The 56,565-nt window shown below is 59.4% G+C and carries 55 protein-coding genes (2 of these 55 only partly in view); 8 read left to right on the forward strand and 47 right to left on the reverse strand.

Annotation, left to right across the window (positions count from 1 at the left end):
• From ugpC (JL39_RS17290) to JL39_RS17315, 6 genes are all read right to left on the reverse strand, one after another.
• Positions 1–336 carry the 5' end (the start) of a sn-glycerol-3-phosphate ABC transporter ATP-binding protein UgpC gene (gene ugpC, locus JL39_RS17290; RefSeq protein ID WP_037153053.1) on the reverse strand. Its footprint begins 738 nt before the window's first position, so only the first 336 of its 1,074 coding nucleotides appear in the window; the start codon lies at positions 334–336; the stop codon falls past the left edge of the window.
• Positions 333–1,160: a carbohydrate ABC transporter permease gene (locus JL39_RS17295; protein ID WP_037153055.1), complete on the reverse strand. Its 828-nt coding sequence runs from the start codon at positions 1,158–1,160 to the stop codon at positions 333–335. The genes ugpC (JL39_RS17290) and JL39_RS17295 overlap by 4 nt, the downstream gene beginning before the upstream one ends.
• Positions 1,157–2,059, reverse strand: a complete 903-nt coding sequence (locus JL39_RS17300) for a sugar ABC transporter permease (RefSeq protein WP_037153059.1) — start codon at positions 2,057–2,059, stop codon at positions 1,157–1,159. Before JL39_RS17300 ends, JL39_RS17295 begins: the two co-directional genes overlap by 4 nt.
• A gap of 113 nt (positions 2,060–2,172) precedes the next feature.
• Complete coding sequence (locus JL39_RS17305) at positions 2,173–3,405, reverse strand: sugar ABC transporter substrate-binding protein (RefSeq protein WP_037153061.1); 1,233 nt, start codon at positions 3,403–3,405, stop codon at positions 2,173–2,175.
• 66 nt (positions 3,406–3,471) lie between these two features.
• The gene (locus JL39_RS17310; protein ID WP_037153064.1) at positions 3,472–4,374 is read right to left on the reverse strand and encodes a sugar phosphate isomerase/epimerase; all 903 of its coding nucleotides are present in this window, start codon (positions 4,372–4,374) and stop codon (positions 3,472–3,474) included.
• Positions 4,375–4,386: 12 nt separating this feature from the next.
• Positions 4,387–5,421 (reverse strand): Gfo/Idh/MocA family oxidoreductase, encoded by a 1,035-nt coding sequence (locus JL39_RS17315; RefSeq protein ID WP_037153067.1) that lies wholly within the window; start codon positions 5,419–5,421, stop codon positions 4,387–4,389.
• A 129-nt stretch (positions 5,422–5,550) separates the two neighbouring features.
• Between JL39_RS17315 and JL39_RS17320 the strand changes: the two genes are divergently transcribed.
• Entirely contained in the window at positions 5,551–6,567 is a 1,017-nt protein-coding gene (locus JL39_RS17320) for a LacI family DNA-binding transcriptional regulator (protein WP_037153071.1), read from the forward strand.
• Between the two features lie 19 nt (positions 6,568–6,586).
• On the opposite strand, the gene JL39_RS17325 is transcribed toward JL39_RS17320, so the two are convergent.
• The 9 genes from JL39_RS17325 to JL39_RS17365 all read right to left on the reverse strand — a co-directional run bounded on the left by JL39_RS17325 (position 6,587) and on the right by JL39_RS17365 (position 17,597).
• A complete protein-coding gene (locus JL39_RS17325; protein ID WP_037153074.1) occupies positions 6,587–7,834 on the reverse strand; it encodes a glucarate dehydratase family protein in 1,248 nt (415 codons plus the stop codon).
• A 56-nt stretch (positions 7,835–7,890) separates the two neighbouring features.
• Complete coding sequence (locus tag JL39_RS17330; protein ID WP_037153077.1) at positions 7,891–9,060, reverse strand: SGNH/GDSL hydrolase family protein; 1,170 nt, start codon at positions 9,058–9,060, stop codon at positions 7,891–7,893.
• 8 nt (positions 9,061–9,068) lie between these two features.
• On the reverse strand, positions 9,069–9,818 hold the full coding sequence (locus JL39_RS17335) for an SDR family NAD(P)-dependent oxidoreductase (RefSeq protein ID WP_037153756.1): 750 nt from the start codon (positions 9,816–9,818) through the stop codon (positions 9,069–9,071).
• 30 nt (positions 9,819–9,848) lie between these two features.
• A complete protein-coding gene (locus JL39_RS17340; protein WP_037153080.1) occupies positions 9,849–12,179 on the reverse strand; it encodes an alginate lyase in 2,331 nt (776 codons plus the stop codon).
• Positions 12,180–12,254: 75 nt separating this feature from the next.
• Positions 12,255–13,823, reverse strand: coding sequence for an extracellular solute-binding protein (locus JL39_RS17345; RefSeq protein ID WP_037153082.1), 1,569 nt, complete (start codon positions 13,821–13,823; stop codon positions 12,255–12,257).
• A 21-nt stretch (positions 13,824–13,844) separates the two neighbouring features.
• Positions 13,845–14,726 (reverse strand): carbohydrate ABC transporter permease, encoded by an 882-nt coding sequence (locus JL39_RS17350; protein ID WP_037153085.1) that lies wholly within the window; start codon positions 14,724–14,726, stop codon positions 13,845–13,847.
• 9 nt (positions 14,727–14,735) lie between these two features.
• A complete protein-coding gene (locus tag JL39_RS17355; protein WP_037153088.1) occupies positions 14,736–15,665 on the reverse strand; it encodes a sugar ABC transporter permease in 930 nt (309 codons plus the stop codon).
• A gap of 9 nt (positions 15,666–15,674) precedes the next feature.
• Positions 15,675–16,778: a sn-glycerol-3-phosphate ABC transporter ATP-binding protein UgpC gene (gene ugpC, locus JL39_RS17360; protein ID WP_037153091.1), complete on the reverse strand. Its 1,104-nt coding sequence runs from the start codon at positions 16,776–16,778 to the stop codon at positions 15,675–15,677.
• 30 nt (positions 16,779–16,808) lie between these two features.
• Positions 16,809–17,597 (reverse strand): GntR family transcriptional regulator, encoded by a 789-nt coding sequence (locus tag JL39_RS17365; protein WP_081952878.1) that lies wholly within the window; start codon positions 17,595–17,597, stop codon positions 16,809–16,811.
• Positions 17,598–17,876: 279 nt separating this feature from the next.
• Here JL39_RS17365 and fdxA point away from each other — a divergent pair, with 279 nt between their 5' ends.
• A complete protein-coding gene (fdxA, locus tag JL39_RS17370) occupies positions 17,877–18,212 on the forward strand; it encodes a ferredoxin (RefSeq protein WP_037153094.1) in 336 nt (111 codons plus the stop codon).
• A gap of 167 nt (positions 18,213–18,379) precedes the next feature.
• On the opposite strand, the gene JL39_RS17375 is transcribed toward fdxA, so the two are convergent.
• The 7 genes from JL39_RS17375 to JL39_RS17405 are packed head-to-tail and all read right to left on the reverse strand — an operon-like array spanning position 18,380 to position 25,340.
• On the reverse strand, positions 18,380–19,303 hold the full coding sequence (locus tag JL39_RS17375) for a LysR family transcriptional regulator (protein ID WP_037153097.1): 924 nt from the start codon (positions 19,301–19,303) through the stop codon (positions 18,380–18,382).
• Between the two features lie 35 nt (positions 19,304–19,338).
• On the reverse strand, positions 19,339–20,115 hold the full coding sequence (locus JL39_RS17380; protein ID WP_037153100.1) for an enoyl-CoA hydratase-related protein: 777 nt from the start codon (positions 20,113–20,115) through the stop codon (positions 19,339–19,341).
• On the reverse strand, positions 20,112–21,269 hold the full coding sequence (locus JL39_RS17385; protein WP_037153103.1) for a CoA transferase: 1,158 nt from the start codon (positions 21,267–21,269) through the stop codon (positions 20,112–20,114). Before JL39_RS17385 ends, JL39_RS17380 begins: the two co-directional genes overlap by 4 nt.
• Positions 21,266–22,624, reverse strand: coding sequence for an FAD-dependent oxidoreductase (locus tag JL39_RS17390; RefSeq protein WP_037153105.1), 1,359 nt, complete (start codon positions 22,622–22,624; stop codon positions 21,266–21,268). The genes JL39_RS17385 and JL39_RS17390 overlap by 4 nt, the downstream gene beginning before the upstream one ends.
• 42 nt (positions 22,625–22,666) lie before the next feature.
• A complete protein-coding gene (locus JL39_RS17395; RefSeq protein WP_037153108.1) occupies positions 22,667–23,488 on the reverse strand; it encodes an ABC transporter permease in 822 nt (273 codons plus the stop codon).
• Positions 23,485–24,300 (reverse strand): ABC transporter ATP-binding protein, encoded by an 816-nt coding sequence (locus tag JL39_RS17400; RefSeq protein WP_037153111.1) that lies wholly within the window; start codon positions 24,298–24,300, stop codon positions 23,485–23,487. The genes JL39_RS17395 and JL39_RS17400 overlap by 4 nt, the downstream gene beginning before the upstream one ends.
• Positions 24,301–24,305: 5 nt before the next feature.
• Positions 24,306–25,340 (reverse strand): ABC transporter substrate-binding protein, encoded by a 1,035-nt coding sequence (locus tag JL39_RS17405; protein ID WP_037153114.1) that lies wholly within the window; start codon positions 25,338–25,340, stop codon positions 24,306–24,308.
• A 380-nt stretch (positions 25,341–25,720) separates the two neighbouring features.
• Between JL39_RS17405 and JL39_RS17410 the strand changes: the two genes are divergently transcribed.
• Positions 25,721–26,371 carry a glutathione S-transferase family protein gene (locus JL39_RS17410; RefSeq protein WP_037153116.1) on the forward strand — a complete coding sequence of 217 codons (651 nt, stop codon included), beginning with the start codon at positions 25,721–25,723 and terminating at the stop codon, positions 26,369–26,371.
• Positions 26,372–26,525: 154 nt separating this feature from the next.
• Positions 26,526–27,599 carry an ornithine cyclodeaminase gene (locus JL39_RS17415; RefSeq protein ID WP_037153119.1) on the forward strand — a complete coding sequence of 358 codons (1,074 nt, stop codon included), beginning with the start codon at positions 26,526–26,528 and terminating at the stop codon, positions 27,597–27,599.
• A gap of 69 nt (positions 27,600–27,668) precedes the next feature.
• Here JL39_RS17415 and JL39_RS17420 read toward each other — a convergent pair whose 3' ends face one another.
• The 3 genes from JL39_RS17420 to yghU form a co-directional block, all read right to left on the reverse strand.
• Positions 27,669–28,217 carry a sigma-70 family RNA polymerase sigma factor gene (locus JL39_RS17420; protein WP_037153121.1) on the reverse strand — a complete coding sequence of 183 codons (549 nt, stop codon included), beginning with the start codon at positions 28,215–28,217 and terminating at the stop codon, positions 27,669–27,671.
• Positions 28,198–28,845: a TetR/AcrR family transcriptional regulator gene (locus tag JL39_RS17425; protein ID WP_052182940.1), complete on the reverse strand. Its 648-nt coding sequence runs from the start codon at positions 28,843–28,845 to the stop codon at positions 28,198–28,200. Before JL39_RS17425 ends, JL39_RS17420 begins: the two co-directional genes overlap by 20 nt.
• Positions 28,846–29,017: 172 nt before the next feature.
• Complete coding sequence (yghU, locus tag JL39_RS17430) at positions 29,018–29,911, reverse strand: glutathione-dependent disulfide-bond oxidoreductase (protein WP_037153125.1); 894 nt, start codon at positions 29,909–29,911, stop codon at positions 29,018–29,020.
• Between the two features lie 693 nt (positions 29,912–30,604).
• Here yghU and JL39_RS17435 point away from each other — a divergent pair.
• Positions 30,605–31,834 (forward strand): CoA transferase, encoded by a 1,230-nt coding sequence (locus JL39_RS17435; protein ID WP_037153127.1) that lies wholly within the window; start codon positions 30,605–30,607, stop codon positions 31,832–31,834.
• An 85-nt stretch (positions 31,835–31,919) separates the two neighbouring features.
• Here the strand turns inward: JL39_RS17435 and pqqE are convergent, their stop codons facing one another.
• From pqqE to JL39_RS17470, 7 genes are all read right to left on the reverse strand, one after another.
• Positions 31,920–33,023 (reverse strand): pyrroloquinoline quinone biosynthesis protein PqqE, encoded by a 1,104-nt coding sequence (gene pqqE, locus JL39_RS17440; RefSeq protein WP_037153130.1) that lies wholly within the window; start codon positions 33,021–33,023, stop codon positions 31,920–31,922.
• Positions 33,020–33,316: a pyrroloquinoline quinone biosynthesis peptide chaperone PqqD gene (gene pqqD / locus JL39_RS17445; RefSeq protein ID WP_037153132.1), complete on the reverse strand. Its 297-nt coding sequence runs from the start codon at positions 33,314–33,316 to the stop codon at positions 33,020–33,022. The genes pqqE and pqqD overlap by 4 nt, the downstream gene beginning before the upstream one ends.
• Complete coding sequence (gene pqqC, locus JL39_RS17450; RefSeq protein WP_037153136.1) at positions 33,316–34,071, reverse strand: pyrroloquinoline-quinone synthase PqqC; 756 nt, start codon at positions 34,069–34,071, stop codon at positions 33,316–33,318. Before pqqC ends, pqqD begins: the two co-directional genes overlap by 1 nt.
• A complete protein-coding gene (gene pqqB / locus JL39_RS17455; protein WP_037153139.1) occupies positions 34,068–35,006 on the reverse strand; it encodes a pyrroloquinoline quinone biosynthesis protein PqqB in 939 nt (312 codons plus the stop codon). The genes pqqC and pqqB overlap by 4 nt, the downstream gene beginning before the upstream one ends.
• Positions 35,007–35,304: 298 nt before the next feature.
• Complete coding sequence (locus tag JL39_RS17460; protein ID WP_037153141.1) at positions 35,305–36,162, reverse strand: substrate-binding domain-containing protein; 858 nt, start codon at positions 36,160–36,162, stop codon at positions 35,305–35,307.
• A 4-nt stretch (positions 36,163–36,166) separates the two neighbouring features.
• Positions 36,167–36,655: a c-type cytochrome, methanol metabolism-related gene (locus JL39_RS17465; protein WP_052182941.1), complete on the reverse strand. Its 489-nt coding sequence runs from the start codon at positions 36,653–36,655 to the stop codon at positions 36,167–36,169.
• 214 nt (positions 36,656–36,869) lie between these two features.
• The gene (locus JL39_RS17470) at positions 36,870–38,771 is read right to left on the reverse strand and encodes a methanol/ethanol family PQQ-dependent dehydrogenase (protein ID WP_052182942.1); all 1,902 of its coding nucleotides are present in this window, start codon (positions 38,769–38,771) and stop codon (positions 36,870–36,872) included.
• Positions 38,772–39,193: 422 nt separating this feature from the next.
• Between JL39_RS17470 and JL39_RS17475 the strand changes: the two genes are divergently transcribed.
• A complete protein-coding gene (locus JL39_RS17475; protein WP_037153147.1) occupies positions 39,194–39,544 on the forward strand; it encodes a hypothetical protein in 351 nt (116 codons plus the stop codon).
• A gap of 1 nt (position 39,545) precedes the next feature.
• Here JL39_RS17475 and JL39_RS17480 read toward each other — a convergent pair whose 3' ends face one another.
• From JL39_RS17480 to JL39_RS17490, 3 genes are all read right to left on the reverse strand, one after another.
• A complete protein-coding gene (locus JL39_RS17480) occupies positions 39,546–40,301 on the reverse strand; it encodes an ATP-binding cassette domain-containing protein (protein ID WP_037153151.1) in 756 nt (251 codons plus the stop codon).
• Positions 40,261–40,953, reverse strand: a complete 693-nt coding sequence (locus JL39_RS17485) for an ABC transporter permease (protein WP_227705217.1) — start codon at positions 40,951–40,953, stop codon at positions 40,261–40,263. Before JL39_RS17485 ends, JL39_RS17480 begins: the two co-directional genes overlap by 41 nt.
• Positions 40,954–41,076: 123 nt before the next feature.
• On the reverse strand, positions 41,077–42,024 hold the full coding sequence (locus JL39_RS17490; RefSeq protein WP_244446906.1) for an ABC transporter substrate-binding protein: 948 nt from the start codon (positions 42,022–42,024) through the stop codon (positions 41,077–41,079).
• Positions 42,025–42,663: 639 nt separating this feature from the next.
• Between JL39_RS17490 and JL39_RS17495 the strand changes: the two genes are divergently transcribed.
• Complete coding sequence (locus JL39_RS17495; RefSeq protein ID WP_037153157.1) at positions 42,664–43,056, forward strand: cytochrome c family protein; 393 nt, start codon at positions 42,664–42,666, stop codon at positions 43,054–43,056.
• A 63-nt stretch (positions 43,057–43,119) separates the two neighbouring features.
• Here JL39_RS17495 and rpe read toward each other — a convergent pair whose 3' ends face one another.
• Genes rpe through JL39_RS17535 form a run of 8 tightly spaced genes read right to left on the reverse strand, consistent with a single transcriptional unit; the run spans position 43,120 to position 51,749 of the window.
• A complete protein-coding gene (rpe, locus tag JL39_RS17500; protein ID WP_037153160.1) occupies positions 43,120–43,809 on the reverse strand; it encodes a ribulose-phosphate 3-epimerase in 690 nt (229 codons plus the stop codon).
• Complete coding sequence (gene cbbX, locus JL39_RS17505; protein ID WP_037153770.1) at positions 43,806–44,726, reverse strand: CbbX protein; 921 nt, start codon at positions 44,724–44,726, stop codon at positions 43,806–43,808. Before cbbX ends, rpe begins: the two co-directional genes overlap by 4 nt.
• 10 nt (positions 44,727–44,736) lie before the next feature.
• Positions 44,737–45,156: a ribulose bisphosphate carboxylase small subunit gene (locus JL39_RS17510; protein ID WP_037153163.1), complete on the reverse strand. Its 420-nt coding sequence runs from the start codon at positions 45,154–45,156 to the stop codon at positions 44,737–44,739.
• 10 nt (positions 45,157–45,166) lie between these two features.
• Complete coding sequence (locus JL39_RS17515) at positions 45,167–46,627, reverse strand: form I ribulose bisphosphate carboxylase large subunit (protein ID WP_037153165.1); 1,461 nt, start codon at positions 46,625–46,627, stop codon at positions 45,167–45,169.
• Between the two features lie 34 nt (positions 46,628–46,661).
• On the reverse strand, positions 46,662–47,741 hold the full coding sequence (gene fba / locus JL39_RS17520) for a class II fructose-bisphosphate aldolase (protein WP_037153168.1): 1,080 nt from the start codon (positions 47,739–47,741) through the stop codon (positions 46,662–46,664).
• Positions 47,742–47,756: 15 nt separating this feature from the next.
• Positions 47,757–49,799 carry a transketolase gene (gene tkt, locus JL39_RS17525; RefSeq protein ID WP_052182971.1) on the reverse strand — a complete coding sequence of 681 codons (2,043 nt, stop codon included), beginning with the start codon at positions 49,797–49,799 and terminating at the stop codon, positions 47,757–47,759.
• Positions 49,800–49,810: 11 nt separating this feature from the next.
• Positions 49,811–50,683 (reverse strand): phosphoribulokinase, encoded by an 873-nt coding sequence (locus tag JL39_RS17530; protein WP_037153172.1) that lies wholly within the window; start codon positions 50,681–50,683, stop codon positions 49,811–49,813.
• A 16-nt stretch (positions 50,684–50,699) separates the two neighbouring features.
• On the reverse strand, positions 50,700–51,749 hold the full coding sequence (locus JL39_RS17535; protein WP_037153173.1) for a class 1 fructose-bisphosphatase: 1,050 nt from the start codon (positions 51,747–51,749) through the stop codon (positions 50,700–50,702).
• Positions 51,750–51,868: 119 nt separating this feature from the next.
• On the opposite strand from JL39_RS17535, the gene JL39_RS17540 reads away from it, so the two are divergent.
• The gene (locus JL39_RS17540; RefSeq protein WP_037153176.1) at positions 51,869–52,813 is read left to right on the forward strand and encodes a LysR family transcriptional regulator; all 945 of its coding nucleotides are present in this window, start codon (positions 51,869–51,871) and stop codon (positions 52,811–52,813) included.
• Positions 52,814–52,849: 36 nt separating this feature from the next.
• On the opposite strand, the gene JL39_RS17545 is transcribed toward JL39_RS17540, so the two are convergent.
• The 4 genes in view from JL39_RS17545 to JL39_RS17560 are tightly spaced (each overlapping or abutting the next) and all read right to left on the reverse strand, a layout consistent with a single transcriptional unit that may run on beyond the window.
• Positions 52,850–53,662: a formylmethanofuran dehydrogenase subunit C gene (locus JL39_RS17545; protein WP_037153178.1), complete on the reverse strand. Its 813-nt coding sequence runs from the start codon at positions 53,660–53,662 to the stop codon at positions 52,850–52,852.
• On the reverse strand, positions 53,659–54,567 hold the full coding sequence (fhcD, locus tag JL39_RS17550) for a formylmethanofuran--tetrahydromethanopterin N-formyltransferase (RefSeq protein ID WP_037153181.1): 909 nt from the start codon (positions 54,565–54,567) through the stop codon (positions 53,659–53,661). The genes JL39_RS17545 and fhcD overlap by 4 nt, the downstream gene beginning before the upstream one ends.
• Positions 54,555–56,186, reverse strand: coding sequence for a formylmethanofuran dehydrogenase subunit A (locus JL39_RS17555; RefSeq protein ID WP_037153184.1), 1,632 nt, complete (start codon positions 56,184–56,186; stop codon positions 54,555–54,557). The genes fhcD and JL39_RS17555 overlap by 13 nt, the downstream gene beginning before the upstream one ends.
• A protein-coding gene (locus JL39_RS17560) for a hypothetical protein (protein WP_052182943.1) crosses the window boundary here: on the reverse strand, positions 56,180–56,565 show its 3' end. Its footprint extends 706 nt past the window's final position; 386 of the gene's 1,092 nt are visible here — the last part of the coding sequence; its start codon lies off the right edge, out of view — the gene reads right to left on this strand; the stop codon is at positions 56,180–56,182. Before JL39_RS17560 ends, JL39_RS17555 begins: the two co-directional genes overlap by 7 nt.

The raw sequence follows: 56,565 nt of genomic DNA on the forward strand, positions 1-56,565 counted from the left end.
GGCTTCGGCCTTGCCGACACCGCGCATTCGCAGGCTGTAGGTGAGGTTCTCCTCGACCGTCATGTGCGGGTAGAGCGCGTAAGACTGGAAGACCATGGCAAGGTCTCGCTTACGAGGCGGAACGCCGTTCATCCGGGCGCCCGCAATGACTAGCTCTCCCTCGGAAATCGATTCCAGCCCGGCGAGCGAACGCAGCAGCGTGGACTTGCCGCAGCCGGAAGGACCGACGAGCGCCACGAAAGAACCCTTGCGGATCTTCAGGTCGATGTTCCTCAGCGCATGATAGGCGCCGTAATACTTGTTCACCCCGGAAAGTTCGATCTGGTTCGCGGTCATTTGAGAGCTCCCGAGGTCAGGCCGGACACGATCCGGCGTTGCAAGAGAACGAAGATGGCGAGGATGGGCGTCACGTACATCGCGGCATAGGCCATGATATTGTTCCATTCGTTGGTGTTCGGTCCCATGAAGGAATTGAGCCCGACGCTTGCCGGCTGGTATTCGATCGCCTGGATCATCGACTTCGAATAGACGAACTCGCCGAAGGCCTGCATGAAGATCAGAATGGCGCTGACAAGAATGCCGTTTCGGGCGAGCGGCAGCACGATGTTGAAAAAGGCGCCGAGGCGGGAATTGCCGTCCACTAGTGCGGCCTCTTCCAGTTCCATCGGCACGCTCATGAAGGTCGCCCTGACCAGTACGACGAAGAAGGGCATGCTTTTTGCCGCGATCGCCAGGATGACGGCGGTGCGCGGATAGTCGAGCAAACCGAGTTGCGAAAAGCCGACGAAGATCGGCGTGATCATCAGCGAGGCCGGCAGCACCTGAAGCATGAGGATGAGGAACAGGCCGATATCCACCCAGACATTCCGGTAACGCGCCAACACATAGGCGCAGCCCGTGCCGAGGATGACGATCAGCGAGACCGCACCGGAAGCGATGACGAGCGAGTTCCAGAGATAGCGACCGACATTGCGGCTCTCCCAGACGGAGCCGTAGATGCCCCATTGCGGATCGCTGGGCCAGAAGGCAGGCGGAGAGGCGAACATCGCCGACCCCGTCTTGATGGCCGTGACATACATCCAATAGAGCGGGAAAAGATAGACCGCCGCGAGCAGGACCGCGATCGCCAGCATGAGCTTGTCGCGCAGGGCAAGGTTCATCCGCGCACCTCATGCCGTGTCGAGCGGACATAGACGACCGACGCAATCATCACGAAGACGATCATGATGACGGAGACCGTCGCCCCTTGCGCGAAATCATATTGACGGAAGGACAGGTCCCAGGCCCAGTATTGCGCCACATTCGAGGAATTGTTCGGCCCGCCGGCGGTGATCGCGGCGAAAAGGTCGAACTGCTGCAAGGTGAAGATCAGGCCGAGCGAGATGATCGCTCCGATCGTGGAACGCATCATCGGCAGGGTGATCGTGTAGAACCGCTGGATGACATTGGCGCCATCCAGCTCGGCTGCTTCGTAAAGGTCCTGAGGAATGGCCGAAAGGCCAACCGAGAGCAGGATCATATTGAAGGAGATGCCGAGCCAGATATTGGCGATAACCACGGCCCAGAGTGAGAAATCGGGATCGGAGCGCCAGAAGATATTGCCGGAAATGAGCCCCGACTCTCGGAGAATGTAATTCAGCACGCCGAAATCGCCCGAGAGAATCCAGTTCCAGATGGCGCCGACGACCAGACCCGGCATGACCCAGGAGACGAGAAACAACCCGCGCAGCCAGGAAGAACCGGGAAAGCCGGTCCAGAAGAAAAGCGCCAATCCAAAACCGATGGTGAATTGCCCGGCAATCGAAGCGACCACGAAAACCGCCGTATTCCCGAGGATCGGCCAGGTTTCCGGCAGCGAGAACAGCGTGACATAGTTCATGAATCCTACGAACGGCCGCGCGAAAGTCCCGAGGCTGAACATGTCCACTTCCTGAAAGCTCATCACGATATTGTAGATGAGCGGCAGACCGGCCATCGCGAACAGGAAGGCAAGCGGCACGGAGACGAGGCTGATGTCGAAGCCGCGCCCGTCGCTGATGGAAAGCAGGAATTTTCTCATGACACCTCCGGATAGGCATCCACCTTCCGGTCCGGAGCCGCGCGGCAAAACCATCGCGACCCCGGCCGGGAGGAAAGGTTAAGAGCCGTCTGTCAGGGGCCCGCTCCCATGGTTCAACCAAGCACAGCCTTGATCTTCTGGTCCGCCTGATCGAGCGCCTCCTGAGCGCTCATCTGGCCGGTCAAGGCCGCTTGGATGGCATCCTGGATCGCTTTCGAGATTTTCGGCCAGGCCGGATGCGGCCCGCGGGGTTGGGCATATTTCAGCTGCTCCTGAAAGACCTTCAATCCAGCGTCCTTGAGCGGCTGCCCGGTGGGCGGAATAGCAAGGTCGGAGCGGGCCGGCAGTTGGCCGAAATCCTTGAACATCCGGTTGTCCTGCGAGACGAAATATTCCAGCACCTTGAAGGCTTCCTTCGGATGTTTGGTGTTGGCGAAGATCGCCCAGTTGAAATCGCCCATGGCGGATGAGCGCTTGGCCCCCGGCTCGGGCAGCGGCAGCAATGCCACGCCCCAGTCGAATTTCGCCTCCTTCACCATGCGATCCAGCTCCCATGGGCCGGAAATCGCCATCGCCGCATTGCCGGAATTGAAGGTTCCGGTGGAATCCCATTGGCTGCGGGTGAGCGTGTCGCGTGAGGCAAGCTTCTCGTCGATAATCGTCTTCCAGATTTCCAGCGCTTTGACCGCACCCGGCGCGTTGATCTTGTCATAACCGCCGCCGCCCATCTGCGCCCAGGGCAGGAACTGGAAAGTCCCCTCCTCGTTGGCCTTGGCCGAGAAGGTGATGCCATAGACGTTCTTCGCCGGATCGGTCAGCTTGCGGGCGGTCTCGACCAATTCGTCCCATGTCTGCGGCGGCTTGTCCGGATCGAGTCCCTTCGCCCGGAACATGTCCTTGTTGTAGTAGAGCGCAATTGTATTCGTCGCCTTCGGAATACCGAAGTAACGGTCCTTCCACATCACCGATTTCAAGGGACCGGGATAGTAGTTCTCCGGTTTGACGACGCTCGACTGCGCAATCATGTCGGTCAGGTCGAGGAATGCGCCACGCGACGAAAACAGTGCATGTTCCGGATTATCGACGGCGATGATGTCGGGCGCCTGCCCGGTCGAATAGGCACGCATTGCCTCGCTTACCACATCGTCGAACTGGATCTGGCGATATTCGACCGTGATGCCACTCTTCAGATTGTTGAAATCCTTGATGAGGTTCGGAGCCGGCTGAATGTCGCGGTCAAGCGACCAGACGGTGATCTTCACGTCCTCGGCGTGGGCCGAGGTATAGAATGCCGACATGCTGGCGACCGCGAGCGCGCCGGCCAAAGCCAATTTGCGAATACCCATGCTCTCCTCCTTCAGGTTGTGCTCCCGATGCGACCTCCTCCAGGCCGCACGCGGCGAGCGGCTGCATCAAACCGGATCCGTAACGAAATCGCCGCCCCGGCAGGACTTCAGATAATTCAGCGCATGCACCTGACCGGTCATTTCGAGCTCGTCGCGATAAACGGGGTCATGCCATCCCTCGATGTCGATCGAACCCGACCAGCCCGCGAGCCTGAGTTCCGAGATGACATCCGTCCAGTTCGTGTCGCCGAAGCCGGGCGTGCGCATGAAAACGAAGGGATGTTTGCCGAAAATCCCATGCTCGCGAATGACGTCCCGGCGGATCGTCGCGTCCTTGCCATGCACGTGAAAAATCTTCGGCGCCCATTTGCGGATCTGCGGCAACGGGTCGATCAGGTAGACCATCTGGTGGCACGGCTCCCATTCGAGGCCGATATTGTCGTCCGGCGTCTCGTTGAAAATCAGTTCCCAGGCATCCGGATTGTGGGCGATGTTCCAGTCGCCGGACTGCCAGTTGCCGTCCATGGCGCAATTCTCGAAGGCGATCCTGACGCCTTTGTCCGCAGCGCGCTTCGCAAGCTCGCTCCAGATCTCACGATAGCGCAGCAGGCTCTCGGGGATCGGTCGGCCTCGCAATCGGCCAGTGAAGCCTGCAATACAAGTCGCACCGAAGTGATGGGCATTGTCGATACAGTCCTTCCAGCCCTGGAGCGTCTGGAGGTCGACATCGGTCTCTTCCAGCGGATTGCCGAACATGCCGATCGCCGGAATGGTGATGTCGCGATCACCGATGGCCTCGCGGCAGCGCTTGCCAAGTTCCGCAAGGTTTTGACCATTCGTCGTCTGCCAGAAGAACGGCTGGAAACTCTCGAAACCCATATCGGCAATCTGGGCGATGCGCTCTGCGGCGTGCCCCTGGGTGCCACGGATCATGGTGCCGATACGGATGGATTTGGCCGGATTGCTCACTGTTCCTGGTCCTCACACTTGAATGGCGACAGGCTGGCCGGTTCGCGCGCTTTCGATGGCGCCGAACACCATGGCCAGACTCTTGATATTGTCGAAACCCGCCGTTTCGGGCGGATGGCCGGACCGGATCGCGTTGAGGAAATCGGCGATCACGCTTGCATGGCCGTGCGTTTCCTCCTCGCGCGGTGGCGGCGGCACATCGATCGCCCGGTGGCCACGCAGAAGCCCTTCTCCCGTGCCGGCGACTGTCGCCTCGAAGGCCTCCTCGCCGTCCCAGGTCAGCATGCCTTTCGAGCCGACCAGCCGCCAGGCACTTTCCCAACTCGTGCGGCGGCCCTCGGCGCACCAGGAGCCGCGATAGGTAAAGGCGACATCGTCGGAAAACTTGAAGATCGCGTTCGCCGAAGCCCCGTGGGCATACCAGGAGCCGGCCGGATTGGTTTCAAGGCAATAAACCGAGAGCGGCCGTTTGCCGCTGACGAAGCGGGCGGCGTCAAAGGTGTGGATCGCCATATCGAGCAGCAGCACGTTCTCCATCTGCTCTCGAAACCCACCGAAATGCGGGGCGATGAAGAAGTCGCAATGAACGCCGGTCAACTCGCCGATGGCACCGCTCTCGACGAAGCGGCGCATGCGGCGGATGCCGGATATGAAACGGCGGTTCTGCACCACCGCATGTATCCGACCGGCTGTCTCGGCCAGCGCAATCAGTTCCCTCGCCTCTTCCAGCGAAGTCGCCATCGGCTTCTCGCTCAAGACGTGGCAACCATGTTTCAGCCCAGCGGCAACGACCGCCTTGCGGGCAACCGGCACGACCACATCGAACAGAAGATCGGCCCTGGTCTCTTCCAGCACCCGATCAAGATCGGTCCCGACAACCGCGTCCGTCAGGTCGAAAGCCTCCGCAAGCGAACGGGCGGCCGATCGATCGAGATCGACCAACCCGACGATCGTGATGGCCTCTGCCAGGCCGGGCGTTGTCTTCAACGCCCGCATCCAGCCATGTGCCATGGCTCCGCATCCGCATAGGACTGCCTTCAATGTCACGATACCCTCCTTGCCGACGGTGCCGATGCTCCTCCATCGGGCTCCGTAAACGTTTACGATCCTATTTACAGGCTATGGTCTTTGTCAATAGGATTTCCGAAAACGATTACGGTCTGATAGGACGGGATCATGAAGGGCATTCGCCGGCTGGCAGAACATCTCGACATTTCGATCGGCACGGTCTCCCGCGCGCTTAACGGCAAGCCGGACGTGAACGAGGAAACGCGCCGGCGCGTGCTGGAGGCGGCCGAACAGCTCGGCTATGTCGCCAACCAGTCAGGCCGCGCACTGCGCAAGGGCGCGACCGGAGTGATTGGTTTCATGATGCAGACCGGGCCGGAAATCACCGGCCAGGGCGATATCTTCTTTATGAGTGTCTTCGACGGTGTGCAGACGGTGCTGGCCCGCCACAAGCTCGATCTCGTCGCTCTCTTGTGTTCATCCGAAGAGGATCCGGACGATTATTTGAAACGGATGGTCGCCCGGGGTTTTGCCGACGGTATCATCCTCTCGGCGACACGGCGCCACGACGCGCGTTTCGAGTTCCTGGCGCGTCACAAGATTCCCTTCATCACGCTGGGGCGCAGCCTCACCGACGTGGATCAACCATGGATTGACCTGAATTTCGAAGGCATGGCGGAAATGTCGGTCGAGCGTCTCGTGAAGGCCGGCCACCGCAAGATCGGCTTCGTCTGGCCGCACGGTGATCTCAATCTCGGATACGTGTTCGTGGAACGCTGCCGGGAAGCGCTGGCACGGCACGGCCTTACGCTTTCCGAAGAACATATCTTTCGCACCAATCCGAACGAGGCCGGCGGTTATGCGGTCGCACGCAGTATCAAAGCAAGCAGCGATCCGCCGACGGCCATTATCCTGGTCAACGAGACCCTTGTCGCAGGGCTCTATCGCGGCCTCGACGAGGTCGGTCTGAAACCGGGGCGCGACATCGCCGTTATCGGCCGGCAAAGCCCCCAGGCGCGGTTTCTGTCTCCACGCCTGACGGGCTTCGACCTATCGCTCAGGGAGCTCGGCATCGCGCTCGCCGAAAGCCTCCTGTCCACTATGCCCGCCTATGCCGGACTCTATCCTCAGGCCGTGCGCAGAAAGCTCTGGCCGATGGCTCTGGTCGAAGGCGAAAGCGGCTAACGGGGCGCGCGGCGGCTCTCTACCAGCGCGGAACGCGACGCTCATAACCGGGGTCGAACTGCTTCATATAAAGCGTATCGTCACGCTCCCTGACGCCTGCCACTTCGTAAAGGGCAGCCAATTCCGCCAGCCGGATGCGATCCAGGGTCACGCCCAGCCCTGGCCCGCGAGGCACAGCCAGTGCACCGTCACGAAAAACGAAGGGCGCCCCTTCAACCACATCCGCGCCGACCCAGGGATAATGCGTATCGCAGTCATAGCCGAGATTGGGTGTGGCCGACGCGACATGAACCATAGCAGCCAACGTTATGCCAAGATGCGAGTTGGAATGCATCGAGATGCCCATATCCAGCACTTCGCAGACCTTGCCAAGATGTGTCGATGCACGCATCCCGCCCCAATAATGATGGTCGGAAAGGACGACCTTGACTGCCCGCTTTGTAAAGGCTTCGGCAATCTGATCGAATTCCAGGACAACCATGTTGGTGGCGAGCGGAATTGACGTCGCGGCGGCGACCTGTGCCATGGCATCCATGCCGGCAACGGGGTCTTCGAGATATTCCAGAACGCCTTCCAGCCTGCGCGCGACATAGATAGCGGTCTCGACGGTCCAGCCGCCATTCGGGTCAATCCTCAGCGGATGGTGAGGAAATGCCTCTCTCAGCTTGAACATGGTTTCGATTTCGAGATCCGGGTGAAGAACACCGCCCTTGACTTTAAGGGACTTGAAGCCATGGTCGGCGACCATTTTCTTCGCTTCGCGGACCATCTGATCGGGTGTGAGCACCTCTCCCCACTCGTCTTTGTCCTGGCCGATATGAGCGCCGAACTTGAAGAACAGATACGCGCTGAATGGCACGGTTTCGCGCACCGCACCGCCGAGCAAGTCGCCCACAGATCTGCCAAGCATCTTGCCTTGTATGTCCATGCAGGGAACTTCAAAAGCCGATGTCACCACATCCGTCAGCTTGTGGTCGGCGACCGCCGTCCTGGCATTGATACCGCCCCCCTCCGGCAGGGCAGCGGCCACACGGGATTTCAACTCGTGAAGGTGAAACGGATCAAGTCCTCTCAACGCGGGTGCGGCGCGCCGCAATCCTTCCAGCGCCTTGATGCTCCCGTAACTTTCGCCGAGGCCGGTTGTGCCATCATCGCAGATCACTTCGATGATTGTCCGCAGGGCATAAGGCTGGTGAACACCCTTGCAGTTCAGCAGCGGCTTGTCCGGGATGGCCACGGGCGTGAGATGGATTTCGGCAATGCGCATTCAATAGCTCCTTCTCACCATCAGGACCGGACCTTCGGTCTTTGCAGGTATCGGCGTCATGCTCGTACCGGACTGGGAACGGGACGGACCTCGATTTTCGCCACATCGAGCCGCAGCGGTTCGGCTTGCGTGTTCAAGATCACGTCGAGATGAAGTTCGGGAACCTTGTTCCCCGGCTTCAACTTCAATGGAGGCGTCCTGAGCGTCCCTCGCCAGGATTGTGACGGGAACGGAAAAGGCGACCCGTCTTCGGACCGGAAGGGCGCAAGCGCAATGCTTTCAAGCCCCTCCTCGGCAGCATCGCGCAGCCTGAGGGAGACACCCACGATGCCCCCGTGTGAGGGTACTTCCATGTCACATATGGCCTCGATCCAAACGCCCGCACCGGGATGGGACAGTTCACCACCCAACCGATGGCTCGTCTCTCCCGCCTCAGACGAAGTCGAGGCAGAGAGTTCGGAAGCAAGATTACCCAGCGGATTGTCTGCCGCGTCGTAACAGTCGTCCTGCGACAACACGCGATCAGGTGCATTGGGAAGGATATGATCAAGATAACCGGCCAGAAGGCTTCCGACCGCAAAACCTCCACGGACGGAAAAATGCGTTCCATCATTGGAGTAACCATCTCGCGGCTCGCCGAATCTGCTCTCCGGGTCCACCCAGGCGTCGTTCCAGTCGAAGACGTGACAATTGGCGTGCCTGGCCGCAAAATCGCGGCTGTGCTGATTGATCCAATGGGCCTTGGCACGCTCCGGGCCGCCTGCCGGCCATTTCTGCGTGCCCCTCGCCAGGATTGGCAGCAGGATCACCGTCTTGCCCGCGTTCAGCAAGGCCTTGACGATCCGGTCCCGGGTGTCGGCGATCGTCTGCCTTGTCTCCACCATCATATCGTTGGTACCCGCGTCGACGATGATGAGATCGAAATCGGACGCCAGCAACCGTGGCAGGCGCCGCTCGATCTCGATCGCTTTCTGTCCGGAAACACCGAAATTGAGGCCGGCAAAGAACCGGCTGCCACCAGCACGATTGGAAGGTTCCCAACCCGGGACGATTGCAGGATCGTGATGGACAGGGCAAGCCAGCCGGCCATGTGACAGCACCTCCGCCCAGCTCATCCAGCCGCGCGCCGAAGTGCCGATGAAGGAGTGATCGCCAATGTGATTCTGCTGCACAAGTGACGTACCGACTATGGCGATACGCCCTGCCCGCGGAAGAAAAACGGACATATTATGCCTCAGGAATAGAGCACGCCGCCATTGATGTCGTAGCAGGCGCCGGTAATGTACGCCGCATCGTCCGAGGCGAGGAAGGCGACAAGCGCGGCAACGTCCTCGCTGGTCCCTTCTCGTTTCATCAGGGCGGCAGAGGCGACCCGTTCGCGCACGTCCGGTTTGGTGAAGGTATCGTGGAAGGTGGTGGCGATCATGCCGGGGCAGACGGCATTGACCCGAACGGCCGGTCCAACCTCCTTGGCGAGCGCTCGCGTGAAGGTCATTACAGCTCCCTTGGATGTGGCGTAGGCGATAGCGCCCGGTCCGCCACCATCTCTTCCCGCCTGTGAGGAGAAGGTCACGATCGCTCCGCCCTTTGCCAACCTGGGAAGGGCAGCCTTGGTGGTCAGGAAAAGCGACGTCAGATTGACATCCATGACCTGGCGCCAGAACGCCTCATCCATGTCTGCCATGGTTTTTCGCGCCACCATGCCCCCCGCGACATGCACGAGCGCATGGATATCACCAAACCTGTCCGCAGCTGTCGTGATGGCTTTCTCGACATCCTCTTTCCGCGTCAGATCAGCGCGGACCGCGATCGCCGCCTGGCCGCGCTGCTCGATTTCGGAAACGGCGCTTCTGGTACCTTCCTCGGCACCGTTATACGTGAGCACGACATTCGCACCTTCTTGCGCGAACCGCAAAGCACAGGCGCGGCCGATATCGCGCCCGGCGCCCGCAACCACGACCGTCTTGTTGGCGAAACGTTTCATCATGAACCTCTTTGGCTGGAATTCCTGGGACTAGAATTTTTTAGGAAGGGTCAGCTTGAAGCGCTGATCATCGACGTCGGTGAAATAGATGTCGGTGGAGAAGCCCTGATCGTCGATGAAGCTGAAGATCCGCTTCGGTTCCTTCAAACTGTAGGGGACCAGAAGCGTCACAAGGCTATGGCTCGTCGATGCCGGGGCTGTGGCGCGGACATGATGATGCCGCTCCAGTCCTTCCAGTTCCGCGGGATCGATGTCAGGGAACCCCTCGACTGCGACGATCTGAGGCGCGCCGGCGGATGAAAAGACGAACTGGCCGTAGAAGCCGGCCTTCTGGCCGTTATACCGGAAACTCGAACGCCCCGCCTGCGGCGCGCCCATGGTGTGGCACAGCCATTGAAGCTCCTGCGGCTCCAGGCATTCGACCTGATCGACGATGACGAAGTAGGAATCGTTGACGAAGTGGATTTCCCGCTCAGCCTTCTGAACCAGGGGATTGACGACCTGATAAGCCGCCGTCGCATCGCCGAGGATGCGAAGGTGTCCAGGTTTTTCTTCAGTCTCGATGATGCGGCCAGCGGCCCGGCGGGCGAGTGCCTTGTCCTTGTCCGCATATTGACCCTTGCCGCCGATCAGTACCGCATTCTTCGACCGCGTCTGCCGGCGCCAGTCACGATGCATGCTGGAGCCAAACGCGACATAGTACCCTGACTGGATCGCAAGATCCTCGCCATAGGCGTAGAGCAGAAATGCGTTCTGATCACCGTGGCTGTGGCTAAGCGATCCATAGGGGCTGGACTTGAAGACGAACTGCAGGTGCCGGTCGGGATCTTCCATATGCCTCTGCACCGCCACCCATCCGATGTCGCTGAAGCAGGCGACCGCCGGCAGATCTTCAGGCGAAATTGCCTGAACCTCCGGAAAGTCATGGCGGTAGACCAGATCGTCGAAGTTCAGGTCCCACCACCCATAGTTATAAAAGGCCATCTCGGTGCCGGCCGCATCAGCCTTGATGCGCTCGAAATACCATTGATAGTGGCCATTGCCGGTTACACCGGCGAACTGGCGGACGTTGTAGCCCACCTTCAATCCCGGCAGGTCACCGAGAGTGGAATCATCGCCGAAACCGGCGCGTCGGGTGCCGGGGGCTTTGGTGTAAAGCGGAAAGCTGCCGGTGTTCTGGAAGAAGGGACGCTGATAGAGATCAAACCCCAGATGGGATCGGATGAGATTGGCGGCCTCGATGAGATAGGCCATGCCCGTCATCCAGTAGTGCGGGCCTTCCGCCCATCCGCCTTCCGTACCCGCCCAAGGCGAATAGAGCGTCGCCAGGAACTCGACGGTGTAGTCCAGCCACTCCGTCGCCTCGTCGCTCTCGCCCTGAAGCGCAATGCAGGCCGGCGTGAGGACCGCTGACAGTGACCGCACCGCGTGGCTGTCATAGGGAAAGACATGGATGCGTGCATGGGCGATGACATGATCGGCAACCTCCCGCGTCCGACGCAGGAGAACTGCCCGGACTGTGGACCGCTCCTCTTCGCTCAAGTGGTCGTAAAGCCAATCATAGCCCCAGGCGAGAGCCACCACGATGCGGAAGGCGGCTTCATCATTGTAGGCGCGCGAGGTCGGACCTTGCGGATCCCAGGCGGCAACAGCAAGCAGCCAGGCACGTGAAGCGTCGAGCAGGTCGCTTCTTCCAAGAACCCGCCCCGCTATCGCGAGATGCCGGATAGCATAGATGACCTCCTGGCAATCGATGTACATCTGCCGCCAAAGGGAGGCGACGCGCACATTGTCGGGATAGGGTTGAGGTTCGGCGATGATGGGACGTTCGATCCACGGTTCGACCGACTTGGAGAGGAAATCCGACCAACCGCAATGATTTGGATCATCGGCAACCGCAGACGCAAAGGACTTGAGCTTGTCTGGATTGAGCCAGAGCCGGGGATGACCGGTGCCGGCTGCGCCATGCCGGGTCTTCCGATCGGGAAGCGGCGCCCGCGGTAGAGCGTCATTGATTTCGAAGCTGCGTACAATGCTCCAGTTCGAACTGCATGCCCGGGACACCGGGTCCCAGAGCGCATAGGACCAGTAATAACGGCCCGCCGGAAGAACCTCGTTCGGCGTGAAGAAATTCCACGCCAGGTTCTCGTAAGTCTGCGTCTTGCTGTCGGTAAAGACAGGATCTGTCGAGATCCGAAGCACATATCTGGCGCCATCATCGATGTCGGGTAACCAGGAAAAACGCGGCGGGTTCTCCCGCGCTGGTCTTTGCTCGCTTGGCACATAATCTATGGTCAACGAACCAGGGCGGGGTTCATCGAGATGAGTTTGCTTGACAATCGCCGGCGCAGAGTGACGCATTCGGCTCGAACTCCTGTGGGAAAATCTGGTGGTGGATGGCGACGACGCACGCCGCCATCCAGAACGACGCAGGATTTAGCGGGCGGCACCATATTGGCGGTCATAGGCCGATTGCATCATGGCTATGACCTTGTCGTAGCCAAGCTCGGCAAGGCGCTTCTTATAGACATCCCAGGTGGCATTGATGTCCTGAGCGCCAAGCACCCAGGTCTGCTGCATTTCGGTCATGTAGGTGAGCAGGCTCGGCCAATAACGGTCATAGACTGCCTTCTCTTCGGTATTCAGAGAGACGCCGAGAAATTCCTGTTTCAGGCAGTTGCACTGCTCATACATGGAGATGCCTTGGAGTGCGATCTTGTTGGTCCATTGCCGCTCGTAGTCGTAGGTCTGCCAGTACCCCCGCGGGATCTGGGCGCCCACCGCCCAGAGCTGCGCGTTGACGGGATCCTTGTTGCCCAGGATCTCCTTCTTGAACTGCGGTTTTCCGTCGACCATTTCGTAAGTCAGGCCTTCGACGCCGTAGTTGGAAAGAATCCGGCCCTGCTCCGAAAACCAGAAGTCGAAATATTTGATGGTTTCCACGGGATGCTCATTGGTCGCGGAGATGGCCCAGCCGGCGGGTTGCACCTGCAACCGACGGGCATCTTCGAACCTCTGGCCGCTCACTGTCTTTGGCGGGAGCATCGGCCGAAGCGCAAATCCCTCGATCTTGCCGGACAACGCATCATTGTAGGTCGATGTGCTGGCGAACCAGTCATGCGTCATGCCACCCAGATTGTTGCCAAGGAGATATTCTCTGGAGCGCGCACCACGCGTGAAGATCTCCTTGTCGATAAGGCCTTCCTTGTACCACTGCGCGACATGGGCGATGCCTGTCTTGTAGTTTTCCTCGGCCCAAGGATGACGGAGCTGACCGTCATAGACCGCGAAATCGCCGTACCGTTCCGATCCTGACACGCGCGCGTCCCACAGGTTGATCAAGCGGACTGCATCCACCTCTTCCCGGGCGAAATACGGCACCTCATCCTTGACGCCATTTCCGTTCGGATCCTTGTCCCTGAAGGCTTTCAGGACCTCGTGGACTTCTTCCGGCGTTTCGGGTTGCTTCAGCCCGAGCTTGTCGAGCCAATCCTGGCGGATGAACCAGCCTCTGGAGAATTTCCCGTCCGGAACATAAGGGATGAAATAGAGATTGCCGTCCGGACCGGAGATCGCACGACGGATCTCCGGGTGACCGTCGAAGAAGGCCTTCAAGTGGGGCGCATGCTCCTCGATCAGATCGTCCAACGGAATGAATGCGCCCTCCAGGCCGTATCGGATAAAATCTTCCTTCAGACCGCCGCTGGCATCTCCGCCAACGATATCGGGAAGCTTGCCGGAAGCGATGAGGAGGTTGAAGGCGTCGCGGCTGCTGGTGGTCGCCAGCGATGCAACGTTACGGACGTGGACGTTGGTGAGTTCGGCCGCCTTCTGCTCGACCGGCCACTTTTCCGAATAGACGTATTTGTCACGGAAATGGAAATGGATCGTCAGCTCCAACGGGTCGTCGGTGATCTTGGTTGTCTCCTGAGACCAGCCCGGCGATGCCGTCATCATGGCCGCGGCCAGCGCCAAGACAGATATTCCTTTATGAAATGCACTCATCGGTAGTTCCTCCCTTTGTCGTCACTCTTTGACCCCGCCCAGCAAAATTCCCTTCGTGAAATATCTCTGCGCGTAGGGATAGATGATGAGAACGGGAATGATGGAGGCGACCATGATGGCTGAGGTCACCGTCTCGAACGAATACTGCGCCGTCAGCAGGCTGGAGGCGAACTCGTCGTTCGAGTTGAGGTCGACGATCACGCGCTTCAGATAAACCTGCAGCGGAATCTTCTCCTCACCGCGCAGAAGCACCATGGCCCAGAAGTAGCCGTTCCAGCGTGAGACGATGCAGAAGAGCGCCACGGTTACGATCGCAGGCTTGGAAAGCGGGATAAAGACCTTCCACAGCAGCTGAAATTCGCTGGCGCCGTCCATCTTGGCCGCTTCCTCGAACGACTTCGGCACGGCCTCGAAGAAGTTGCGCAGCAGGATCACGTTGAAGGCATTGGCCGCAAAGCCGATGATGATGCCGAACCGGCTGTCGAGAAGACCCAGATCCCGCATATTGAGGAAGAATGGGATCATCCCGGCGTTGAACCAGAGCGTAAAGGCGATCGCAAGATTGAAAAAGGTGCGGCCGCGCAGTCGCTTGCGTGATAACGCGTAGGCGCCGGGTATCATGATCGCCAGGCTCATCAGCGTGCCGCCGAAGGTGTAGATGAATGTATTGCCGTAAGCGATCCAGAACATGCGGTCGGACAGGACGCGGTCGTATGCCGCAAGAGTCATGTCCACCGGCCAGAGCGTGACGCGGCCCGCGGTGACGGCGGCGCCGGACGAGAGTGACGCCGAGATGATGTAGATGAAAGGATAAAGCGTCGACAGGACAAACAGACCGAGAAGAATGGCGTTGGCCCAGCCGAATATCCTGTCGCCACGGGAATAGAGATTGAAACTGCTCATCTCAGGCCCTCACCAAAGCGACGTTGAAGAGACTTTTCGGCTGATGCGGTTTGCCGAATAGACGAGGACGAAGGCAATCACTGCATTGAACAGCCCGGCTGCTGTCGCCAGATCGTGTTGAGTCCCCTGCAGACCGGTCCGGTAAATGAAGGTTGAGACGACGTCGGAAGTCTCATAGGTCGGCGGTCGGTAAAGCAGAATGATATATTCGAAGCCGACCTCGACCAGATTGCCGATGCGGATGATCAGCATGATGATGATCGTGGGAAGAATGCAAGGAAGGGTGATGCGCCACATCATCTGCCAACGCGAAGCGCCATCTACTCGCGCTGATTCATAAAGGGTCGGGCTGACACCGGCGATCGCGGCGAGATAGACGATCGATTCAAAGCCTGCTTCCTTCCATACGGATGAACTGACGAACACGGGCCGGAACCATTCAGGCTTCATCAGGAAGTAGATGGGTTCGAAACCGAGGCGGGTCAGAAGCAGATTGACGACCCCTGTGGACGGCGACAGGAAGTTGATGACAATGCCGGCGACGATCACGACTGAGATGAAGTGCGGCAGATAGACGATCGTCTGCGCCCAGCGCCTGGCGACGGCGTTTTGCACCTCATTGAACATCAGGGCGAGAATGATCGGTACAGGGAAGGCGAATATAAGCCCGAGCCCGCTGATGGTGATTGTGTTCCAGAATGCCCTGATGAACATGTCGTTCTGGAACAGAACCTCGAAATGGGCAAATCCGACCCAGGGACTACGCTCGATGCCGCGGAAGATCGAAAAATCCTTGAAGGCGATCAGAAGGCCGTACATGGGTTTGTAGAGAAACAGCGCGAACCAGATGATCATCGGGGCCAGCAGCAGATAGAGCTGCCAATCCCGCTGCAGATCCTCTGCGTGGGTGCGTAGGGCGTCACGAAATTTCTGCTTCATGATCTGCCCTCACACTTCGGTTTTTAGCGTGCGACCGGTCGCAGCGTCGAAGATGTGAATGCGGGTACTATCGACACCCAGCCGGGAAACGGAGTTCAGCTGGTGATTGGAATAGAGGGTTTCCTCCTTTGCGATGAACGACTGGCCGCCTGCCTTTCCATGGAGGAGGGCTTCGGCCCCAAGCGGCTCAACCAATTCGATCGCACATTCGAGCACATCGGGAGCGTTGTCTGCTCTGACCGACATGATTTCGGGGCGGATCCCAAGCTTGATCGGCTGTCCATCCGTTGCGGCAGACGCGAAGGCATCGGGAACGGCAAGACTTTGCCCGGACTGGCCGGCAAGCACGGCCCTCACCGCGCCACCCCGCTTGGCGATGTAGGCATCGAGCAGGTTCATCGGCGGAGATCCGATAAAGCCCGCGACGAAGGTGTTCGCCGGCTCGAGAAAGACCTCCATCGGCGACCCCACCTGCTCGATGTTGCCGAAATTCATGATGACGATGCGATCGGCGAGCGTCATCGCTTCCACCTGGTCGTGCGTCACGTAGATGCTGGTTGCCTTCATCCGCCGATGGAGTTGCTTGATCTCGGCACGCATGTAGGTGCGCAGCTTGGCATCGAGGTTGGAAAGCGGCTCATCGAACAGAAAGACCTTCGGCTTGCGGACAATCGCTCGCCCCATGGCGACGCGCTGACGCTGGCCTCCTGACAAATCGGCTGGTTTGCGAGAAAGGTAGTCGGTCAGGCCCAGGATCTGCGCCGCTTCCGAAACCGCCTGGCTGATCACCTCACGGCGCTCTCCTCTCACACGCAGCCCGAAAGCAATATTCTCCGCAACGCTGAGGTGGGGGTAAAGCGCATAGTTCTGGAACACCATCGCAACGTCGCGATCCTTCGGCGCGATCTTGTTGACCTCCCGGCCACCGATCGAGATCGTGCCTTCGGAGATGTCTTCCAGTCCCGCCACCATGCGCAGCGTCGTGGACTTGCCGCACCCGGAAGGCCCGACGAGCACGACGAACTCTTCAGGCTGGATCGCCAGGCTGATACCGTGGACGACCTCGAAGGCGCCGTACCGTTTGATGACGTCACTGATCTGGACTGCAGACATAAAAGGCCCCTCCTCAAAAGCCTTGGATGGTCAAGCGATCGTTTTGGAGCCTCTTGCGACCCGCTTCTTGGTGACGCGCGTATTGACCTGTTCGATGTAAGCCCAGATCTTCGGGTTCTTGGACAGTTCGGCGATCTTGGATTCGAGCGATCCGAGATGACAGACAACAGCCTCCCGCGCCTGCTCGATGTCGCCAGACTCGATGCCAGCGACAATCTTCTCGTGCTCCTCGATCACTTTTTCAGTGCGACGAACCGCGAATACGCGCTTGAGATGGCGCATCCGGTCCATCTCGCCCTTGGCCTGATTGACCACGCTCCATGCGCCGGGAAGGCGGGCCGCTGCGAAGATCGTTCGGTGGAATTCCTCGTCCAGCAAAAAGAAATCGGTGAATTGCTCGTCCTTTGCGGCAGCGCGCTGCTGAACCAGGCAGGTTTTCAAACGCGCGATGTCTTCAAAAGAATGCCGCTTGGTTGCCTCGATGACGGCGCCTTCCTCCAGCTTGAAGCGGATGAAGCAGGCCTCCATGTAGCGCTGCACGTCGATCGGGGCGATGTATGTGCCTCCCTGCGGCACGACGATGACGAACCCTTCCTCCGCAAGCCGAATAATGGCTTCCCGCACAGGTGTCTTGCTGACATTCAGGAGTGTCGCGACCTCTTTTTCAGAAAGCGCGCGCCCCGGCAGAAGCTTCACCTCAACGATAAGCTTGCGTAGCAGAGCATGAATCCGGTTGGTCATGTTGCCGCCTGGCGGCAACTCAAGGGGTGTAACGAGATCGGAGAGAGGTAGCGACGGGAACTCGACCGTATCCGACATATCAAATCCATATCTGAGATATTAGTTTATAATTTGATATCTTGGAGGCTCTCGGCTGTCAATAGATGCCCTGGATGAGAAATTGCCTGGGACGAGACTGGCACCTTCCAATGCATGCGCATCGTCGCGGCTTCCCATACGAGATGAGATGATCGGCCGGGGCCGGTTCACAGCCTCGCCTGTTGCCAAAATTCGAACGGAGCAAACGAAAGATAGCACTTTTCGGCAACGCAAACGTTTGAGATATTTCGGAAAATTCCCGGCAGGATCGAGACTGCGATGGCCTACATCATTACCGAACCCTGCATCGACGTGAAGGACGGCGCCTGTACCGCAGCCTGTCCCGTCGACTGCATCTATGAGGGGGGGCGGATGTTTTACATCCACCCCGACGAATGCATCAACTGCGGTCTCTGTCTGTCGATCTGTCCGGTGGATGCCATCGCTTACGACGAAGAAGCGACGGAGGCGCAGAAGAGGTTCATTCCGGTCAATCGCGATTATTTCGGACCCGGGATCGCGGCACTCGGCTCTCCCGGTGGCTGGGACAAGAGCCGTACGACGGCCAAGGATCACCCACTGGTTATGAGTGCGTCGAAGACGGCAATCCGGTAGGCCACTTTGCAATCAGGCTGCTACGAGCAGCGCTTCGCGATCCCGAGAGCGTCAGACCCGGGTTGGAGCCGAATGTATCGGCCAGCTTTCGCAACAGGCACGTGTCGCCGCAACAAGCTTGCGGCAGCGGTCTCTCTCGACGATGACGCGGTAGGTCCCTTCCGCCGTCACCGTCTGATAACCTCCGTGATTTGTTCCGCAAACTTTTCGAGATCGGTGCTCATGGCCTCTATCACCGCCTCCGTGGCGTGGGTGAGTTGCCTCTGTCGAGGTGCCACAATGCCGACCTCCATATTCTGCAGCCGAGAGCCGGCGATCGGGAGCGCCACCACTTCACCTGCATTCAGTTCCTTCAACAGGCCAAGAGGCGTGAAGAAGGCGACGCCTGCACCCGAAAGGATCAGCGGCTTCAGCATCATCTGGTTGTTCGTCGCAACGAAGGTACGCCCGACGCGGTCCAGCGCGGCAAGTTCCACGGCAATCATAGAACTCATCACCTCGTTATCGAGCTGCAGCAGCAACTTGAATTGCGCACATTCCTGCAATGTCACGCTCTTTTGCCGGGCGAGTGGATGGTGACGCGAAACGATTGCCATCAGCGGCATGCGTACACCGTATACGAGCTTGATGTCGTGCGGTCGCGCCAGATCAAAGGTAACGCCGATGTCGCAATCGCCATCGGCAACGAAATGAAAGATGTTGTTGAAATTGTCCGCCCGGATGCGGAAGTCGACGGCCGGGTTCTTCTGATGGAAACCCACCACGAATTCCGGCAGGAACTGCACCGTGAGGCTATCGAGACAGGCGATATGCACCCGGCCCGTGCGCTTCCCCTGCAAATCGCCGAGATCGGATTTCATGATCTCGTAGTGCTGCATGGTTTCCTTGGCATGCTTCAGGACCACCTTACCCGCGGCGGTCAGGCGCAGACCATCTGAAAAGCGCTCGAACAATGGAGTGCCGAGTTCGTCTTCAAGCTTGCGGATCTGCCGGCTCACCGCCGAGGTCGCCACGTGCAACTCCTCGGACGCCTTCCGGATGGAGCCGGAGCGTGCGACTTCGATGAAATATTTCAGGATGCTGGCGTGCATGAATGTCCCCCAATATCCCGAAATTCATACCATGCTCATCGTCCTCGCCAAACCGGAGCGCGTTTCTCGCGGAAAGCCGCCACACCTTCCATGGCATCCTCGCTCTGGAGCGCGCGGACGAGTGCCGGGGTGCGCAATCCCTGCGCGTCGGCAGGACTAAGGTGGCCGGTACGGTTCACCGTCTGCTTGATCGCTTTCAGGGAAAGAGGAGCGCAGACGACGATCTCGTTCACCCACCGGTCCACGGCTGCGTCGAGCTCTTCATAGGGAGTGATCTCGTTGACGATGCCGAACCCATGCATCTCTGCTGCGGTGAACTGTCGACCGGTCAGCATCACCGCCATAGCCTGGTTATGGGCGATTTTCCGCTGCAGCAACACCATCCCCCCGTCGAGCGGCATGCGCCCGACACGGGCTTCCGGCAGACCGAATTTCGCCGTATCCGCCGCGATCACGATGTCACAGCCTAGCACCATCTCGAAGCCGCCGCCGAGCGCATAACCATTGACGCGGGCGATCACCGGCACGTCGAGCGACCTGCGGAAGGCAAGGCCGCCGAATCCGTTCACCCGGCTTTCTGCCCAGTATTCGAGGCCGGTCTTCGTGCCACTGCCTTTGAGGTCGGCTCCCGTGCAGAAGGCCTTGCTGCCACTGCCGGTCAGCACCACGCAGGAGATGTCGTCGCGAGCTTCGATCTCGGTCCAGATGGTTTCGAGCTCCTGCTCGGTCGCCGCGTCCACGGCATTCATCCGCTCCGGACGATCAAGAGTAACGCGCGCCACCCGGTTCTCGACGGAAAATCCGACTGTCATGCCGCGTCTCCGCGCTCGGCTTCGAGCGATGCGAGAATCTCGTCATTGTGCTGGCCGAGACCTGGCGGGGGGATGCGAACCGAAACCGGTGCCGCCGACATGTCGATCGGCGAGCCGATCAGGCGGATGGGACCGGCCGCCGTTTCACCGGCCTCCAGGATCATCTTGTTGATGATCGTCTGTTCATCCTCCAATGCCTCGGCAAGGTTGCGGACGGGGGCGCACAGAATATCCACCTCCTCCAGCCGCTTCAGCCAATGGGCGTTGCTGTTCTTCGCGAAATTCTCGCGGAAGATCGCCTGCAGTTCCGGCCGATGCTCCATCTGGGCGTCGAAATCCCTGTACCGCGGCTGCTGGGATAGGTCCTCGATCTCCAGCGCGTTGCAGATGTCCTGAAGCGGGTTCTGCTTGAAAGCGCCGACCATGACGATCGCGCCATCCGTGGTGTCGAACACGCCGGTCAGCGGAAAGGCGCCCCAGTTGAGATCCTTTTTGCGCATCATGTGCGCCGCACCTTCCTGCATCTGCATCGCCAGCATGGAATTATAGAGGCTGACGGCCACCTGCTGCCCTTCGCCGGTCTTTTCCCTGTGCAGGAGTGCAAGCAGGATGCCCTGGACGAGATGCATGCCGGCGGAGTAGTCGGCAAGCGGCGTCGCATAGATGGAGGTCGGATGGCTGCTGTCGGACTTGCGCCGCATCACTCCCGAGAGTGCCTGGGCGAGGATATCCTGTCCACCTTTGTGCTGATAGGGACCGGTTAGTCCGAAACCGGTACCGACCGCATAGATCAGCCGCTTGTTGATCTTCTTCAGATCATCGTAGCCGAAGCCCATCCGTTCCATGACGCCGGGACGGAAGTTGTTGACGACAACGTCCGCCTCCGCGATCAAGGCAAGCACGGCATCGCGCGCTTCCTTGAGTTTAAGGTCCAGAGCTAGGCTCTTCTTGTTGCGGTTTAGCGAGCAGAAGACCGGATTGTTGAGGCCATCCGGGTCCGAACCGAGCGACCAGCGCGACAGGTCGCCGATCTTGGCCTTCTCTATCTTGATGACCTCGGCGCCGTAGTCGGCCAGCGTCTGCGTGCAGCAGGGACCGAGCATGACCTGCGTGAAATCGATCACGCGGATGCCGTCGAGCGGGAGAGAGTTCATTCCGCAGCCTCCAGGAATGTTGCATTTTCGGACGGGATGTCGCCGGGATCGGCACCCTGCGCCCGCATCTGTTTCTGGATCGCGCGAATATCGGCTTTCCGAACGGTGGTTCCGGCATTGAGAGCCACGGCGGCGGCGACGCCGGCGGCCTCGCCCATGGCCATGCAGGGCGGGATTTCGCGGCTCGATTTTTGTGCCTGCGGCGTTGCCGAATAGTGACGCCCGGCGACGATGAGTTGATCGACTTCACGCGGCAGCATCGACCGGTAAGGCGTATAATAGTCGCGGCCACGGCAGACTGTGTCGGCAAAATGAACGCGGTTCATGACGTCGTCCTTCGTCACGACATATTCGCCCTCAAGCAGCCTCGTCTGGCGCACACCCGTCTGCGGCGCGAAATCCACCACATAGGCCTTCTCGAATCCCGGCATCTTTTCGCGAGCGAAATCGAGCAGCCGTCCGATACGGGCGCGGCCTTCGAGTTCCGCCTTGGTCAGGTCCTCTGTCTTGAGGCCGGAGAGGTTCGGCATATGCGGGCAGTTGAGCCAGACAGTGCCCGGCAGCGGAGTCTTCAGCCACCAAAAGGACCAGCAACCACCGATCAGGCGCTTGGCCTCGTGATCGATCGTCTTGAAGGCTTCCGGTTCCTCGAATTCGAAGCGCTCGGCGGCATCCGTATCGACGCCGCCCCAGCGGGAGACGGTGGTCAGGATGAAGTTTGATTCCACATATGAGGCGCCGGCCGACGCCGCGACGTCGAGGTCGCCGGTCGTGTCGATGACGATATCGCCGAGGATCGCTTCCATGCCCGACTTGGTCTGGCAAATGACGCCCTTGATGGTCTTGCCTTCCATGATCGCGGACGAGAACCAGCTATGGGTTCGAAGCTTTACGCCGGCTTCGGTCAGCACGTCATAGGAAGCGCGCTTGAAGCCGTCCGGATCGAAGGCGGCGGAAAAGCAGATCGGATGCGGCATGGACTGGGTGTGGAAGTCGAAGAGGCCCCAACGCGCCCAGCGTCGCCATGCTTCCGGTGTCTCGCGGATGTCGAGTTCGCGATCGCGACCGGTCGGCGTGACGCAGAGGTCCCATTTCTTCATCCGCTCGATCATCTCCATGCAGATGCCCTGCACGGTGACCTCAAGTCCGTTGATCATATCGTCAAGCACCAGCACCATGCCGCCGGCCGCAAGTCCGCCGACATAGGGGTAGCGTTCGAGCAGCGTCACCTTGGCGCCGTTGCGGGCTACGGAAACCGCCGCGGAAATGCCCGCGGGTCCTCCGCCGACGACCACCACATCGGAACGGTCGACCACTGCGACGTCGCGCGCCGCCTGAAGAATTGTCTGTTGCATTGGTTCAAACTCCCAGGGAACCGGATCAGAGGACGGTCGGGTTTAATGCGAGCCGGCCGGCTTCCAGCGGATCATCCGGGCCTCGATCACCGAGACGATGAAGAAGAGGACGACCGCAAGGGCCGCGGCGATCACGACGGTCGCGTAGAGCAGCGGTGAGCGGAAATTATAGGTGGCCTCGATGATGACCGCCCCAAGCCCGAAGCTGGAGCCGATCCATTCGGCGACGATCGCTCCCATGACGCTGCTGGTCGCGGCGATCTTCAGAGCCGCAAACAGGAACGGCATGGAACTCGGCAGCCGCACTTTCCAGAGGATTTCGCTGTTGCTGGCCGAAAGCACTCGCATCAGGTCGAGCATGGCCGGGCTTGCGGATTTCAGGCCCTGCACCATGTTGACGAGCGTCGGGAAGAAGCAGATCAGCCCGGCGATGATGATTTTCGGCGCAAGTCCATTGCCGAAGATCAGCACGAGGATGGGCGCCAGCGCGATGATCGGGATCGCCTTGATGAAGACCGCGATCGGATAGAAGGCCTTTTCCGCCATCGAGCTGTGTACGAACCAGATCGCCAGTAGGATCGCGACGAGATTGCCGAAGAAGAAGCCGAGCACCGCTTCGAGCAGTGTCGGCAACATGTTCGTCCAGAGAATTCCGGCATTCTGCTGGAAAGCGTAGGCGACATCGATCGGGCTCGGTGCCATGAAGGTCGGGATCTTGAAGAACCAGACAACCAACTGCCAGAGAACGATGAGGCCCATGGCTGCGGAAATCGCCGGCATGTGCCTGGCGAACACGCCAGCCGTGGCGTCGAGAAGCGCGATCTTGCGCTCCGTATCGACCCGGGATGAGACGACCTGGCTCATAGGCATTCCTCCAGGAGGCCACGCAGATGTGCGGTGACCTTGATGAACTCCACCGTGTCGCGCGCTGCGAGCGAACGCGGGAAGGGCAGTTCCACCTTCATGAACTCCTTGACCCGGCCCGGATGCGCCTGAAGCATCAGGACGTTCTGGCCGAGAAAGGCGGCTTCCGGAATGGAATGGGTGACGAACAGGATCGTCGTTCCCGTCTCCTGCCAGACGCGCAGCAATTCCTCGTTCAGCCGGTCGCGGGTGATCTCGTCGAGGGCACCGAACGGTTCGTCCATCAGGAGAATGCGCGGCCGGGTGATGAGCGCACGGGCGATCGCCACGCGCTGCCGCATGCCGCCGGAAAGCTCGTGAGGAAGCGCATTTTCGCGCCCCTTCAGACCGACCATGGCCAGTAGTTCATGCGGGTCCGCATGGTCGCCGGTTTGGGCGTGCTTGCCGACTTCCAGTGGCAGCCGCACATTGTCGAGCACGGTTCGCCAGGGCAAGAGGGTCGCATCCTGGAAGACGAAGGCGAAGTCGCGACCTTCACGCGCTTCCTGCGGACTGCGGCCGAACACGGAAATCGATCCGTCGCTGATATGCACGAGATCAGCCACGCATCTCAGAAGCGTCGACTTCCCGCAGCCGGAAGGACCGAGCATGGTGACGAAGGCACCTTCCGGAATCTCCACGGAAACATCGGATAGTGCGGTGAATTCGTTGTTCCTGTCGCCGAACCGGACGGAGAGGTTCCGGATCGAAACCGCCGTGGCGGCCGGCTCGGTGCGTGGAACGTTCGGCTTCAACTGCGCCGCTCCCAACATTGCGATTACCCCACCTGTTTGCGGGCGTCGATGGTTGCTTCGAGGATGGAGAAGTTGACGACATCATCCACCGCCGGCACAGTGCCCTTGAACTGCTTGAGGTCGGCATAGGCCTTGATCTGCGCGGCCCAGTTCTCGCGCGTCATCGTGCCCCAGCCGGCAGCCTTGGTCGTGTCTCCGAAGGAGAAGTCGACGCAGGGGCCGACGGCCCGGAGCTCGCTCGGCTTGTCGAGGATCGGATAGGCCTCACAGAGATATTCCACGGCTTCCTGCTGATTTTCGCGGACAAAGCCCCACCCCTTGGCCGCAGCGCGGGTGAAGCGCTCCAGGACGTCGGAATGTTTGTCGATCTGATCGTCGGTCGTGTAGTAGACGTTGGCATAAAGCTGCAGGCCACTGTCCCAAAGCATCATGTCTACGCGGTTATCGCCAAGCACGTCGAGCGCGTTGACGTTGGTGAGCCAGCCAGTGGCCGCATCGGCTTGTCCGGTGATAAGCTGATTCATGTCCGAGCCCATGTTCACCATCTTCACCTGATCTTCGGCGATGCCGTTCTTGGCGAGCAGGGCGCGCAGCAGGATAAAGGCCGTCGGCTGAGTGGCGATCGTCTTGCCGATCATGTCCTTCGGTTCGCGGATCGGCTTGGTCTTCAGCGAGAAATAAGTGAAGGGATGCTTCTGGTATCCGGACAGGAAGGCCTTGACGGGCATTCCCGCCGATCGCGCCAGCATGACCGAAGGGCTCGACGAGATCTGACCGATCGCAGACTGACCGGAAGCGACGCCGGCCACGCCGTCGACGCTTGGCCCGCCAGGCACGATTTCGAGTTCGACACCCTCCTCTTCGAAAAAGCCTTTCTTTATCGCAGCGACCTCCCCCAGCAAGCCGTTCGAGGCGAGCCAGCCGAGCTGCATCCTGACTTTGGCCGTATCCTTGGCAAGGCCTGCCTTTATACCGATGAAGCTGGATGCTGCAGCAAGGCTGCCGATGGCGGCTGTTTGAGACATGAATCGCCGGCGATTCAGCATGAAATTGGACATAGTGTTCCCCTGTTTTGGATCCGACACCGGAGGTGCCGGCTTGGCTGCGTCCGGTCTCAACTGCCGGATTGAAGGTAGGATGGCGCAATGCCGCGTTCTAATAAAGAACAATATTTCGTATATACGGTTGCCAAAAAGGCAACGCCTACAAGAATTGATCAAACACTGGCAGATCGCTGCCGCAGTTGAATCACGACGGCAATCGCGACGGCTCATCAGATGAAATCCGGGGTTGCCAAGGTCTGCTATACGGAAAAACCTGACGCTCGACAGCCGCTGAACGGATGCCTTGAGCTGCATTTGGATTTATCTCAAGCATGGGGTGTCGGAATTTCGTTTAGCCAGTCGTCTTCAAGATGGACGAGCTATGGAGAACACCAATGACTATTACCATTACCGCCTTTGAACGGTCGCCAGATCGCGGCAAGGGTCTGGCGCGTGACATGCGCGTTCGCTGGGCGCTCGAAGAAGTTGGCCAGCCTTACGACGTTCGCCTTCTTTCGTTCAAAGCGATGAAGGAACCCGCCCATCTCGCGCTTCATCCTTTCGGCCAGATTCCGACCTATGAAGAAGGCGATCTCGCCCTGTTCGAATCAGGGGCGATCGTATTCCATATCGCGGAGCGCCAGCCGGGCCTGCTGCCGGACGATGCGAATGCCCGGGCACGTGCGATCACATGGATGTTTGCTGCGCTCGACACGGTGGAGCCGCCGATCTTCGATCGCGCCCTCGTCAGGATCCTCGAACGTGACGAGCCCTGGTACGAGCAGCGCCTGCGTGTCCTCGAGGACACCATCCGGAAACGGCTGAGCGGTCTTTCCACCCGCCTTGGCGATGCCGACTGGCTCGATGGCGCATTCAGCGCCGGTGACCTGCTGATGGTGACGGTGCTGCGCAGGTTGCAGGGATCGGGCATGCTGGAAGAATATCCGAACCTCGCAGCGTACGTCGCCCGCGGCGAAGCGCGTCCCGCTTACAAGCGTGCTTTCGATGCTCAGTTGGCGGTTTTCACCGCCGCATCGACCGGCTGATATAGATCCGCTCCGGGCTCGAAGCCGGGTCTTTCGCCCAGTTTATGAGGCCCGCTCCCTGGCAAATGGCCTTGCGCGGAGCAGCCTACGCGATTGGCACGTCAGGCCATTCGTGGCAACTTGTCACCCAAGGAAAGTTGCCAAGGAGCCGACGATGCCAGCCCTACCCACCCTGAATATCGTACCGTTCATCAGCGTCGAGAACATGATGGACCTTGTGCTGAATATCGGGATCGAGACATTCCTCGATGAATTGGCGGCCTATATCGAAGCTGATTTCCGCCGCTGGGAAGTCTTCGACAAGGTGCCGCGCATTGCCTCCCATTCACGCGAGGGCGTAATCGAGCTGATGCCGACCAGCGACGGTACGCTTTATGGGTTCAAGTATGTCAACGGCCATCCGAAGAACACGCGCACCGGCCGACAGACCGTGACGGCATTCGGTGTTCTCTCCGATGTCGATAGCGGCTATCCCCTCCTCATCTCGGAAATGACCATCCTGACAGCGCTGCGTACGGCAGCGACCTCGGCAATGGCCGCCAAATATCTTGCTCCGGAAAACGCCGACTGCATGGCGATTATCGGCAATGGCGCGCAAAGCGAATTCCAGGCGATCGCCTTCAAGGCCCTGCCCGGCATAAGAAAGTTGCGCCTCTATGACATCGACCCGAATGCCACGAAACGCTGCGCCAAAAACCTGCGAAACTTGGGATTCGAAATCCAAGCCTGTCGATCGTCTGAAGAGGCGGTCGAAGGCGCCCATGTCATCACGACGGCAACGGCCGACAAGCAGTGCGCCACCATCCTGACCGACAACATGGTTGGACCCGGTGTTCACATCAATGCCGTCGGCGGTGATTGCCCGGGCAAGACCGAGCTCCATCGGGACATTCTCCTGCGTTCGGATATCTTCGTCGAATATCCGCCGCAGACCCGCATCGAAGGGGAAATCCAGCAGATGCCGGCGGATCATCCGGTCACCGAACTCTGGCAGGTCATCGCCGGCCTTGCACCCGGCCGGAAGAACGGCGCGCAGGTGACGCTTTTTGACAGTGTCGGCTTTGCGATCGAAGACTTTTCGGCACTGCGCTATGTCCGCGACAAGCTCTCCGGCACCAATCTCTATGAAAATCTCGACCTGCTCGCCGATCCGGACGAGCCGCGCGACCTCTTCGGCATGCTCCTGCGCAGAAAAGCTCTGACCGCCACATCTCGGAAACCCGCATGAACCGAAGCAATTCTTCTCCGCGGGCATCCTGCGCGAGAAGCGCAATCAGATCGCCGGTCTTCACGTTACTCAGTCGGAGTATAGTGCGGCCAAAGCCTTCAAAGCTCTATGCAAGGAGACTCGCACCGCCACCTCGGTCATTTTCAGACGGTCAGCGGTTTCGCGCACGCTCGATCCTTCAATCGAGATTGATTGCACTATTGTTCGTTGTGGATCCTTCAACCGGTCCAGCACCCGTTCTATGTCGATGCGATCCGAGGTGTTAACGCGCTCATCGCTCTCGAGCGTTGCAATGACATCTTCCAGCGGGACGCTGGCCTGTCGTCCACGTCTGCGCATGCTATCGACAAGCTTGTTGTGCACGATTGCGGAAATCCATGGCCCGAGCGGCCGGGATGGATCCCACGTCCCTCGCTTCAGATGGATCGCCAACAGCACTTCCTGAACCACGTCCTCGGCCTCACTTGTCGGTGCGCCAAACTGTTCGCAACGCTTCCGCGCCATCATGCGCAGGTGTGGCGTGAGGGCAGTCAGCAGTTTTTGATAAGCACGGCTGTCGCCCGCGATTGCCAACCGCATCCAGGCGGCCCATTCCATTTCACGCGCCTGATTTCTCATCCGACATGTCCTTCTTCGGCGCGGCATATGGCTTGTCGTCTTTCACGTCGGGTTCGAGCAACGCGAAGATAGGTTTGATCAGACCTTCCATGAGGTCCCTCTCTGGCCGTGTTCGTGCGAGCACCCGAATCCCAAGAAGGGTGCACAAAAGTGTGCGGGCCATGTCGGTTGCAGTCTGGTAGCGGCTGATCGTTCCATCTTCCTGTCCTGCCTGGAGACAACGCCTGAAGAAAGCCTCCACTTGCAGCAACACGTCGGCGACCACGCGCTGAAACTCTTCATCGTGAGGCGCAACCTCGAGAGCCGAATTGACCAGCATGCATCCTTTCCGCCTCGTGTCGCTTAGTGAGCGGTCGATAATTTCGACAAAGAACGCATGAATAGCTTCACGTGGCGGTTTCTTTTCGAAACGCCCGACCCGATCGACAAAACTCTGCTTCACGTAAAATTCCAGAGCCTTGCGATAAACGGTCCGTTTGTCGCCGAACGCATTATAGATGCTGGCCGTGGTCAATCCCATCACTTGCGCCAGATCGCGGATCGAAGTTGCCTCGTATCCATGGTCCCAGAAGTGCTCGACGGCCAGCAAAAGCACCTTTTCATCATCGAATTCTCTCGGTCTGGCCATCTTTATCTCTCATGTTGCCGCTCGCGTTACCTTGCTGACGACAGCGGTGGCAACAAGCAGCAATCCTGGGGAGCGCTTCACTCTGCCGAGCGCGGAAGGCGGGTTTCGTTGCCCGCCTTCGCAACAATGTCAGCGATGACAGATTTGAGCTCTCCTCATCAACAAGGAGAGCTCACCCCTTATTTTCCTCGGTTCTTCCCGCTGACAATTTATCCTGGGTCTTGGTATTGAAGTCCTCGGCATCGTGACGCTCGTGCAATTGCTCGGAGAGGTCGCCGGAGAGGCGATTCACCATACGGCCACGCTTGACGGCCGGGCGGCTCAGGAGGAGATCAGCCCAGCGCAGCACATTTTTATAGTCTTGAACCGACAGGAATTCGGCCGCACCGTATTGCCAGCCCTTGACCAAGCCTCCGTACCAGGGCAGCACGGCGATATCGGCAATGGTATATTCACTGCCACCTAGATATTCGCTTTCGGCCAGACGGCGGTCGAGGACGTCGAGTTGACGCTTGACCTCCATGGCAAAGCGATCGATCGCATATTCGATCTTGATGGGGGCATAGGCATAGAAATGACCAAAGCCGCCGCCGAGATATGGTGCACTCCCCATCTGCCAGAATAGCCAGGACAAGCACTCCGCGCGAGCCGGCTGCTCTGTCGGAAGAAGTGCCCCGAATTTCTCGGCAAGATAGACGAGGATGGAACCGGACTCGAACACCCGCACCGGCTTTGGCCCGGACCGATCCAGCAATGCCGGAATCTTGGAGTTCGGATTGACCTTCACGAAACCGCTGCCGAACTGGTCGCCCTCGCCGATCTTGATCAGCCAGGCGTCGTATTCGGCGCCGGCGTGGCCGAGCGCAAGCAGCTCTTCCAGCATGATCGTGATCTTCTGTCCGTTCGGCGTGCCAAGCGAATAAAGCTGCAGCGGATGCCGGCCTACCGGCAATTCCTTTTCATGGGTCGGTCCGGCAATCGGCCGATTGATGTTGGCGAACGCGCCGCCGCTTGGCTTGTTCCAGGTCCAGACTTTCGGGGGAACGTATTCGGGGGAATCTGTCATTTTTGTCTCCTGAGTTATTCCGCGACCTTTGTGGGGCCGGGAAATGGTGGATGGGAAGAGAGCGCATTGGTTTGCTCGTCGTTGACATGTTTGAACGGGCGATCCTTGCCGACTTCGGGGGCGCGAGCCGCGGCTGATCGCGCATCGATGACCTCAAACGGTCGTTTCAGATGGGAGTTGTCGTGCAAGCGGTCATCATGAAGCTCCGTTCTGGATGGCTCATATATTTGAGGTGGTGGTATACATTCCTTGCGCCGAAGGAGAACGCATCTGGCGCTGGATCATCGGGGCCGATCGCTTCATTCCACGGCGAAGCTGGCATATCGTTTCTTGATTTTTGTCTTACAAAAGAGCCACTCAACTGACGGGAACCGCGCGAGAACTCCGTGTAGACATAGCGCAATCCCACTCCAGCCGCATGACAGCATTCCCTCACTTTGTCGTCTCCCGCCTTACTAGCATCGCTTGGCGGCACGAGCGTCGCATTTTAACTCGATCGTTCTACAATGCAGTCCTGTTTGAATGTTGGCAACATACAATTCGATCGACAGTCTCAGCAAAAAAAGGCCTGCTGCTGTAACGAACCGTATCATGCAGCCGTAGTGGCTTTGTCGGACCTCACCCGGCAGTGGGCTGCCGGACTAACCGCCGCTGCCTGTCCGTTGGTTCAGTAACTTGCAGTGGAAATCGTAAATGACGACATCGAGCGATCAGAAGCCGGCCTGCCTTCAAGGCCTGCGCATCCTGGACATGTCGCGTATTCTTGCAGGGCCGACGGCAACGCAACTCCTGGCCGACCTCGGTGCGGATGTGATCAAGGTGGAGCGACCTGGCCTCGGTGATGATACGCGCAGTTGGGGGCCGCCCTTTGTGGCGAACGCCGATGGGAGCGAAAGTGATCTGAGCGCCTATTTCCTCTCGGCCAACCGCAACAAGAGATCGATAGCGATCGACCTTGCGACGGACGATGGCGTCGCTTTGGTCAAGCGACTAGCCGCAATTTCCGATGTCGTTATCGAAAATTACAAGCCGGGCGACCTGGCGCGACGCGGTGTTGGTTACGACGATGTCCGCAAGATCAAGCCGGATATCGTCTGGTGCGCAATTTCCGGATTCGGGCAGAGCGGCCCCTACTCCGATCGAACCGGCTACGATTTCCTGATCCAGGCAATGGGCGGCATCATGAGCATAACCGGCGAAAGTGATGCTGCTGGCGGGAAGCCGGTCAAGGTTGGTCTCGGTATCGCCGATGTCATGTGCGGCATGTACGCAACAGTCGGCATCCTCGCAGCACTTCGCCATCGTGACCACACCGGGGAAGGTCAATACATCGATCTCGCGCTTTACGACACACAGGTCGCCTGGCTCATCAACGCTGCGACGAATTACCTGGCTTCAGACAAGGTGCCGGGCCGGATCGGTAACCGGCATCCGAACATCGCACCCTACCAAACCTTTGCGACAGCAAAGGGCGAGATCGCCATTGCGGTCGGCAACGATCAGCAATTCGCCAGATTTGCCGCAGTCATTGGCTCGCCGGCGCTTGCCCAGGATGAACGTTTCCACCGCAATCGCGATCGAGTGATGAACATTGATGCCCTTGATGCGCAGGTGACCGAGGCGCTGCGCAATGACACGGCGGAAAATTGGGAGCGGCGTCTCATAGCAGCGGGGATTCCCGCCGGACGTGTCGCAACGATCGGTCAGGTCCTTTCTGATCCGCACACGATCGCACGCGACATGGTAATACGCATGCCCACAGATGATGGCCAATTGCTAGGGCTTCTAGGCAACCCATTGAAGATGTCCGCCACGCCCGTCAGGTTCCACCGCGCGCCGCCTCATTTGGATCAGCACCGCGAGGACGTTCTTCGCGAGATCGTAGCTATCGAGGACGCCCAAAGAAGTGATGGCACCAGATGATCCACTCCCCCGTCCCTTGAGGTAGAAGAGCTGGCAATACCACAGCGCTCGCCTCTGCTACCAAGACAAAAGCCCAGATCGGCGGTTACGCCCGTCCGATGCGGCGGTACCGAAAATCGTCTGCGTTGGAGGAAGGGAGTGAGTTGGCCTCCCCGATCAGTATCGCCATACGGTTATGGAGGGGAGATTTGACACAGGCAGGATCGGTCGCGGCCGCATCGCCCGCAATCGCCATGGCCTGACACCGGCAGCCGCCCCAGTCGATCTCTCGCCGGTCGCAGCTTTTGCAGGGTTCCAGCATCCAGTCGTCGCCGCGGAAAGCATTAAAAGCCAGAGAATTGAGCCAGATATCCGTCAGGCTTCGTTCTCCGAACCGCTCGAAATGCAGGGTCGGGATGGTTGCTGCCGCGTGGCATGGAAGGACCGTGCCATCCGGCGTAACCATGAATGCATCGCGTGCCCAGCCGCCCATACAGGGTTTCGGATAGACCGCAAAATAATCGGGCGCGACGAAATCAATGGCCAGAATTCCCTGCAACCGCGACTGAGCCTCCTCGACGATCTCGACCTGACGTTCCACCGCCTCGCGGTCGGGCATGAGGGTATTGCGGTTCAGGAGAGCCCAGCCTGCATATTGCACATTGGCGATCTCCAACCGCTGCGCGCCGAGGGAAAGCGCGAGATCGATGAAAGCCGGTACTTCCTCTATATTGTGCCGATGGATGGGCGCATTGATCGTAAGCGGCAGGCCGAGTTCCACGACCCGCCTTGCTGTTTCGAGTTTCTTCTCATGCGCGCCGCGGTTGTTGCCGATCTTCTCTGTCGTCGAAGCATTGGCGCCCTGGATGCTCAACTGCACGTGATCGAGACCGGCGTCACATAACCTCTCAATTCGCCCTTCGGCGATGCCGACACCGGCGGTGATGAGATTGGTATAGACACCGCGCCGTGCCAGACAGCTTACGAACTGTTCGAGATCCGGCCTGAGCGTCGGCTCGCCCCCGGACAGATGGATCTGCAGGACCCCGAGGTCGGCCGCCTCTTCAAAGAGAGCAAGCCATGCGTCCGTCGAAAGCTCCTTGTCGGCCTTCAACAGTTCGAGCGGGTTGGAACAGTAGACGCATTGCAGGGGACAGCGATGCGTCAGCTCAGCCAGCATGCCGATCGGAGGCAGAGGTGCATCACTCATAGCGTCACCAGAAATCTGTCGGACCATTCCTGCAGGAACTGTTCGACATCGGGTGCGATATCTTCGCGAGCTGCATCATACTGGCCGGCGAGCTCGTCGACGATTTGCGAAACCGTGCGCTGGCCGTCGCACAGCCTGAGTATATCAAGGCTGACCTCATCCGGCCAGAAAACCCTTTCCGGCGAAAGCAGCGCCCAGGCACCGCGAACCGGATCATACTGCAGCCTAACATAGCGCTTCAGGCGAGGTCTCGCTTCTCCGGACAGAATGACACGCTGACGGCGGGCCTCCATCAGATCGCCTCCGGCACGAAGGCGCCCGGCGGAATACTGCCGCCACCTCCATAGGCGTAGTCCAGGGCATCCAGCATCGCCCACAAGATATCGCATTTGAAGACAAGGGCATTGATGACGGTCTGCTGCTTTTCCGGGTCGGTCGCGTGCTGCAGGACATAGGCGAGCGCGAAATCGGAATCCCGCGGTGCCTGCGTCAGCCTCGGCATGAAATAGGCGAGCGTATCTTCGGTTACGTAGCTGTACTTCGCCAGCATGGCCGGAACGCGCTCGCCGATGATCACCGGAGAAAACAACTCCGTCAACGACGACGCCACGGCTTCCAGCAGACTGCGATTGGTACAGAAAGACAGATACGCTCCAACAGCGAAGCGAGTGGCGGGCAGGGCAAATCGCTCGCTCTTCACTGTCTCTTCGTCGAGCCCCCGCCCGGTCGCCAGCTTGATCCACCGGGCGATGCCGCCATTCCAGCCAGTCGTTCCGTCGTGATCTTCGATCCTGCGGCGCCATTCAACGCGAAATTCCGGGTCTTCCGCCCGGGCGATGATCGTCGCATCCTTGCGCGGGATCATCGCCTGATAGCAGTACCGGTTGAGCGCCCATGCCTGAAGCTCGGCCTTGGTCAGGGCGCCCGCCGTCATCCTGTGATGGTAGGGATGCCTGTTGTGGTATCGCTCAGCCCCGATCTGACGAAGTACCTCTTCGAGCGCGGCCGGCGTCAATCCATTGCGCGCCGCGTCTGCAAAATCGCTCATAGGCCGATCTCCATCCCGTCATAGCCGATCTCCCAGCCTCCTGCCCTCACGGCTGCCGTTTCGGGTGAATTTTCGCCGAGGATCGGATTGGTATTGTTGATGTGAACATAGATGCGGCGCTCCGGTGCAACATCGGCAAGCAGAGCCATGGACCCTTCAGGACCGCCGATGTGCAGGTGTCCCATGCGCCGGCCGGTTTTGGCGCCGACGCCGGCGCTCAACATCTCGTCATCGGTGTAGACCGTGCCGTCGAAGAGCAGACATGTCGCAGCGGCAATTCTTTCTTTCAGATCGGCGTCGACAGCTGCACAGCCAGGGACATATAACGCCGAGGACTCACGACCCTCCTGCCAAATGCGAACTCCCACAGTGTCGCCCTCCTGTGTGCCGAAACCCTCTTCCGCTTTGCCGGCATCCTCCAAAAACAGAGCCACCTTACCGAGAACCGGAAACGCCTCGACCACAATGGATGTCGGCTTACCCTGCCAATCCGCAATCGGCGTCGGGATATTCAGCAGAAGTTCGCGGCGCTCGACCAGTTCACTGTCTAGAACATTGAAAATACTGTTTTCCGCGAGTACGCGTAGAATCCGCGCGGTTGCATAAATGACGAAGCGATGCCGCTCACGCAGGCTCAAGAGTCCGGCAATGTGATCGACGTCCGCATTCGTCAGGATAACGGCTTGGATAGGCGAAGCACGCAGGGGGCCATCTTCCCTGGGCTGCAGCTCGGGAGTTGCCGCAATTTGCTCGCGAATATCCGGGGATGCATTGAAGAGAACCCAGTCCTTGCCATCAGCGGAGACACCCAGACTCGATTGCGTCCGCGGTCGAAAACCGTCTTCTCCATTACGGACAGAACGGCTCAGCCGGTAGTTGCAGTTCCACTGGGGAAATCCCCCTCCTGCCGCGGAGCCGAGAATCTTCAGCCGCATGTGACAATGCTTCCTTCCGACGGCAGCCGCTCCATGCGTGAACGCCACATGGAGCGGTAAATGCTCTTACTTCTTGGCCTTGAGGTCGGCGGAATAATATCGTGACATTTCCATTCCGACAGCGACCGTGCACATTGTCGGCTTTTTCCAGCTTTTCTTCATAAGCTTTCTCCTCTTCGCTCTTTGCCTGAGATCAACAATTTGATCTCCTCCCGGCATCGTGCGCCCTCGGGCGCAAGCTCTGAAATTCGCGGCGTTACATCCGAACGCAATCGCACCTCACATTGTTCATGACATCCTATTCCTTGATCTCGTTGCCGGCTTCATCGATCAGCGGCACCTGATATTGCAGGAGAATCCGATTTATCTCCGACTGGTTCTCCCTGATCACGGTATTCAAGGCGCGTTTCCACTCCTGGTCGGAGGGACGGACCCCCATGGTGATGCGATAGGACATATGGCTGACCTTCTCCTTGAGAAGCGGCACCACGACAAGATCCGGATTTATTTCCTTGACATAGTAGCCGGCCATCGGCCCCCAGAGAACGGCCACATCGATGACGTCGTTCTGAAGATCCTTCAACATCACCTCGGCCATGGACGGCATCGAGCGCGTATCCACCATCAGAGGATAGGTCTTGGCATTCCGCATCAGGTTGGCCTTTGCTATGCTGGCGCTCGGCGGCGTTCCGGCGACAATGCCGAGCCGTTTGCCGGCCAGTCTGGGATCTTCGATGGCTTCTGCGCCATCCAGGCCGCTACCCTTCTTGAAAACCATGACATAGGTCGAGCGGTAGTAGGCATTGGTGTTCTGCACGAGTTCGTCACCTTGGGCGTAACCCATGATGATATCGCAGCGGTTGGCCCGCAGCGTATTCCGGACGAAGCCGGTTGCCATCGGATACCATGTGTAGGTGACCGACTTGCGGCCAGTCTTCACCGCAACGAGTTCCGCCAGCTTGTTTTCGAAGCCTTCCCCGCTTTCATCCGTGAACGGCATGTTGGAAGGGTCGGCGCAGACACGCAGCACGTCCGGATCCACCAATTCGCCTGCGGCGCCGAGCCCGGCTGTCTGCGTGAATGCCGCGGTGGGAACCGCGGCAATCGCCGCGATCACGCAGAGCATATAAAGACCGCAGGATTTACGTGCAGGCATATGCTCAGTTCCCCATGCACGATGCTTCTTGATCTTTGGCGGCCTGCGGCTTGTCAGCTTTCTTGGGAGGTCTGCCGCGCGGGATCCCATCGACGGCACGCGCTCGCAGATAAATGTAGATATCGTCCATATAGCAATAGACGTTCTTGTTGTTGCCGAAAGCGGGCATGACGTTTTCCTTGCCGCCGCCGACATTCTTACGCCCCTCGGCGACGATCGAAAGAAACGTCGCGTAATCCATCGTCTTCAACGAGTTGACCAGCGCCGGAGCATAGCTGGAACCCATTCCGTCTGGTCCATGACAGGTGTGACAGTCCGAATGATAACGGCGATATCCACTGAACGTGTACCAGTCCACCGTCCCATCGTCCTGAAGCTTGAACGTCGGGTTTCCATCGGCGTCAAAATACTTACCGTCTTCATCGGTAACGGCTGCGGCCTTTTGTTTGTCGTCAGCGGCAAAGGTGATGCTGGAGCTGATGACAATAGACATAGCGATAACCGAGACTGTTTTGCAGACAGACATTCCTACCTCTTTCTCATTTCGCCACGAACACAGCTTGGCTGTCGCAATGCGGCGTTGACAGGTGGGTTGTGGGTTGCGTGGCGAAATCGAGAGCCCGCCAGGGAATTCCGGTGATCCGGGCCCTCGTTTCTCTGCCTGCCGCCTCTTTAAGCGAGGTCGGCGTGCCTATGGTTCCCGTTTATCAATCCGGGAGGCCGAAGCCGGTGAGCTGACCGCCCAGCGTCGTATAGTCGGCGCGAGCGGCATACCCACCGACCGCGCCGAGACCTGCTGTTGAAATCGACTGCTGTTCGTCGGTGGGCGCTTTCTGGCCGGCGACAGCCGTTTGCCAGGCAGCCGCGCCTTCGGCCTGGAGCAGACCACCTGCGAGGCCGATACCAGCCCAGCCGCCAACACCCGAAAGCACGGCGATATACTGTTTGCCGTTGTGCTCGAAGGTGTTGATGTTGCCGATGATCCCGGACGGCGTCTTGAACTTGTAGAGTTCGTTGCCGTCCTTATCGACAGCCTTGATGTAGCCTTCCAGCGTGCCGTAGAAGATGACATCGCCTTCGGTCGACAGCGCGCCTGACCACACCGAGAACTGCTCGGGCTTGGACCAGACGATCTCACCCTTGGCAGCATCCCAAGCTATGAAGTTGCCCATGCCGCCATGGCTCTTGGGAGCCGGATACATCGACACTGTCGCACCCACATAGGGCTGACCTGCCGTATAGCTTACCCTGTATGGCTCGTAATCCATGCAGACATGGTTGGTCGGCACGTAGAACAATCCGGTTTTCGGTGAGTAGGTAGCCGGCTGCTGGTCCTTGGTACCAAGCGCTGCCGGGCATACGCCCGTCGTGTTGGTATCCTCGCCGTTTTGCTGGGTCGAATACTGAGCCACGACCTGCGGACGCCCATACTGATCACTCTTCGGGTCCATCACGACTTCCGTCGCCCAGTTGACCACCGGATCGTATTTCTTGGCAACCAGCAACTCGCCGTTTCCGCGATCCAGCGTATAGGCAAAGCCATTACGATCGAAATGAACCAGTACATCCCGGGCTGCACCGTTGATCTGCATCCCGTCGACGAGGATCATCTCGTTCACGCCATCGTAGTCCCATTCGTCATGCGGGGTCATCTGATAGACCCACTTCGCCATGCCGGTGTCGGCGTCACGGGCGAAGATGGTCATCGACCATTTGTTGTCGCCGGGCCGCTGTACCGGGTTCCACGTCGAGGGATTGGCGGTTCCGTAATAGACCAGGTTCAGCTTCGGATCGAAGGCGTACCAGCCCCAGGTCGTTCCGCCGCCCTGCTTCCATTGCTCGCCTTCCCAGCTGCTGATGCCGGAGTCCTTGCCAACCGGTTTGCCGAGCTGGGTGGTCTTCTCACCATCCATCAGGGTTTCCGAGTCGGGCCCGGTCGAATAGGCCTTCCAGGCAACAGAGCCATCCTTCAGGTTATACGCGGTCACATGGCCGCGAACACCGAACTCGCCGCCCGATATGCCGATCAGAACCTTGTCATTGAAGATCATCGGTGCGGACGTTCCACTCTCCCCCTTGCCGCCAGCGGTATCCTCGCCGTTCTTCGCCTGCCAGGCGACTTTGCCTGTCTTGGCGTCGAGAGCGGTGACGGTCGTATCCGCTTGGTTGAGGATGATCTTGCCGTCGCCATAAGCAACGCCTCGGTTGACCGTGTCGCAACACATGATCGGAATGACGTTCGGATCCTGCTTGGGCTCGTATTTCCAAAGGATCTTGCCGTCATTGTTGAGGTCGAGCGCATAGACTGTATTGGGGAACGGCGCATGAACGTACATGACGTCGCCGATCACCAGAGGTCCACCTTCATGACCGCGCAGCACGCCTGTCGAAAACGTCCACTTGACCTGAAGGTTCTTCACATTGTCCTTGTTGATCTGGTTCAATTTTGAATAGCGGGTGTTGGCATAATCACCCGTCGGAATCGCCCAGTTCTTGGAATCGGAGATCAACTTCTGGACTTCGTCATTGGCAAACACTCCTCCAGCCAACGACAAAGACACCGCAGTCGCCACTAATCCCGATTTTATGAAGTTTGCACGTACACGCATTTAGTCCTCCCGAAGTTCGCACAGATGACTTATTGCGGCGGCACCTGTTTCATAACAGAAGCCCGCGTCACCGGTTCAGCATGTGGGAAGTATTTCCGGCAGCGTGTCACGACCTAAGCCAGGCGCGCGGAGGGCACCGTTACCGCCCACCCGCTTGGCCTACGAAGACTGTCACCACTCCCTTGACGGCAACGTCCTTGAAGCCGGAAACAACCTAACCATAAGAGATAGAATTACTTTCCGCAAGCGTGTTTATCAGCAATATTCGCTGCGACGCAGCATATTATTCTGCAATGCAGCAATTTATATTCGGAAAATTATCCTATGCTGCTGGATATTGACGCGATTTTGGAATTATACTTAGGAAAGTATTTGCCCCTCTTGTCAGAGGCGACAACTGCGCTATACGGAAAGGACATCCCATGGTTACGCTTGCGAAGTTTCCCGTCGCCGTGTTCGCATCTGCAGCAATAGGTTTCGCAGTCCCAGTGGCAGCGGCGACCACCTATCCGACCAATGTCATCGCTGAATATGTCTATGCCTGCATGAAAGCCAATGGTGAGAACCGGGCCACTCTCGATCGCTGCTCCTGTTCGATCGATGTCATCGAATCCATCATTCCCTACGACCGCTACGAGACAGCCGCCACATTCAGGCAAATGGGGTTGGTCGCTGGAGAAAACGGCGCACTGTTTCGCGAAAGTGCCCCTGCCAAAGCCGCAATAGCGGAACTGAAAAGGGCACAGGCCGAAGCGGATATACGCTGCTTCTAAGTCAGGTAGCGGCCCGTGCCGGAAATCTCTCGTGGAACGAGCGCAGGATGTCGCTGCAAACTTGAGCATTTCTGGATTGCCGGGGAATGCGCACCAGAAACGAGCCCACGACATGGGATGGGCGTGGCGACAGTACAATGATCCGGTCGGCCAGCATGATAGCCTCGAGAAGGTTATGCGTCACCATCAAGACCGTCGTCGGACGCTCCGACCAAATTTCGAGCAGCAGATAACGGAGCTGCTGTGCGGTCGCTTCATCAAGGGAGACGAAGGGTTCGTCGAGAACCAGGAGATCGGGCTCGATTGCAAGCGCCCGGGCAAGAGCGGCGCGGCGTGCGAGCCCGAGTGAAAGTTCTCCGGGATAAAACGCGCGCATCCCCGACAGACCAAGCGCATCGAACAAATGGTCGAGGTTTTTGCCAGACAGGCTTCTCGGTAATCCCAGACGCACATTTTCCTCGACCGTCCGCCAGGGCAGGAGAATCGGCTCCTGAAAAACCATGCCTATGCGCGGCTCCCTTTCTCCCGGAAGCTTTATGCGCCCCTCAAAGGAATGGTCCAAGCCGAGGAGCAATCGCAGCGTCGTGGTCTTGCCACAGCCGGAAGGACCGACCAGGCAGACGAATTCGTTCCGCTCCACCGCAAAGTTCAGATCGCGCAGGACTTCGATGCTGCCGCCCCTGGACGCCTCGAACGATTTGTGCCTGACTTCGATTTCAAGCTGCGCGTCTGCGCCAACGGGTTGAAGTGTGTTCAAGGGGCTGTACCAGGAGAAATTCGATGACAAGCATTACGCAGACGAAGGCCAGCGTATAGGCTAGGATGGAAGCGACGTCGAAAAGCTGAAAATAGAGATTGATCTGGAAACCGACACCATTCGACCGACCCAGAAGCTCTACGACGAGGACGATCTTCCAGATCAGCGAAATGCCGGAACGTGAGGCCGCAGCCAGATAAGGCTGCAGCTGCGGCAGCAGGACATGGCGCAATCGCGCAAGAGGCCCGAACTTGTAGACCTTTGCCATGTCCGTGTAATTCAGATCGAGCGCACGAGCCCCTTCCCTCATCGTGACAATCACATTCGGGATCTTGTTGAAGGCCACGGCGCCGATAGCAGCCACCTCATTCAGCCCGAACCAGATATAGGCAAGAACGATGATCACCAGTGCCGGGATGTTCAGGGAAAGAATGACCCAGGGATCGAGAAACCGGTCGGCGCGCGGATGGCTTCCGAGAAAGATGCCGATCGCCGAACCAATGATCATGGCGAGCAGGAATGAGACCGCTACGCGACCAAGAGTGATCGCCAGATGATAGGGTATCTCACCCCTCGCCGTCTCGCGGGCCATGGCGCGCAGGACGTCAAGCGGTGGCGGGAAGGCATGACTCGGCCACAGGGTCGCTGACAGATGCCACACTATGGCCAGAACGACGACCGATGCCACGACCGTCAGGAACGGCCCGAAGCTGCGTCTTCGTGCCGTTTTCTCTGTTTGCCCTTGCGACGATGAGCCAAGAGAGGCCGAACTCACCTATTCCGCCCCCCAGAAGGTGCCCGGCACCAGTTCTTTCGATGGTCCGACGAGCTCCTCGCCGCCGATCGTCGCCAAGACGGAATAAAGCGTTTCCGCGTCCTTTTCCGCTTCTGCGGGCGGGCGTTTGGGAATGCCTTCGCGATAGCGATCACGCATGACCTTCTGTTCGCTCTCGTCACCCCGAAGCATCGGGGCAAGCATTTTCCACTCGTCATCGGAACTTTCGAGCAGCGCCTTTGCATCGGCACTTGCCGCTACGAAGCCGTCGATCGCGGATGGATGAGCCTTGCCCCAGGCTTCATGAAAGATATATCCCAGAGCAACGATCGGCCCGGAGGCGCCAAGCGCGGCGGCGGCCTCATGTCCTCCAGTCAGTCTGCGAAATCCCTTCGCCTCCAACCGTGCACAATAATTCCAGAAATTGAGAACCGCATCGAGTTCCCCCTGCTGCACCTTCTCCGTCAGCAATGGCGGAGCGCCGTAGACGATCGTGTTTGTCTTGGCCAAATCCCTGGAATAATCCTTCTTCGCCATGGCCTGGATCAGAAGCCAGTTCTTGTCCAAAGGGCCGCCCGCAACGCCTATTTTCTTATCGGTGAGATCGCCGAGGTTTTTGATCGGAGAGTCTGGCGGGACCATGATAGCTCCGACCGCCGTGGAATAGGGAACGAAGGTCAGGTCGATGCCTGTGGCGCGCTGCCGCGAAACCCACAACCAGTCCGAAACGATCACATCGACCGCTCCGGCCATCAACGCGACATTCGTGGCGTCTTCGCCGGCAAATTCCTGCACATCCACGGTGATCCCGTGTTTCTCGTCGAGCTTATGCCGTTTGATCGTATCGAGTTCCCAACTCACCGTACCGAATTTGAGAACGCCGACACGAACGACCTCCGCGGCCGCGGCCTGCCCTATCGCTTGGGTAGAGAATGCCGCCAGCGACAATAATGCGATCCGAAATAATCGGCCGATCCCGCCTCCCATAAGTCCTTCCTCCCATGCGCCGCATCCGATGTTTCGTTTCTAGATGTCCCGGCTCTTCGTCGGGTATTCGCACCGCCATCTGACAACACGCAGACGTGGATGTTCCGTAGACCACTTCGCAATCTGCGGGGGTGCCTGGAGCATACAGGTTGTCAGGCTTCCCCTATCTTCGAAATGGAGGTGCTCTTCCCGACAGCTCAAAGGCTTGTCCGCAAGACAAATTGTCAAAATGAGTTCGATAAAAGGCATATCGCACCTTTCGACCCACGGGCTTGCCGCAGCCGTTCCTTCTGCTCGGGCGGCTGTATGCGCCGCCACCAGCCAATCACAGCCTCTTCCGGTGCCGGGAAGAGATAATGGGGAAGTTAGGAGCATCACGTCGGCCCGTCAATCACAACTTCCGATCCGTGCCATCCATGGCAGGCCCGATTGGCGTATCAAGGGTTGACTTACATTCGCCGACAGGTAACTTTTTTGAATGGATCAAAAGTCCCCGTCGCCATTGCGCGAGAGGTCCAGCGATCCGAACGGCCGGTGCCACAGGAGGAATAGCGGCACCTGTCTTCGTCAAAGGGCACCCTTGGCGAATGAGGAGATACCATGAAATATCAAATCCTTCTGGTCGGCGTGTCAGTTGCGATCTTTTCTGCCTGCGGGGTCAATGCTCAGGAGGGCGATGCCAACGCGGGAGCAACGGTGTTCAACAAGTGCAAGGCCTGTCATGACGCCGAGACGGATAAAAATAAGGTAGGTCCGTCCTTGAATGGTGTGATCGGCAGGGTTGCCGGCACCCATGCCGGGTTTGCCTATTCCAAGGCGATGGTCGAAGCAGGCAAAGCCGGCCTCCAATGGGACGAGGCATCGTTGCGTGACTACCTTCACAATCCCAAGGCGAAGGTGAAAGGTACCAAGATGGCTTTTGCCGGCCTGAAGGACGAAGGCGAGATCAACAATCTGCTCGCCTATCTCGAACAGTTCTCGAAAAAGCAATGAAGCAAGGGGCTGCCGGTCTTCCCGGTAGCCCCATCATGCATCTCCCATCACCCGCAATTGAACTCAGGCCGCCCGACGCGCCAGTGACCTGTCCGCTTGCCGGCGGATCGCCTCGATATTGCCAGCATAGGCGGTTCTATCGTTGCCCGCGAACACGGCGGAGCCGGCCACGAGGACATTCGCGCCGGCGGCCGAGACCAGCGGCGCGGTTTCAGGGGTAACTCCCCCGTCCACCTCGATATGAATCGGACGATCGCCGATCATTGCGGCGACGCGGCGTACTTTCTCAACAACGGCCGGAATGAAGGCCTGCCCACCGAAGCCTGGATTGACCGTCATCAGCAGGATAAGATCCAGCCGGTCGAGCACATATTCGATGGTGCTTTCGGGCGTCGACGGATTGAGCGACACACCGGCCTTCTTTCCCAGTCCACGGATCGCCTGAAGCGTCCGGTCGAGATGCGGACCGGCTTCGGCGTGAACCGTGATGACATCGCAGCCTGCATCCGCGAAGGCGGCGATATAGGGGTCCGCCGGCGCAATCATCAAATGGCAGTCGAAGACGGCGTTCGTGCGCTTGCGGATGGATCGGATGACCTGCGGCCCGAACGTGATGTTGGGCACGAAATGGCCGTCCATGACATCGAGATGAATCCAGTCGGCGCCCGCCTTGACGACGTCTTCTACTTCCTCGCCCAGCCGGGAAAAATCCGCGGACAGGATGGAAGGTGCGATGATCGTCTTTGTGCTCATGATGCGGCCTCCTCTTGCATCGTCCCGCTGTTGAAAATGCGGCTTGCCCTGATATCGACGGCAACGATCGTCGACAGCGCATCGGCACCGATCGATCCGTTGGACGTTTCGAACAGCCGGTTTGCCTGGCGCAGGCGTGCCCTGTCGAGCGCGTTGCGGATGGAGCGGGCATTGGCGAAATGCGGCTGTCGACGGCGCAGCGCGATATATTGCTCCATGGCGGCCCGCCCCTCGACGTCAAGACTGTAGTTCTGCTTGGCGAGCATTACCTCCGCGATCCGCAGCAGCTCGTCATCCGTATAATCGGGAAAGTCGATATGATGGGCGATGCGCGAACGAAAGCCTGGATTGCTTTCGAAGAAGCGATCCATCCGGTCGGCATAACCCGCCAGTATGACGACGAAATCCTCGCGCTGATGCTCCATGACCTGCAGGAGAATTTCGATCGCCTCCTGACCGTAGTCACGCTCGTTTTCCTGCCGATAGAGATAATAGGCCTCGTCGATGAAGAGGACGCCACCCATAGCCTTTTTCAGGATTTCCTTCGTTTTCGGCGCGGTATGGCCGATATATTGCCCCACCAGATCGTCGCGGGTCACCGACACCAGATGCCCCTTGCGGATATAGCCGAGGCGATGGAGCAGATCGGCCATGCGCAGCGCGACCGTGGTCTTGCCGGTTCCCGGATTGCCGCTGAAGCTCATGTGCAGGGTCGGCGTCTCATGGGCGAGACCGAGACGCTTGCGCGCGCGCTCGACCAGGAGCAAGGCCGCGGTCTCCCTGATCCGCTGCTTGACCGGAGCAAGGCCGATGAGCGAGTTGTCCAACTCTTCCAGCACGTCCTTGACACCGGATTCGACATATTCCGCCCGCAAGTCGATGGTGGAAGGCACTTCGCCGTCGACCTTAGGTCTCATGGAAACCGCCTCAGCCATAGCGCTCTCCCGCCGGCTTGTCCGCCGCATAGGACCGGGTGGTGTAGCGGATGCTTCTGCCGCCCGCCTCCTGCCGCTCCAGCCGGAAGCCCGGCTCTGCCGCAGGACGGTTGACGATGAAGGAAAGGCGGACGGATTCCCATCCGTGGGTGCTGTCGAAAGCGACGAAGCGGATATAGCGGTCGCCATAGACCTTGCGGCACTCCTTCAGCTCCATGATCAGCGCAGCCGCATCCGGATTGTCGAACATCGGGTGGCCCCACATGTCCCAATAGGTGTTACGGGGATGCGGATCATCCGTGAATTCGAGGCTCATCGCCCAACCCTTGTCGATACAATACTGGGCCTGCCTGGCGATCTGCTCGTCCGTCAGCGGCGGCAGGAACGAGAACGCTCCCTGAGTGATATGCATGTCGCTTCTCCTATTCTGCTGCGGTGGCTGTCGGAACAAAGTCCGGCGTGTCGGTCGAGGTGTAGTCGAAGGTCACGTCCTTCCAGACATCGAGCGCCTGCTGCAGCGGCTGGCAGTGGCGCGCGGCGTCGCGCAGGATCTGTGGTCCTTCACGCAGGATATCCCTCCCCTCGTTACGGGCGAGCACCATGCATTCGAGCGCCACGCGGTTGGCCGTGGCACCGGCGGCGATACCCATCGGATGCCCGATCGTACCACCGCCGAACTGCAGCACGACGTCCTCGCCGAGGAGGTCCAGCAACTGGTGCATCTGTCCGGCATGGATGCCACCGGAAGCGACCGGCATCATCCGGTTGAGCGATGCCCAGTGCTGGTCGAAGAAGATACCATTCTCCAGCCTCATCGGATTGAAGTCCTCGCGGCAGATGTCGTAATAGCCGCGGGTTGTTGCGGGATCGCCTTCCAGCTTGCCGACAACGGTGCCGGCATGGATGTGGTCGACGCCCGCAAGCCGCATCCATTTGGCGATGACGCGGAAAGACACGCCATGCGTCTTCTGCCGCGTATAGGTCGAATGGCCGGCGCGATGGAGATGCAGGATCATGTCGTTGCGGCGCGCCCATTTCGCCATGGACTGGATCGCCGTGTAACCAATGACGAGATCGATCATGACAACCACCGAACCGAGCTCCCTGGCAAACTCGGCGCGCTCATACATGTCCTCCATGGTGGCGGCTGTGACGTTCAGATAGGTTCCCTTGACCTCACCGGTCTCGGCCTGGGCCTTGTTCACCGCCTCCATGCAATAGAGGAAACGTTCGCGCCAATGCATGAAGGGCTGCGAATTGATGTTCTCGTCGTCCTTGGTGAAATCGAGCCCACCCTTCAGCGCCTCATAGACGACGCGGCCGTAATTGCGCCCCGAAAGCCCAAGCTTCGGCTTCACGGTCGCGCCGAGCAGCGGGCGGCCGAACTTGTCCAGGCGTTCGCGCTCGACGACGATGCCGGTCGCAGGTCCCTGGAAAGTCTTCACATAGGCGACGGGGAACCGCATATCCTCCAGCCGCAACGCCTTCAGCGGCTTGAAACCGAAAACGTTGCCGATGATCGAAGCGCTGAGGTTCGCGATTGAACCCGGCTCGAACAGGTCGAGGTCGTAGGCGATATAGGCGAAATACTGCCCTTCGCCATTCGGCACGGGATCAACCCGATACGCCTTTGCGCGGTATTTCTCGGTCGCCGTCAGGCGGTCCGTCCAGACCACTGTCCAGGTCGCCGTGGAGGATTCGCCCGCGACGGCTGCCGCCGCCTCGATAGGATCGACGCCATCTTGCGGGGTGATCCGGAAGAGCGCGATGACATCGGTATCTTTTGGCTCGTAGTCGGGCTCCCAATAGCCCATCTTTTTATATTCCATCACGCCCGATCTGTAGCGCGCCGCGCCTTTGACGGTTTCGGATTTGCTGTCCATGGCTTGGTCCTTTCGTTGTCTTCCGGACCGCCGCTCAGGCGGCTTCCGCGGTTGTGATCTGCGGATCGAGCTCCCCGGTGGCATAGCGGCTCGCCATCTCGTCCAGGGGAATGACCTTGATTTTCGAGGCCTTGCCAGCCGTACCGAAACGTTCGAAACGGTCGCGGCAGAGATTGCGCATTGCCTCCATCGCCGGCTTCAGGAACTTGCGCGGGTCGAATTCCTCCGGATGTTCCGTCGCGATCCTTCGCAATTGCCCCGCCATCGCCATGCGGCAGTCGGTGTCGATATTGACCTTGCGGACCCCATGGCGGATGCCGCGCTCGATCTCCTCGACGGGAACGCCATAGGTCTGCGGCATCCGCCCTCCGAAACGGTTGATGATGTCCTGCATCTCCTGCGGCACCGAGGAGGAGCCGTGCATGACGAGATGCGTGTTCGGCAGCTTGCGGTGGATTTCCTCGATCACGTCCATCGCCAGGATGTCGCCGTCCGGGGCCCGCGTGAATTTATAGGCGCCGTGAGACGTGCCGCAGGCGATCGCCAGCGCATCGACACCTGTGCGGGCGACGAAATCGACCGCCTGATCGGGGTCGGTCAGAAGCTGGTCGTGCGACAGGGTGCCTTCCGCGCCGTGACCGTCCTCGGCCGCTCCCGTGCCGCTCTCCAGGGAACCCAGAACACCGAGTTCCCCTTCCACCGAGACGCCCACCCAATGGGCAATACGGGCGACCCGTTCGGTGATCGCTACATTGTATTCATAGGAGGCAGGCGTTTTAGCATCCGCTGTGAGGGAGCCATCCATCATCACCGACGTGAAACCGTGGCGGATCGCCGTCATGCAGGTCGCTTCGTCACTGCCATGGTCCTGATGGACGCAGACGGGAATGGCCGGGTAGATCTCCGTCAGTGCTTCGATCATACGCGCCAGCATGATGTCCTTCGCGTAGGAGCGAGCTCCTTTCGACGCCTGGAGGATGACGGGCGCATCGCACGCCGCCGCCGCCTCCATGACCGCCAGCCCCTGTTCCATGTTGTTGATGTTGAAGGCCGGAACGCCATACCTGTATTCCGCCGCATGATCGAGCAGCTGCCGTAATGTAATGCGGGCCATTGGACCTGCTCCTTTCTACCGATCTGTCCGGTCTGTGCTCGATCCACGGGCAGCAAACTCAAGCGCTGCTTCCACGACGGCCTCGGCGGTGATGCCGAAATGATCATAGAGTGCGGCAGCCGGAGCGCTCGCTCCAAAGCCATGCATGCCGATGAAGACGCCGTCTTCCCCGAGATACCGGTCCCAACCGAGGCGCGCCGCCGCCTCTATGCCGATCCTGGGCGCCGTCCCGAGCACGGCCTTGCGGTATTCGGGCGATTGCTGTTCGAACAACTCCCAGCAAGGCATTGAGACGACCGCGGCGGCAATGCCGTGTTGGGCCAGCAGCTTGTCGGCCGCAACACAGGCAATTTCGACCTCGGAACCGGTCGCAAGGAGAGAGAGGGCGCGTGGCTCCGAGGTCGCGCGCAGGATGTAAGCTCCGCGCGCGGAAAGGTTTTCTTCGCTGTTTTCCGAACGAGCCATCGGCAGGTTCTGGCGCGACAGTACGATAAGACTCGGCCGATCGCGTTCCTTCAGCGCCTGCTCCCAGCACTCCGCCGTCTCGACGATGTCGCAGGGACGGAAGACGTTGAGGTTTGGCGTCGCGCGCAGCATCGCCAGATGCTCGATCGGCTGATGGGTCGGTCCGTCCTCGCCGAGGCCGATCGAGTCATGTGTCATGACGTAGACGACCTGCTGCCCCATCAGCGCCGACAGGCGGATGGCACCACGTGCATAATCGGAGAAGACGAGGAAGGTGCCGCCATAGGGAATGAAACCGCCATGCAGGGCAAGACCGTTCATCGCAGCCGACATCCCGTGTTCGCGAATACCGTAATGGATATAACGTCCGGCGTAGTTCCCCGGCCTGATAGGCTCCATCCCAGCAGTCAGGGTGAGGTTGGAATGGGTGAGGTCCGCCGAACCACCGATCGTCAAATCCGTCGCGGCGTTGATGACGCCGAGCACCATTTCCGAAGCCTTGCGAGTGGCGACCTTCGTTGCCTTCGTCTGATGCTCCCGGCGAAATTCGGCAAGCGCGTCGAAAAGCGACGCCGGGATTTCCCGTTCGATCGTCCTGAGGAACGCCCGGCCTTCGGGAGCCGCGGCAACCCGATTGAGCCATTTACGCCGTTCCGCAGCCCCACGCACGGCAACTTCGCCCCAACGATCCAGGATGGATTCGGGAATGTGGAACGGCGCATAAGGCCAATTCAGCTGCTGCCTTGCAGCAGCGATTTCGCTCTCGCCAAGCGGCGCTCCGTGGGTTTTCTCCGTGCCCTGAAGATTCGGGGCGCCTTTGCCAATCACTGTCCGGCAGGAAATGAGAGACGGTTTGTCCGAACCCCTTGCCCGTGAAATCGCGCGACCGACCGCGTCGAAATCATGACCGTCGATCTCTTGCACATCGAAGCCTGCCGCCTGAAAACGGGCAAGTTGGTTCATCGAGGTCGAGAGACTGGTGGGACCATCGATTGAGATCGAATTGTTATCCCACAGGACGATCAGCCGCGACAGCTTCAGGTGGCCGGCAAGGTCGATCGCTTCGTGGCTGATGCCCTCCTGCAGACATCCATCACCGGCGATGACATAGGTATAGTGATCGACGAGCGCGTCGCCGTAACGCGCATTGGCAATGCGCTCGGCAAGCGCCATGCCGACGGCCGTGGCGATGCCTTGGCCCAATGGCCCCGTCGTGGTCTCGATGCCGAGCGTATGCCCAAATTCGGGATGTCCGGCGGTCGTGGCGCCCAACTGGCGGAACCGCTGCAACTCCTCGATCGTCATATCCTCATAGCCGATCAGGTAATGAAGCGCATATTGCAGCATCGAGCCATGACCCGCCGAAAGGACGAAGCGGTCGCGATCGGGCCATTTGGGATCGGAGGGATCGATTTTGATGAAACGGCCGAATAGGACCGTGGCGACATCAGCCATGCCCATAGGCATGCCCGGATGGCCGGAGTTGGCTTTTTGAACAGCATCCATGGCAAGCGCCCTGATAGCATTCGCCATGTCCTGTTCCGTTACGATATCGGACTCGATTATGTCCTGCGGCTGAAGTTGCGTGTTCATCGCTTTCATCCTCACGAGGCTCGGTTCTTGCGTTCGATCAGTTGCATGATCAGAGGTGTCAGGATCAGCTGCATCGCGAGATCGAGCTTGTTTCCAGGCACCACGATGGAATTGGCGCGCGACATGAACGAGTCGTGGATCATCGACAGCAGATACGGGAAATCGATGCCACGCGGTCTCGCGAAGCGGATCACCAGCATCGATTCGTCAGGGGTCGGAATCCAGCGCGCGATGAACGGATTGGACGTGTCGACGATCGGCACCCGCTGGAAATTGATGTCGGTCAGCGTGAACTGCGGCGTGATGTAGCGGACATAGTCCGGCATGCGCCGCAGGATGACGTCCATGACCGCCTCCGTCGAATAGCCGCGCGCTTCGCGATCGCGATGGATCTTCTGGATCCATTCGAGATTGATGACGGGCACGACGCCGATCTTCAGATCGGCATGGCGAGCGAGATTGACCTTGTCCGTCACCGCGCAGCCATGCAGCCCCTCGTAGAAAAGCAGGTCGCTTTGCGGAAAATCGCGCCATTCCGTGAAGCTCCCCGGCGGAACATTGTGGTGTGCGGCCTCCTGTTCATCGTGGATGTAGGTGCGGGTGCGGCCTGTGCCGTACCGGCCATATTCCTCGAAGACGGATTCGAGGATTTCCAACTCGTTGGCTTCCGCATGGAAATGCGTGAAATTCGGGTTGCCGTTCCTCTCCTCCTCGGCGACCTTTTCCTTCATGGCCTGCCGGTCGTAGCGGTGAAATGCGTCCCCTTCGATGAAGGCCGCTTCGATTTGCTCGCGCCGGAAAATCTGCTCGAAAATGCGCTTGACCGAGGTGGTTCCCGCGCCCGACGATCCGGTAATCGAAATAATGGGATGTCTTGCCGACATTGCCGCGTCCTCCCGATCAGGCTCTGAAAAGGCCGCGATTGCTGAAAAGCGGCGCCCGTTCAGCGATATTGCTGGGCTCGGTATGGTAGCGGCCGACGCGAGCCACCTCCCGAGCTGAGCCGAAGACCAGCGGAACACGCTGGTGCAGTGCCGTTGGCGTCAGGTCCAGAATGCGGTTAATCGTGTCGGTGGCGGCTCCGCCGGCCTGTTCGATGAGAAAGGCGATCGGGTTGGCTTCATAGACCAGCCGCAGCCGACCCTCACCGTAGCCTCTACGCCGGTCGCCGGGATAAAGGTAAACGCCGCCGCGCATGAGGATGCGGTAGGCATCGGCTGCAACGGCTGCGATCCAGCGCATGTTGAACTCCTTTTCGCGGGGGCCTTCCATCCCTTTCAGGCAGTCATCGACATAAAGCCGGACGGCCTCGTCCCAGTGGCGGTAGTTGGCCGTATTGATCGCAAATTCCTGCGTCCGCGGCGGGATGACCAAGTTTTCATGGGTTTGGACGAACACGCCGAGCTGCGCGGAAAAAACAAAGGCATGGGTGCCGCTCCCGACGCTGAGAACCAGCGCAAGCTGCGGGCCGTAGATGAAAAAGCCGGCGGCGAGCTGGGCGTCTCCCGGGTGGAAGAAGGAGGCGTTCGGCTCGCCGACCGGATCACCAGCCGCTGGGAGGATGGAGAAAATAGTCCCAATCGAGACATTGATGTCGATATTCGAGGAGCCGTCCAGTGGATCGATGGCAATCGCGAGCGGGGCCCTCGGGTCAAGAAGAGCAGCCTCTTCAAGCTCTTCGGAAGCGTAGAGGCAGACAGGCGCCCGCCGCATCGCCTCGATGAACAGGGCATCGGCCAGAACGTCGAGTTCCTTCGGGACATCACCGCCAGGGCCGACATCACCGCGTTCCCCAGATAGGGCCAAACCAAAGGCGCCTTGGTTGATGGTTCTGCCGAGCGTGACCGCTGCCGTAACCAACTGCCGGATCGTCGACGCGGCAGCTTCGGCGAATGGCGCCCCACCCGCGACATGGGAATTCAAAAAGGCATCTAGCGTCGACGAAGTCATGATTTACCCTCCCTGCCCGCTCACTGCCTTCCTGGGCATGGCGGTATCGAACCAAAAAACTCGGATTAAGTAAAATTTATTCCATTTACCTTCTGGATAAATTTCACTAATCTTCAAGCATGAGAAATCTGACGCTCAGACATCTGCGCGCGGCGCAGGAGATAGCGAGGCACGGAACGATCGTCCGGGCGGCCAACACGCTTGGCCTCACTCCGCCGGCGATCACCATCCAGCTGAAGCAGATCGAGGAGGATGCCGGCGTCATCCTCTTCGACCGGACCAACGATGGACTACGCCCTACAGCCGCGGGCCTTGCCTTCATCGATGCGGCCCAGATGATCGAAGAAAGGCTGCGCCAGCTGGACGACGAGATCGATGCCATCAAGGGCGTGCGCGCCGGCACGCTGGCACTCGGCGTCGTCTCGACCGCGAAATATTTCGCCCCCCGCCTGATGGCCACCTTCAAGAAAACCCATCCGGACATCGCCGTCTCGCTGACGATCGGCAACCGGGCGGAAATCATCGCCAAGCTGAAGAATCATGACGTCGACATCGCCCTGATGGGGCGCTCGCCCAGCGACATGCCGCTGCACTCCGTGGTGTTCGGCGATCATCCGCTGGTGATGATCGCGCCGCCGGATCATCCCCTGGCAAAGAGGCGCGATATCACCAAGGAAGAGATCGCCAGAGAGCACTTCCTCATTCGCGAGCCAGGATCGGGCACGCGCATCTCGCTCGAAATCTTTCTCGGAGAAATCCCAGGAAAGCTGGAGGATCTGGGTACTGAAATGTCGTCGAACGAGACGATAAAACAGGCCGTCATGGCAGGGCTCGGCATCGCCTTCATCTCCGCCCATACCATCGCCATGGAACTGGAGTTCGGAAAGCTCGTCACGCTGGACGTCATCGGCATGCCGATCCGCAGGCAATGGTTTTCGGTAACGCGGACAGACAGGACTATCTCCCCGGCGATGAACGCCTTTCAGGTTTTCCTGCGGCAGAGAGGGGCTCAATGCCTGCCTTTCTTCGACAAGCTTTATCCGATGCAGCAGGAACCGGTTTGAATACCTTCGGTCGATCCCGAGCCGGGCAGCCACGGCTCACCCTCGCGGAAACATGATTTCACCCTTGCCCAGAACGGCATTGTCACCGCCCAAACGGGTGGGTTTTGCGCCAAGCAGCGGCCGGTCGAGGATCTTTTCCTCCATCAGATAACGATCGAACAGCGCCGGAAAGGCGATATCGACCCGGCCGCAATCCATGAATGTGGGTGAAAGGTCGGCCGGCCGCCGGTCGAACAGGAGCGATCCGCGCTTCATCAGGTGGCCCGGATAGTGGCCGACGCGGCCGGTGACGACAATCGTCCCGGCAACCATGTTGAGGCCTGCATAATCGCCGCAGCCTTTCAGGAGCGCGATGATGCCGCGCCGCATCCTCTCGCCGGGACGATGCCCTGCCTTGCCGCGCACGATGATGAGACCGCCGGTCATGCCGTGGATTTCACCTGCCATCGGCCCGCCGATCCCCTCGCCTGCATCGCCATTGATCTCGATGCGTCCGTTCTTGAGGCCGGATCCAGCCTGCAATCCGGCTTTGCCCTCGATCACAAGTGTACCGCCGGCCATGCGGCGGCCGGCGCGGGCACCGACATCGCCGTCAACGCGGATGCGCCCTGTCTTCATTTCCGCGCCGACAAAATCGAAACGCCCGCTGCCTCCGGCAAAGACGATATTGGCGGCATCGGCACCGGTAATCTTGAAGATGTCTCCGACGATGGCGGGACTCCGACTGGTGCCGATCGGCAATCCGGCGATTTCGGCCACCGGCATGCCACTGAGCCGGTCGGGGATCAGGCCGGACAGGTCAAGCCTTTCCCCCGGCTCGGAGCGAAGCGTGAAGGTCAGCGGCTTCATGGCAGGAGATCCTTCAGATGATAATGGAACTTGCCGAGCTTGCCGCCGTAGTTTCCCGCGCTGATGCGCAACGCACCGCGCTTGGGCCCGAAATCGATGACGGCCTTCAGCCCGGCCCGCATCGCGGCGTTCACCGCGTCGTTGTTCTCGCCATCGATCACGATCTCCAGGACCGCATTGATCTCCGGGCCAAGCGCACTCTTGACCACACCGCGCAGCGTCGGCGCATAGGCATCGTTGGTCGAAGCCATCATGCCCTTGTACTTGCCGCCAACCTTCGAGCCGGACCGCACGATGCCGCCCGGAAAGGGCATGATCGCACCCGGAACCTTTTCGATCGCCGCCACGGCCCGCTCGGCGGCGGCCAGTGCCTTTTCGGCATCCGCGGCGAGAAGCAGAAAGTTCCCGCCGCCGACCGCATCCTTGGTCAGGCCGGTCTTCGCCTCGCAAAGAAATTCGCCGTCCATGACCGGCACGCGCCAATAATGCCTTCCGCCGAACTTCTTCGAAATCTGCCAACCATCTCCGAAGTAGCGCAGCGACGAACCGAGATCGAGGGAGGCACTGCCTTTGAGGTCCGCGAAGCAGGCGCTGCCGGGCGACGTCAGAACGCACTGGCCGAGCCTCGTCTTCAACTGCTTCTGCAGATCGTCGGTGCTCATCGCGAAGATCATCACGCGGCAGCCGGGACGCCCGTCCGGCGTCTCCGATGCCGGAATGTCGATGTCGATCGCCGCTTCGCAACCGCAACCGATGACGGAGGTCGCAAAGCCCGTCATGGTGACGGCCGCCTGACGCGCCCATTTCAGGGTCGGCGCCGTGATGATGATCGCGGTCGCCCGCATGCCGAACGCTTCCGCGAACGTGTCATCGATCACAATGCCATTACGGGTCAGCTCCTGCATGCGACCTCCGCAAACGGGTTTTCGCGAGAAATCGCCGAATCCGGGAAGGTGAACCAATCGAGCGACAGCCCGTAGCGGTCCTCGTGATAGGCTTGCATACGTTTGACGATCCCTTTATCGGACGGCGGATTGAGCCGCAGCGCCCTCCCCCAGCGATAGTGCGTCACCACGCCGTCCTGAACGACCAGATCGCCGTTCTTGAACACCAAAGCGGCGTCGCGGAACATCTTCTGGACATCCTGCCCCTTCCGGTAGACGGCAATATCCGCGATCGCGCCGGGACCGAGATGACCGCGATCATCGAGCCCGAGCAGTTTGGCGGGCGCCCCTCTCGTCATGACGGCGACCTCATCAAGCGTATATTCGCGCGAGATCGAGGCAAGCGTGGTCAGCTCCAGCGCGGACTGGTCGAGTTCCGCCATCTTCGCGTTGCGGACATCGCGGCGCATCAATAGCTCGAAAAGTTCCGGATAGGCCGTGAAGGGAGCACCGTTTGGATGGTCGGTGGTGAAGAAGACCCGCCAGGGGTCGTCGATCAGCAGGAAAAGCTCCAGCCCCACCGCCCATTGCAGCGAACCATAAAAATCCTGGCGATAGCGGTAGGGCACGATCCCGCCGCCATTGCCGTCCCCATCGAAGAGAACGGATTTTTTCGGACTGGCGGTCCGCATTCCGGAATATTGCCTGATGACGTCAGCAGAAATCGTCACGGTCTGCCCGAACATCACCTGCCCGACATCGATTGTCACATCCGGATTGCCGTTGACCAGTTCGGCCAGACGGGCGGCCTCCGACGAGAAGCCACGTTTTCCCTCCGTGCCGTAACCGTAGAACTGCAGGTGCGCGAGATGGAGCGGCCGACCATTTGACGCGCCGATTGTCTCAGCGGCCGTCGCGGCATTTCCCGCAACTCCAAGGTTGTTGGTATGAACATGGAGGGGATGGGGGATACCGAGACGACCGACAGAGGCCTGCAGCACCTCCACGATCCTGCGGGAACTGACGCCGTAGGAGGGGACAACGTCGTCGAAGGAGAAAGTGCGGATGTTCTCCTTGAAGGCGGCCGAGGCGCCGGCATTGATGACCTTCACACCAAGCGCCCTCGACCTCGATACGGTCCAGGCCACGTAGTCGTCGATCATTGCCGACGAGGCATTGTCGCGGATCATCGACAGGAGGAAATCGTCGTTGCCGAGGATCGCCAGCGTCGCCTTGTCGATGATCGGGATGTCAGCTAGCTCCATATGGGTATGCAGCGCGTTCGTCGGCGACATGGCCGGTTCGACCACGGTCGTGAACCCCATCTGCGCGTAGAGGCACCCCGTCCGGAACGTCGACCACCCAGCATTCGAAAGCGGCGTATGTTGCGGCCGCTTGAGATGCGCGGCGTGTTGTTCCGGCAGCAGAAGACGCGCAGTATTCACATTGCCGCCGCCGATATGGGAATGAATGTCTATCGCCCCGGCCATGACGAAGCAGCCTGAAAGGTCATAGGTCTTGTCCGCCTTCTTGGAGACGGGTTTCTCGACGACGATGCCGTCCTTGATCCAGACATCGCGCTTGCCCGCCAAGCCGTTGACCGGATCGATCACTTCTCCCCCTGCAAGACGGATCAGCATGAGGCCACGTCCTCACCCTGCAAGGCATGCTGAAGCTGCTCGACGATCGCGTAAACACTGGGAAGATCGGACGGTGCTTTTGCCGCAGCGGACCTCAAGGTTCCGATGCGGCTCGAATAAACCACGCCATCATGGTCGAGACCCGCTTTGCCGATGCGGATGGCAACCGCTGCGCCGGCTACCGGCCGGTCGCTTCTCGTCAGCACGATCGTCGGCAGGCCGCTACGCCTCGGCGGGTCCACATCATCACGCTCCGAGACCCACAGATGCAGATCTGCCTCCTTTCCGGCTATCATCCGATCCACATCGCAAAGCCATGGGTCATAAACTGGCGATCCGCTCGAAAAGCCGGTTCGCGGCGGGAATCCCGTCATCCAGG

This window comes from Rhizobium sp. YS-1r, assembly GCF_000757525.1.
GTDB lineage: Bacteria > Pseudomonadota > Alphaproteobacteria > Rhizobiales > Rhizobiaceae > Neorhizobium > Neorhizobium petrolearium.

What these genes read in the sequence shown, in the direction of transcription:
- JL39_RS17390 (WP_037153105.1), bottom strand. Translation starts at nt 22,624, where the DNA reads ATGCAACAGACAATTCTTCAGGCGGCGCGCGACGTCGCAGTGGTCGAC.
- JL39_RS17365 (WP_081952878.1), bottom strand. Translation starts at nt 17,597, where the DNA reads ATGTCGGATACGGTCGAGTTCCCGTCGCTACCTCTCTCCGATCTCGTT.
- rpe (WP_037153160.1), bottom strand. Translation starts at nt 43,809, where the DNA reads ATGAGCACAAAGACGATCATCGCACCTTCCATCCTGTCCGCGGATTTT.
- pqqB (WP_037153139.1), bottom strand. Translation starts at nt 35,006, where the DNA reads ATGCGGCTGAAGATTCTCGGCTCCGCGGCAGGAGGGGGATTTCCCCAG.
- JL39_RS17320 (WP_037153071.1), top strand. Translation starts at nt 5,551, where the DNA reads ATGAAGGGCATTCGCCGGCTGGCAGAACATCTCGACATTTCGATCGGC.
- pqqD (WP_037153132.1), bottom strand. Translation starts at nt 33,316, where the DNA reads ATGGAGGCCCGCCGTCAGCGTGTCATTCTGTCCGGAGAAGCGAGACCT.
- JL39_RS17495 (WP_037153157.1), top strand. Translation starts at nt 42,664, where the DNA reads ATGAAATATCAAATCCTTCTGGTCGGCGTGTCAGTTGCGATCTTTTCT.
- JL39_RS17330 (WP_037153077.1), bottom strand. Translation starts at nt 9,060, where the DNA reads ATGTCCGTTTTTCTTCCGCGGGCAGGGCGTATCGCCATAGTCGGTACG.
- JL39_RS17340 (WP_037153080.1), bottom strand. Translation starts at nt 12,179, where the DNA reads ATGCGTCACTCTGCGCCGGCGATTGTCAAGCAAACTCATCTCGATGAA.
- JL39_RS17350 (WP_037153085.1), bottom strand. Translation starts at nt 14,726, where the DNA reads ATGAGCAGTTTCAATCTCTATTCCCGTGGCGACAGGATATTCGGCTGG.
- fdxA (WP_037153094.1), top strand. Translation starts at nt 17,877, where the DNA reads ATGGCCTACATCATTACCGAACCCTGCATCGACGTGAAGGACGGCGCC.
- JL39_RS17395 (WP_037153108.1), bottom strand. Translation starts at nt 23,488, where the DNA reads ATGAGCCAGGTCGTCTCATCCCGGGTCGATACGGAGCGCAAGATCGCG.
- JL39_RS17435 (WP_037153127.1), top strand. Translation starts at nt 30,605, where the DNA reads ATGACGACATCGAGCGATCAGAAGCCGGCCTGCCTTCAAGGCCTGCGC.
- JL39_RS17475 (WP_037153147.1), top strand. Translation starts at nt 39,194, where the DNA reads ATGGTTACGCTTGCGAAGTTTCCCGTCGCCGTGTTCGCATCTGCAGCA.
- JL39_RS17380 (WP_037153100.1), bottom strand. Translation starts at nt 20,115, where the DNA reads ATGACAGTCGGATTTTCCGTCGAGAACCGGGTGGCGCGCGTTACTCTT.
- JL39_RS17410 (WP_037153116.1), top strand. Translation starts at nt 25,721, where the DNA reads ATGACTATTACCATTACCGCCTTTGAACGGTCGCCAGATCGCGGCAAG.
- JL39_RS17295 (WP_037153055.1), bottom strand. Translation starts at nt 1,160, where the DNA reads ATGAACCTTGCCCTGCGCGACAAGCTCATGCTGGCGATCGCGGTCCTG.
- JL39_RS17385 (WP_037153103.1), bottom strand. Translation starts at nt 21,269, where the DNA reads ATGAACTCTCTCCCGCTCGACGGCATCCGCGTGATCGATTTCACGCAG.
- pqqE (WP_037153130.1), bottom strand. Translation starts at nt 33,023, where the DNA reads ATGAGTGATGCACCTCTGCCTCCGATCGGCATGCTGGCTGAGCTGACG.
- JL39_RS17470 (WP_052182942.1), bottom strand. Translation starts at nt 38,771, where the DNA reads ATGCGTGTACGTGCAAACTTCATAAAATCGGGATTAGTGGCGACTGCG.
- JL39_RS17335 (WP_037153756.1), bottom strand. Translation starts at nt 9,818, where the DNA reads ATGAAACGTTTCGCCAACAAGACGGTCGTGGTTGCGGGCGCCGGGCGC.
- JL39_RS17545 (WP_037153178.1), bottom strand. Translation starts at nt 53,662, where the DNA reads ATGAAGCCGCTGACCTTCACGCTTCGCTCCGAGCCGGGGGAAAGGCTT.
- JL39_RS17405 (WP_037153114.1), bottom strand. Translation starts at nt 25,340, where the DNA reads ATGTCCAATTTCATGCTGAATCGCCGGCGATTCATGTCTCAAACAGCC.
- JL39_RS17345 (WP_037153082.1), bottom strand. Translation starts at nt 13,823, where the DNA reads ATGAGTGCATTTCATAAAGGAATATCTGTCTTGGCGCTGGCCGCGGCC.
- yghU (WP_037153125.1), bottom strand. Translation starts at nt 29,911, where the DNA reads ATGACAGATTCCCCCGAATACGTTCCCCCGAAAGTCTGGACCTGGAAC.
- JL39_RS17530 (WP_037153172.1), bottom strand. Translation starts at nt 50,683, where the DNA reads ATGTCGGCAAGACATCCCATTATTTCGATTACCGGATCGTCGGGCGCG.
- JL39_RS17400 (WP_037153111.1), bottom strand. Translation starts at nt 24,300, where the DNA reads ATGTTGGGAGCGGCGCAGTTGAAGCCGAACGTTCCACGCACCGAGCCG.
- JL39_RS17375 (WP_037153097.1), bottom strand. Translation starts at nt 19,303, where the DNA reads ATGCACGCCAGCATCCTGAAATATTTCATCGAAGTCGCACGCTCCGGC.
- JL39_RS17420 (WP_037153121.1), bottom strand. Translation starts at nt 28,217, where the DNA reads ATGAGAAATCAGGCGCGTGAAATGGAATGGGCCGCCTGGATGCGGTTG.
- JL39_RS17540 (WP_037153176.1), top strand. Translation starts at nt 51,869, where the DNA reads ATGAGAAATCTGACGCTCAGACATCTGCGCGCGGCGCAGGAGATAGCG.
- JL39_RS17355 (WP_037153088.1), bottom strand. Translation starts at nt 15,665, where the DNA reads ATGAAGCAGAAATTTCGTGACGCCCTACGCACCCACGCAGAGGATCTG.
- JL39_RS17555 (WP_037153184.1), bottom strand. Translation starts at nt 56,186, where the DNA reads ATGCTGATCCGTCTTGCAGGGGGAGAAGTGATCGATCCGGTCAACGGC.
- tkt (WP_052182971.1), bottom strand. Translation starts at nt 49,799, where the DNA reads ATGAACACGCAACTTCAGCCGCAGGACATAATCGAGTCCGATATCGTA.
- JL39_RS17510 (WP_037153163.1), bottom strand. Translation starts at nt 45,156, where the DNA reads ATGCATATCACTCAGGGAGCGTTCTCGTTCCTGCCGCCGCTGACGGAC.
- cbbX (WP_037153770.1), bottom strand. Translation starts at nt 44,726, where the DNA reads ATGAGACCTAAGGTCGACGGCGAAGTGCCTTCCACCATCGACTTGCGG.
- JL39_RS17425 (WP_052182940.1), bottom strand. Translation starts at nt 28,845, where the DNA reads ATGGCCAGACCGAGAGAATTCGATGATGAAAAGGTGCTTTTGCTGGCC.
- JL39_RS17325 (WP_037153074.1), bottom strand. Translation starts at nt 7,834, where the DNA reads ATGCGCATTGCCGAAATCCATCTCACGCCCGTGGCCATCCCGGACAAG.
- fba (WP_037153168.1), bottom strand. Translation starts at nt 47,741, where the DNA reads ATGGCCCGCATTACATTACGGCAGCTGCTCGATCATGCGGCGGAATAC.
- JL39_RS17515 (WP_037153165.1), bottom strand. Translation starts at nt 46,627, where the DNA reads ATGGACAGCAAATCCGAAACCGTCAAAGGCGCGGCGCGCTACAGATCG.
- JL39_RS17415 (WP_037153119.1), top strand. Translation starts at nt 26,526, where the DNA reads ATGCCAGCCCTACCCACCCTGAATATCGTACCGTTCATCAGCGTCGAG.
- JL39_RS17535 (WP_037153173.1), bottom strand. Translation starts at nt 51,749, where the DNA reads ATGACTTCGTCGACGCTAGATGCCTTTTTGAATTCCCATGTCGCGGGT.
- ugpC (WP_037153091.1), bottom strand. Translation starts at nt 16,778, where the DNA reads ATGTCTGCAGTCCAGATCAGTGACGTCATCAAACGGTACGGCGCCTTC.
- fhcD (WP_037153181.1), bottom strand. Translation starts at nt 54,567, where the DNA reads ATGCAGGAGCTGACCCGTAATGGCATTGTGATCGATGACACGTTCGCG.
- pqqC (WP_037153136.1), bottom strand. Translation starts at nt 34,071, where the DNA reads ATGAGCGATTTTGCAGACGCGGCGCGCAATGGATTGACGCCGGCCGCG.
- JL39_RS17465 (WP_052182941.1), bottom strand. Translation starts at nt 36,655, where the DNA reads ATGTCTATTGTCATCAGCTCCAGCATCACCTTTGCCGCTGACGACAAA.
- JL39_RS17460 (WP_037153141.1), bottom strand. Translation starts at nt 36,162, where the DNA reads ATGCCTGCACGTAAATCCTGCGGTCTTTATATGCTCTGCGTGATCGCG.
- JL39_RS17305 (WP_037153061.1), bottom strand. Translation starts at nt 3,405, where the DNA reads ATGGGTATTCGCAAATTGGCTTTGGCCGGCGCGCTCGCGGTCGCCAGC.
- JL39_RS17300 (WP_037153059.1), bottom strand. Translation starts at nt 2,059, where the DNA reads ATGAGAAAATTCCTGCTTTCCATCAGCGACGGGCGCGGCTTCGACATC.